Origin of the sequence: Ramlibacter sp. (genome assembly GCF_028292805.1) — a bacterium.
Lineage (GTDB): Bacteria > Pseudomonadota > Gammaproteobacteria > Burkholderiales > Burkholderiaceae_C > Ramlibacter.
The window spans coordinates 1-46,690 of sequence record NZ_JAQGLS010000198.1; the positions used below are offsets into that span (position 1 = coordinate 1).

General features: G+C 69.3%; 55 protein-coding genes and 3 pseudogenes. 19 read left to right on the forward strand and 39 right to left on the reverse strand.

The annotated features are described in order from the left end of the window. Positions 1 to 681 (reverse strand): annotated as a pseudogene (locus tag JWP65_RS12070) (hypothetical protein); the annotation flags it as partial. Between the two features lie 113 nt (positions 682 to 794). Then, positions 795 to 1,937, reverse strand: coding sequence for a hypothetical protein (locus JWP65_RS12075; RefSeq protein ID WP_299764011.1), 1,143 nt, complete (start codon positions 1,935 to 1,937; stop codon positions 795 to 797). A gap of 443 nt (positions 1,938 to 2,380) precedes the next feature. Here JWP65_RS12075 and JWP65_RS12080 point away from each other — a divergent pair, with 443 nt between their 5' ends. The 3 genes from JWP65_RS12080 to JWP65_RS12090 are packed head-to-tail and all read left to right on the forward strand — an operon-like array spanning position 2,381 to position 3,295. Next, positions 2,381 to 2,734, forward strand: coding sequence for a hypothetical protein (locus tag JWP65_RS12080; RefSeq protein WP_299764013.1), 354 nt, complete (start codon positions 2,381 to 2,383; stop codon positions 2,732 to 2,734). Then, positions 2,731 to 2,937 carry a hypothetical protein gene (locus JWP65_RS12085; RefSeq protein WP_299764015.1) on the forward strand — a complete coding sequence of 69 codons (207 nt, stop codon included), beginning with the start codon at positions 2,731 to 2,733 and terminating at the stop codon, positions 2,935 to 2,937. The genes JWP65_RS12080 and JWP65_RS12085 overlap by 4 nt, the downstream gene beginning before the upstream one ends. Next, a complete protein-coding gene (locus JWP65_RS12090) occupies positions 2,930 to 3,295 on the forward strand; it encodes a hypothetical protein (RefSeq protein ID WP_299764017.1) in 366 nt (121 codons plus the stop codon). Before JWP65_RS12085 ends, JWP65_RS12090 begins: the two co-directional genes overlap by 8 nt. 263 nt (positions 3,296 to 3,558) lie before the next feature. Here the strand turns inward: JWP65_RS12090 and JWP65_RS12095 are convergent, their stop codons facing one another. After that, on the reverse strand, positions 3,559 to 3,753 hold the full coding sequence (locus JWP65_RS12095) for a hypothetical protein (protein WP_299764018.1): 195 nt from the start codon (positions 3,751 to 3,753) through the stop codon (positions 3,559 to 3,561). 561 nt (positions 3,754 to 4,314) lie between these two features. On the opposite strand from JWP65_RS12095, the gene JWP65_RS12100 reads away from it, so the two are divergent. Further along, positions 4,315 to 4,623 carry a hypothetical protein gene (locus JWP65_RS12100; protein WP_299764020.1) on the forward strand — a complete coding sequence of 103 codons (309 nt, stop codon included), beginning with the start codon at positions 4,315 to 4,317 and terminating at the stop codon, positions 4,621 to 4,623. A gap of 1 nt (position 4,624) precedes the next feature. Here the strand turns inward: JWP65_RS12100 and JWP65_RS12105 are convergent, their stop codons facing one another. Further along, on the reverse strand, positions 4,625 to 5,311 hold the full coding sequence (locus JWP65_RS12105; protein WP_299764021.1) for a hypothetical protein: 687 nt from the start codon (positions 5,309 to 5,311) through the stop codon (positions 4,625 to 4,627). A gap of 48 nt (positions 5,312 to 5,359) precedes the next feature. On the opposite strand from JWP65_RS12105, the gene galE reads away from it, so the two are divergent. Beyond that, on the forward strand, positions 5,360 to 6,355 hold the full coding sequence (gene galE, locus JWP65_RS12110) for a UDP-glucose 4-epimerase GalE (protein WP_299764023.1): 996 nt from the start codon (positions 5,360 to 5,362) through the stop codon (positions 6,353 to 6,355). A 166-nt stretch (positions 6,356 to 6,521) separates the two neighbouring features. Further along, complete coding sequence (locus JWP65_RS12115; RefSeq protein ID WP_299764025.1) at positions 6,522 to 7,292, forward strand: 3-hydroxybutyrate dehydrogenase; 771 nt, start codon at positions 6,522 to 6,524, stop codon at positions 7,290 to 7,292. On the opposite strand, the gene xth is transcribed toward JWP65_RS12115, so the two are convergent. Further along, positions 7,289 to 8,065, reverse strand: a complete 777-nt coding sequence (xth, locus tag JWP65_RS12120) for an exodeoxyribonuclease III (protein WP_299764026.1) — start codon at positions 8,063 to 8,065, stop codon at positions 7,289 to 7,291. The two genes, JWP65_RS12115 and xth, sit on opposite strands and share 4 nt — an antisense overlap. Before the next feature lie 69 nt (positions 8,066 to 8,134). Here xth and JWP65_RS12125 point away from each other — a divergent pair, with 69 nt between their 5' ends. Further along, entirely contained in the window at positions 8,135 to 9,352 is a 1,218-nt protein-coding gene (locus JWP65_RS12125) for an MFS transporter (protein ID WP_299764028.1), read from the forward strand. Here the strand turns inward: JWP65_RS12125 and JWP65_RS12130 are convergent. Next, a complete protein-coding gene (locus tag JWP65_RS12130; RefSeq protein WP_299764030.1) occupies positions 9,327 to 9,596 on the reverse strand; it encodes a hypothetical protein in 270 nt (89 codons plus the stop codon). The two genes, JWP65_RS12125 and JWP65_RS12130, sit on opposite strands and share 26 nt — an antisense overlap. On the opposite strand from JWP65_RS12130, the gene JWP65_RS12135 reads away from it, so the two are divergent. Both JWP65_RS12135 and JWP65_RS12140 read left to right on the forward strand, forming a co-directional pair. Beyond that, a complete protein-coding gene (locus JWP65_RS12135; RefSeq protein ID WP_299764031.1) occupies positions 9,595 to 9,759 on the forward strand; it encodes a hypothetical protein in 165 nt (54 codons plus the stop codon). The genes JWP65_RS12130 and JWP65_RS12135 overlap by 2 nt on opposite strands. Positions 9,760 to 9,798: 39 nt before the next feature. After that, the gene (locus JWP65_RS12140; RefSeq protein ID WP_299764033.1) at positions 9,799 to 10,950 is read left to right on the forward strand and encodes a hypothetical protein; all 1,152 of its coding nucleotides are present in this window, start codon (positions 9,799 to 9,801) and stop codon (positions 10,948 to 10,950) included. On the opposite strand, the gene JWP65_RS12145 is transcribed toward JWP65_RS12140, so the two are convergent. Beyond that, positions 10,951 to 11,334 (reverse strand): hypothetical protein, encoded by a 384-nt coding sequence (locus JWP65_RS12145; protein ID WP_299764035.1) that lies wholly within the window; start codon positions 11,332 to 11,334, stop codon positions 10,951 to 10,953. Between the two features lie 7 nt (positions 11,335 to 11,341). Here JWP65_RS12145 and JWP65_RS12150 point away from each other — a divergent pair, with 7 nt between their 5' ends. The 3 genes and pseudogenes from JWP65_RS12150 to JWP65_RS12155 all read left to right on the forward strand — a co-directional run bounded on the left by JWP65_RS12150 (position 11,342) and on the right by JWP65_RS12155 (position 13,576). Beyond that, positions 11,342 to 12,208, forward strand: coding sequence for an NAD(P)-dependent oxidoreductase (locus tag JWP65_RS12150; protein ID WP_299764036.1), 867 nt, complete (start codon positions 11,342 to 11,344; stop codon positions 12,206 to 12,208). Between the two features lie 2 nt (positions 12,209 to 12,210). Continuing rightward, a pseudogene (locus tag JWP65_RS20145) lies at positions 12,211 to 12,693 on the forward strand (MmgE/PrpD family protein); the annotation flags it as partial. A gap of 40 nt (positions 12,694 to 12,733) precedes the next feature. Beyond that, positions 12,734 to 13,576: a hypothetical protein gene (locus tag JWP65_RS12155; RefSeq protein ID WP_299764038.1), complete on the forward strand. Its 843-nt coding sequence runs from the start codon at positions 12,734 to 12,736 to the stop codon at positions 13,574 to 13,576. A 78-nt stretch (positions 13,577 to 13,654) separates the two neighbouring features. Here JWP65_RS12155 and JWP65_RS12160 read toward each other — a convergent pair whose 3' ends face one another. Together JWP65_RS12160 and JWP65_RS12165 are read right to left on the reverse strand one after the other, a co-directional pair. Next, positions 13,655 to 14,533, reverse strand: a complete 879-nt coding sequence (locus JWP65_RS12160; protein WP_299764040.1) for a DMT family transporter — start codon at positions 14,531 to 14,533, stop codon at positions 13,655 to 13,657. 4 nt (positions 14,534 to 14,537) lie between these two features. After that, the gene (locus JWP65_RS12165) at positions 14,538 to 15,230 is read right to left on the reverse strand and encodes a pseudouridine synthase (RefSeq protein WP_299764042.1); all 693 of its coding nucleotides are present in this window, start codon (positions 15,228 to 15,230) and stop codon (positions 14,538 to 14,540) included. Between the two features lie 67 nt (positions 15,231 to 15,297). Here JWP65_RS12165 and JWP65_RS12170 point away from each other — a divergent pair, with 67 nt between their 5' ends. The 3 genes from JWP65_RS12170 (at position 15,298) to JWP65_RS12180 (ending at position 17,600) form a co-directional block, all read left to right on the forward strand. After that, a complete protein-coding gene (locus JWP65_RS12170; protein ID WP_299764043.1) occupies positions 15,298 to 16,404 on the forward strand; it encodes an S-(hydroxymethyl)glutathione dehydrogenase/class III alcohol dehydrogenase in 1,107 nt (368 codons plus the stop codon). Continuing rightward, entirely contained in the window at positions 16,404 to 17,249 is an 846-nt protein-coding gene (gene fghA, locus JWP65_RS12175) for an S-formylglutathione hydrolase (RefSeq protein WP_299764045.1), read from the forward strand. The genes JWP65_RS12170 and fghA overlap by 1 nt, the downstream gene beginning before the upstream one ends. 168 nt (positions 17,250 to 17,417) lie before the next feature. After that, positions 17,418 to 17,600: a hypothetical protein gene (locus tag JWP65_RS12180; protein WP_299764046.1), complete on the forward strand. Its 183-nt coding sequence runs from the start codon at positions 17,418 to 17,420 to the stop codon at positions 17,598 to 17,600. A gap of 341 nt (positions 17,601 to 17,941) precedes the next feature. Here the strand turns inward: JWP65_RS12180 and JWP65_RS12185 are convergent, their stop codons facing one another. The 4 genes from JWP65_RS12185 to JWP65_RS12200 all read right to left on the reverse strand — a co-directional run bounded on the left by JWP65_RS12185 (position 17,942) and on the right by JWP65_RS12200 (position 20,508). Further along, positions 17,942 to 18,541 (reverse strand): phosphatase PAP2 family protein, encoded by a 600-nt coding sequence (locus tag JWP65_RS12185; RefSeq protein ID WP_299764049.1) that lies wholly within the window; start codon positions 18,539 to 18,541, stop codon positions 17,942 to 17,944. A gap of 2 nt (positions 18,542 to 18,543) precedes the next feature. Further along, a complete protein-coding gene (locus tag JWP65_RS12190) occupies positions 18,544 to 19,311 on the reverse strand; it encodes an SDR family oxidoreductase (protein ID WP_299764050.1) in 768 nt (255 codons plus the stop codon). A 5-nt stretch (positions 19,312 to 19,316) separates the two neighbouring features. Then, positions 19,317 to 19,943: a glutathione S-transferase family protein gene (locus JWP65_RS12195; RefSeq protein ID WP_299764052.1), complete on the reverse strand. Its 627-nt coding sequence runs from the start codon at positions 19,941 to 19,943 to the stop codon at positions 19,317 to 19,319. 100 nt (positions 19,944 to 20,043) lie between these two features. After that, the gene (locus tag JWP65_RS12200) at positions 20,044 to 20,508 is read right to left on the reverse strand and encodes an FKBP-type peptidyl-prolyl cis-trans isomerase (protein WP_299764053.1); all 465 of its coding nucleotides are present in this window, start codon (positions 20,506 to 20,508) and stop codon (positions 20,044 to 20,046) included. 120 nt (positions 20,509 to 20,628) lie between these two features. Between JWP65_RS12200 and JWP65_RS12205 the strand changes: the two genes are divergently transcribed. After that, positions 20,629 to 20,820, forward strand: a complete 192-nt coding sequence (locus tag JWP65_RS12205; RefSeq protein ID WP_299764055.1) for a DUF3606 domain-containing protein — start codon at positions 20,629 to 20,631, stop codon at positions 20,818 to 20,820. Between the two features lie 317 nt (positions 20,821 to 21,137). Here JWP65_RS12205 and JWP65_RS12210 read toward each other — a convergent pair whose 3' ends face one another. The 11 genes from JWP65_RS12210 to trkA form a co-directional block, all read right to left on the reverse strand. After that, positions 21,138 to 23,129, reverse strand: coding sequence for a response regulator (locus JWP65_RS12210; protein WP_299764057.1), 1,992 nt, complete (start codon positions 23,127 to 23,129; stop codon positions 21,138 to 21,140). Then, positions 23,122 to 23,988, reverse strand: a complete 867-nt coding sequence (locus tag JWP65_RS12215) for an ATP-binding protein (protein WP_299764059.1) — start codon at positions 23,986 to 23,988, stop codon at positions 23,122 to 23,124. The genes JWP65_RS12210 and JWP65_RS12215 overlap by 8 nt, the downstream gene beginning before the upstream one ends. Before the next feature lies 1 nt (position 23,989). Further along, positions 23,990 to 25,006, reverse strand: coding sequence for an ATP-binding protein (locus JWP65_RS12220; protein ID WP_367280503.1), 1,017 nt, complete (start codon positions 25,004 to 25,006; stop codon positions 23,990 to 23,992). After that, entirely contained in the window at positions 25,003 to 25,410 is a 408-nt protein-coding gene (locus tag JWP65_RS12225) for an anti-sigma regulatory factor (RefSeq protein WP_299764063.1), read from the reverse strand. The genes JWP65_RS12220 and JWP65_RS12225 overlap by 4 nt, the downstream gene beginning before the upstream one ends. Then, positions 25,400 to 25,774 (reverse strand): STAS domain-containing protein, encoded by a 375-nt coding sequence (locus tag JWP65_RS12230; protein WP_299764065.1) that lies wholly within the window; start codon positions 25,772 to 25,774, stop codon positions 25,400 to 25,402. Before JWP65_RS12230 ends, JWP65_RS12225 begins: the two co-directional genes overlap by 11 nt. A gap of 6 nt (positions 25,775 to 25,780) precedes the next feature. Next, complete coding sequence (locus tag JWP65_RS12235) at positions 25,781 to 26,632, reverse strand: STAS domain-containing protein (protein ID WP_299764067.1); 852 nt, start codon at positions 26,630 to 26,632, stop codon at positions 25,781 to 25,783. 96 nt (positions 26,633 to 26,728) lie between these two features. Next, a complete protein-coding gene (locus JWP65_RS12240; protein WP_299764069.1) occupies positions 26,729 to 27,394 on the reverse strand; it encodes an HAD family phosphatase in 666 nt (221 codons plus the stop codon). Next, complete coding sequence (locus JWP65_RS12245; protein WP_299764071.1) at positions 27,391 to 27,786, reverse strand: YchJ family metal-binding protein; 396 nt, start codon at positions 27,784 to 27,786, stop codon at positions 27,391 to 27,393. Before JWP65_RS12245 ends, JWP65_RS12240 begins: the two co-directional genes overlap by 4 nt. Then, a complete protein-coding gene (locus JWP65_RS12250; RefSeq protein WP_299764073.1) occupies positions 27,783 to 28,202 on the reverse strand; it encodes a rhodanese-like domain-containing protein in 420 nt (139 codons plus the stop codon). The genes JWP65_RS12245 and JWP65_RS12250 overlap by 4 nt, the downstream gene beginning before the upstream one ends. Positions 28,203 to 28,245: 43 nt before the next feature. Beyond that, positions 28,246 to 29,706: a TrkH family potassium uptake protein gene (locus JWP65_RS12255; protein ID WP_299764075.1), complete on the reverse strand. Its 1,461-nt coding sequence runs from the start codon at positions 29,704 to 29,706 to the stop codon at positions 28,246 to 28,248. A 13-nt stretch (positions 29,707 to 29,719) separates the two neighbouring features. Then, positions 29,720 to 31,108, reverse strand: a complete 1,389-nt coding sequence (gene trkA, locus JWP65_RS12260) for a Trk system potassium transporter TrkA (RefSeq protein WP_299764076.1) — start codon at positions 31,106 to 31,108, stop codon at positions 29,720 to 29,722. Positions 31,109 to 31,235: 127 nt separating this feature from the next. Between trkA and JWP65_RS12265 the strand changes: the two genes are divergently transcribed. The 3 genes and pseudogenes from JWP65_RS12265 to JWP65_RS12275 all read left to right on the forward strand — a co-directional run bounded on the left by JWP65_RS12265 (position 31,236) and on the right by JWP65_RS12275 (position 32,859). Next, a complete protein-coding gene (locus JWP65_RS12265; RefSeq protein WP_299764078.1) occupies positions 31,236 to 31,862 on the forward strand; it encodes a class I SAM-dependent methyltransferase in 627 nt (208 codons plus the stop codon). 108 nt (positions 31,863 to 31,970) lie between these two features. Next, positions 31,971 to 32,105, forward strand: a pseudogene (locus JWP65_RS20150) (SRPBCC domain-containing protein); the annotation flags it as partial. 16 nt (positions 32,106 to 32,121) lie between these two features. After that, positions 32,122 to 32,859: a DUF1294 domain-containing protein gene (locus tag JWP65_RS12275; protein ID WP_367280501.1), complete on the forward strand. Its 738-nt coding sequence runs from the start codon at positions 32,122 to 32,124 to the stop codon at positions 32,857 to 32,859. Between the two features lie 45 nt (positions 32,860 to 32,904). Here the strand turns inward: JWP65_RS12275 and JWP65_RS12280 are convergent, their stop codons facing one another. From JWP65_RS12280 to JWP65_RS12350, 15 genes are all read right to left on the reverse strand, one after another. Beyond that, complete coding sequence (locus JWP65_RS12280) at positions 32,905 to 34,032, reverse strand: acyl-CoA dehydrogenase family protein (protein ID WP_299764080.1); 1,128 nt, start codon at positions 34,030 to 34,032, stop codon at positions 32,905 to 32,907. 12 nt (positions 34,033 to 34,044) lie between these two features. After that, positions 34,045 to 34,713, reverse strand: coding sequence for an SDR family oxidoreductase (locus JWP65_RS12285; RefSeq protein WP_299764108.1), 669 nt, complete (start codon positions 34,711 to 34,713; stop codon positions 34,045 to 34,047). Next, a complete protein-coding gene (locus JWP65_RS12290) occupies positions 34,710 to 35,891 on the reverse strand; it encodes an acetyl-CoA C-acyltransferase (protein ID WP_299764082.1) in 1,182 nt (393 codons plus the stop codon). The genes JWP65_RS12285 and JWP65_RS12290 overlap by 4 nt, the downstream gene beginning before the upstream one ends. Positions 35,892 to 35,907: 16 nt before the next feature. After that, a complete protein-coding gene (locus JWP65_RS12295) occupies positions 35,908 to 36,393 on the reverse strand; it encodes a hypothetical protein (protein ID WP_299764083.1) in 486 nt (161 codons plus the stop codon). Further along, a complete protein-coding gene (gene aceK / locus JWP65_RS12300) occupies positions 36,386 to 38,191 on the reverse strand; it encodes a bifunctional isocitrate dehydrogenase kinase/phosphatase (protein WP_299764085.1) in 1,806 nt (601 codons plus the stop codon). The genes JWP65_RS12295 and aceK overlap by 8 nt, the downstream gene beginning before the upstream one ends. Before the next feature lie 12 nt (positions 38,192 to 38,203). Further along, positions 38,204 to 38,857 carry a carbonate dehydratase gene (can, locus tag JWP65_RS12305; protein WP_299764087.1) on the reverse strand — a complete coding sequence of 218 codons (654 nt, stop codon included), beginning with the start codon at positions 38,855 to 38,857 and terminating at the stop codon, positions 38,204 to 38,206. Positions 38,858 to 38,869: 12 nt separating this feature from the next. Next, positions 38,870 to 40,048, reverse strand: a complete 1,179-nt coding sequence (locus JWP65_RS12310; RefSeq protein ID WP_299764089.1) for an isovaleryl-CoA dehydrogenase — start codon at positions 40,046 to 40,048, stop codon at positions 38,870 to 38,872. Positions 40,049 to 40,067: 19 nt separating this feature from the next. Beyond that, positions 40,068 to 40,529: a PaaI family thioesterase gene (locus JWP65_RS12315; protein WP_299764091.1), complete on the reverse strand. Its 462-nt coding sequence runs from the start codon at positions 40,527 to 40,529 to the stop codon at positions 40,068 to 40,070. Between the two features lie 40 nt (positions 40,530 to 40,569). Further along, on the reverse strand, positions 40,570 to 40,983 hold the full coding sequence (locus JWP65_RS12320; protein ID WP_299764093.1) for a MerR family DNA-binding transcriptional regulator: 414 nt from the start codon (positions 40,981 to 40,983) through the stop codon (positions 40,570 to 40,572). 49 nt (positions 40,984 to 41,032) lie between these two features. Beyond that, positions 41,033 to 41,944 (reverse strand): M48 family metallopeptidase, encoded by a 912-nt coding sequence (locus JWP65_RS12325; protein ID WP_299764095.1) that lies wholly within the window; start codon positions 41,942 to 41,944, stop codon positions 41,033 to 41,035. A gap of 41 nt (positions 41,945 to 41,985) precedes the next feature. Then, positions 41,986 to 42,750, reverse strand: coding sequence for a 1-acyl-sn-glycerol-3-phosphate acyltransferase (locus JWP65_RS12330; protein ID WP_299764097.1), 765 nt, complete (start codon positions 42,748 to 42,750; stop codon positions 41,986 to 41,988). A gap of 20 nt (positions 42,751 to 42,770) precedes the next feature. Beyond that, positions 42,771 to 43,346, reverse strand: coding sequence for a D-glycero-beta-D-manno-heptose 1,7-bisphosphate 7-phosphatase (gene gmhB / locus JWP65_RS12335; protein WP_299764099.1), 576 nt, complete (start codon positions 43,344 to 43,346; stop codon positions 42,771 to 42,773). A gap of 11 nt (positions 43,347 to 43,357) precedes the next feature. Further along, positions 43,358 to 45,463, reverse strand: coding sequence for a glycine--tRNA ligase subunit beta (gene glyS, locus JWP65_RS12340; RefSeq protein ID WP_299764101.1), 2,106 nt, complete (start codon positions 45,461 to 45,463; stop codon positions 43,358 to 43,360). Beyond that, a complete protein-coding gene (gene glyQ, locus JWP65_RS12345; RefSeq protein WP_299764102.1) occupies positions 45,463 to 46,368 on the reverse strand; it encodes a glycine--tRNA ligase subunit alpha in 906 nt (301 codons plus the stop codon). The genes glyS and glyQ overlap by 1 nt, the downstream gene beginning before the upstream one ends. Positions 46,369 to 46,378: 10 nt before the next feature. Continuing rightward, the coding region (locus JWP65_RS12350) for a nitrilase-related carbon-nitrogen hydrolase (protein ID WP_299764104.1) at positions 46,379 to 46,690 on the reverse strand (312 nt) is incomplete at its 5' end.

Here is a 46,690-nt window from a genome sequence, read left to right on the forward strand (position 1 = left end):
CAGCGTGGCCACGGCGCTGTCGAAGTCGCGCGGCTTGTCGGTGCTGCGCACGGTGTAGCTGCCTTCATAGACGCCGCGCGACGTTTCGCGCAGCGGCACCGAGCGGACCACGCCGGGGATCTCCACCGCGGCGCCGGCGCGCGGCTGGCCGGTCAGGCGGAACTGCAACTTGCGGCCGGCCACGATGCGACCACCCGGCTCGACGGTGAAGCGCTCGATGGTGGGTGCGGCCGCCACCGGGACGGTCGGCCGGGACGCGGGCTCTGGCCGCGTCTGCGTTTGCGGCTGCAGCGCCGCCTTCAGGTCCGGCGGCAGAGGGTAGGTGCGCGTGGCGGTGCCGTCGGCCCACCGGACCCGGACGGTGACGTTCTGGCGCGGATTGAAACGGTCGCCCTGGCGGACCGTGTAGGAGCCGGTCCAGCTGCCCTGGCTCTGCTCCTGCAGCGGGATCTGCAGGCCATTGCCCAGCGTCACGCTCGCTTCGGCAGCGCCCGGCGTGGCAGTCACGCTGACGAACAGCATCCCGTCCGGCGCCAGGCCGCCGGGCGCCCTCAGCGTCATGGCGTAGATCGCGTTGCTGGAGCGCTGCTGCTGGGCCGCGACCGGCGGGGCCAGGAAGGCGGCGGACAAGGGCAGCAGCAGCATGACCGCGGCGACATGGGTGCGAACGACTGTTTTCATTGGACTTGACCTCGAGGTTGCTTTGGAACGCAGCATACGCAGGAATGCATGAATGAAGCCTGAACCGACTGCACTGCGCCATCCCGTGAACCCGGGCATGGCGCAGGTGCCGCTTAGCGGACCTGGAAGCTCCAGGCCGTGCGGGTGGTGTTGCCGGCCTTGTCGCGCACCACCAGTTCGGCGCTGTGGCGGCCGCTGCCCAGCTCTTCGCGGTAGCGCACTTGCTCGGCCGTCACTTCGGTGTTCTGGGTGACGTCCAGGCCGTCCACGGTCAGGCGGACCGAGCCGGCATCGATGCCGCTGCCGGCGTCGGCCAGCCTGGCCGTGATGCGGGTGCGGCGGCGCTCGTCCACCACTTCGCCATTGGCCGGGGCCACGGCGGTGACCTGCGGCGGCTGGTGGTCGCGGGACTGCTGGCGGTCATCGCGACCTTCGCGACGGTCATCGCGCCCGTCGCGGCCGTCGCGGCGGTCTTCGCGGCGGTCGTCGCGGCCATCACGGCCACGCGGTGCGTCGATGGCCCCTTTCAGGTCCAGGTTGGCCGTCGTGGCCAGGCTGCCGCGGGCGAACGTGGCGACCGCGCTGTCGAAGGACCGCAGGTTGTCGGCGCGGCGCACCGTGTAGCTGCCTTCGTAGACACCGCGCCCGCTCTCGCGCAGCACCAGCCCGCGGACCACGCCCGGGATCTCCACCGTGGCGGTGGCTTTCGGCGTGCCGGCCAGGCGGAAGTGCAACTCGCTGCCAGGGGCCAGGCGGCCGGCCGGAAGGACCGCGAAACTCTCGACCACCGGCACGGCGGCCACCGGGGGCGCCCGCGGCGGCACCGGGCGGCCCGCGTGCGGGGAGCCGGTTGCCAGCGCCTGGAAGCCCGGCGGATAGAAGTAGTTGCGGGCGGCGCTGGCGTCGCCGCGGTAGTTGACCTGCACCATCATCAGCTGCATCGGGTCGATGCGGTCGGCGCGGCGGACGACGTGGTGGCCGACATAGCGGCCGGCGCCGGCTTCCTTCAGGACCAGCCGCACGCCGCTTTGGCCCAGCGTCACGGTGGCGCCGAGCGCGCCCGGGGTGGCGATCACCTCGGCCCACAGCGTGGCGCCGGGCGTCAAGCCGTTGCTGGAGTTCAGCGACATGGAACGCACTTCGTGCTGGGCCACCACGGCGCGCTGTTGGGCCGTGGCCGGCTGCGCCATGAAGGCGGCGGACACCGGCAGGAGCAGCATGGCTGCAGCGACATGGGTGCGAAGAGCGATTTTCATGAAGTGACCTTCTGGATCTGTTTGCTATGGGGACAGCTTACGCAGCCCAAATGAACGAGGGCTGAACCGATGGCACTTACACTCCGGCACGCTGTCCCAGGCCGGAGCGCCCCATCAACAAACAACCAAAGCCAACCTGGCTCGTGCCTGCTCTCGCCTACGTGACGGACTGGCTGGGGTCCCAGGTGCAACGCCAGCGGCAGGCGGACTGCAGCGTCGCCGTCGTCCACTGCGGCCAAGCGGGGCTCGAGGCCGCATTCGGCAGCGCCGACCTGCTGCGGCGTCAGCCGCTGACGCCCAGGCAGCGCCTGCGGATCGCTCGCACGGCAAGAGCTTCACCGCGCGGCCGGCGTGCTGCTGCGCGAGCGGGGCCTGCTCGGGCTGGACGACCTGCTGGGGCGCTACCTGCCCGTCCTGCACCAGGATCTGGCCGCCGCTCGCTCTTGATCGCGCAGGTGACGGGCAGCGCCCGTGCGGACTGGATCGCACGCCATATCGTCGCGCCGGCCGACTGGCGCGAAACCGTGCCCGACATGCCGCTGCTGCCCAGGGGCATGCCGATGGCCAAGGGCCACAGCGCCGGGCTCCCGTTCGGCCGGCGGACGGTGGTGCCGGGCGACAACGGCTGCGACGGCATGGCATGGCCCTGGGTCGGCGCCATCGGCAGCATCCTGTGGGCGTTCAAGGAGCACGGTGCGCCCACCGCGCGGGTGGCGCCCTGGCGGGCAGCGGGATCGTCCGCTTCGGCAGCGACCACGACCAGTACGCCAGCAGCCACGAAGGCGGCGCGGCCTTGACGGGGGTCCCCTCGCGCAAGCAGGACCTGGTGGTCTCCATCGTGCCCGGCTTCGCGCCGCACCCAGCGCTGCTGGCCCGCCTCGGCCAGTCCAAGCTCGGCAAATCCTGCCTCCACCGCAAGCGGCTGGCTGACGTGGACCTGGCCGTGCCGGGCGAGCTGATCGCGCTTTCGGTGCAGGAAACCAGGCGCCGGCATGGCTAGCGTCGCCACCCTGTGGTTCGGCACCGGCAGCCTGGCCGCCTTCCTGGCGGCGAGCGCGCTGGCCGCGTGGACCCAGGGCGAGTCGTTCCAGGTGCTCGGGGCGCTGTCCGTCGTCGCCACGCTGCTCGGGCTGGCGGGCTTCGCCGTCGGGGCGGCGGCCGCGCGCCGCTTTCCCTTGCGCAATCCCTCACTGCTGGCGGGCGCAGCCAGCGCCGCCGCCTTCATCGCCGTGCTGTGGATCGCCGCGCTGGCCGGCGCCGACCCGCGCGAGTGGTGGGCGCTGGTGCTGGTGTTGCCGCTGCTCGGAGGGCTGGCGGCCTGCCTGCCGGGCCTGGCCGGCGCAAGCCCTTCGCGCTAGCACACGGCCTGCGTGCCGCTCCCCACAGAATGCGTGGACAGCACTGTGGACAAGCCTGTGGACGCAGCCCCGATCCCGCGCCGGCACTGGCCTGGCGGAGGGTGAGTGTTTGGGAGGCACTCCCTTGCAACTCCTTGACGCGGGCCCTGATCGTTGCCCAGAGACAACAGCTGTCGGCGCTTTCAAGCCCAACTCGACCAGCACCGGCTGGTGATCCGACGCCAGCGTCGCGCCGTCGATCACCAGCCGGCGCACCTTGTCCTTCAAGCGGTCGCTGACGAACACGAGTCGCAGGCCAGCGGCTCGGACCGGCAGCGCCGCCCGTGCAGGCGAAAGGTGGACGGCTGCGGCGCCGCGCCGTGCAGCAGCCGCCGGGCGTCCCACAGCCGGCCGGCGGCGGACGGCTCGGTGATGGCGGCGTCCTCGGGCTCGCTCGCCTCCAGGTGAAGTCGCCGCACAGGATCGTCGGCGGTGTGGGCCTCGGGTGTCGTACATGACCACGGTGGAGCGCTGGAACGGCACGCCCCAGATCTGTCACGCGCCGCAGGATGTTGAGCCAGTCGATCACCGCATGCGTGGGCCACTGGCTGGGCGCGATGGTGATGGCGAGGTAGCTGGCCAGCCCGTCGCCGTCCAGGTGGTGGGCCGCTGCGCCAGCACCGCCTGCCACGTCTTCGCGTCGCCCAGGCCGATGCCTTGCTGGCGTTGGCTCCAGGCAGCTGAAGGGATAGTTGGCGCACCAGTCGCGCACGCCCGGCAGGCGTTCTGACACCCGGTGACCTGCAAGGCCTGCGCCGCGCCCGTGAAGAAGATGAACCCCGCGAGCGCTGCCTGCACCAGTTTTCCCTTTTGTGCAGCGGTGAGGTGGCCAATCCGCGGGCCGCCGCTGCGCGGCAACCAGCCCCACCGTGCAGGATGCCCGTTTACGCGGCGTTGACATCGACCCGCCCCGCTCCTACAGGGCGGCGGGACGGACGGCGGGAAACTGCAGCAGACGAACCACGCCCAAGGAATCTTTCATGAAGTCCATCCTGCTTTCGCTGGCCGCCTGCGCGGCCCTGGCCGGTTGTGTCGGCTACGGCGGCGTCGGCTACGCCGACCCTCATTACGGCAGCTACGGCTACTCGCAGCCCGGCTACTACCAGAGCCAGCCCAACGTCTACACCGGCGGCACCTATTACGACTCGCAGCCGGTCTACCGCAAGAATGGCCGCCGCGACCGCGACCGCGATGGCGACGGCATCTCGAACCGGCGCGATCGCGACCGCGACGGCGACGGTGTCCGCAACCGCGACGACTCGCGTCCCAACAACCCGCGCCGCAACTGAGTCAGGGCGTCAACTGCAGCGTCGGGCGGGCCGCTTCCAGCGCGGCCCAGTCCACGGCAACCAGCCGCAGGCCGGCGTTGTCGGGGCGCGCCGGGGTGGCCACGCGCAGCGTGACGTTGCGGATGCCGAATTTCCCCATGTCCTCGACCGACAGGTAGAACGCGTCTTCGACGTCGAACGGCGGGATCTTGGCGAACCAGCAGACGAAGCCGTCGACGCCGATGCGGCCGAAGAAAGCGAGTTCGCGCCGAGCCAGGCTGCGCGCCTGGACCATCAGCGCCTGGTCCAGGTTCTGCTGGCCCGCCTGCTGCATGTACAGCACATGGGACATGTTGCCGTGCCATGCCACGGCGCCAGCAAAACCCAGCAGCTTGTTGCGGGCGGCCGGCACGATGTAGTTGGCGCAGGAGGAAAAGCAGGCGCTGGGCACCTCCACGTCCAGCCCGCGGGCGTGGATCGCCTCGGCCATGTCCAGGGCCGCCGCCACGATCCCACCCTGCGAGGTGATCACCAGCCGGGTGACCGCCGGGTCTTGCACCAGCTGCAGGAAGGCGGCCACCGAGCGCGCGTGGATCTGGCCGTCGAAGACGACGGCGTCGCCGTCCCGCCGCACGCTGGCTTGCGCGTGCGCGGCCGCCGCCGTCCACAACTGGGCCAGCGTGGCCAGGCAGATGAGCAGGCGTCGCACCACAGGCAGCATACCCGCGGTCACCCGTGAGACACTGGCAGCCGCACCATGAGCACCCTCCAGAACATCCCCCCTGTCGTGGTCGCCGGCGGGGCCGGCTACATCGGTTCGCACATGGTGCGGCTGCTGGCCGATCACGGCGTGCGGCCCATCGTGGTCGACAACCTCGCCACCGGCCACGCCGACGCGGTGGGCGGCGCCACGCTGCGGCAAGGCGACATCGGGGATGCGGCCTTCATGGGCGCCGTGCTGCGCGAATTCCAGCCGGCCTGCGTGATGCACTTCGCCGCCGCCAGCCTGGTTGGCGAGTCGGTGGCGGACCCCGGCAAGTACTGGCGCAACAACCTGGTGCAGACGCTGTCGCTGCTGGACACCATGCGCGCCTGCGGGGTCGGCCAGTTCATCTTCTCTTCGACCGCCGCCGTCTACGGCGAGCCCGTGGCGGTGCCGATGACCGAGCAGCATCCTTGCCTGCCGATCAACCCCTACGGCCAGAGCAAGCTGGCGGTGGAGCGGGTGCTGGCCGACTACGGCCGCGCCTATGGCCTGCGCTCCACCACCTTCCGCTACTTCAACGCGGCCGGCGCCCATCCCGACGGCAGCCTGGGCGAGCGGCACGAACCCGAGACGCACCTGGTGCCGCTGGTGCTGCAGGTCGCTTCCGGGCGCCGGCCGCTGATCGCGCGCTTCGGCTCGAATTTCGCCACCCGCGACGGCTCCTGCATCCGCGACTACGTGCACGTGCAGGATCTGTGCGAAGCGCACCTGCTGGCCTGGCGCGCGCTGCAGGCCGGCGCCGCCGGCGCCACCTACAACCTGGGCAACGGCGCCGGCCATTCGGTGGACGAAGTGATTGCCGCCGCCCGCCGCGTCACCGGCCACGCGATCCCGCTGCGCGACGACCCGCCGCGCGCCGGCGACCCGCCGGTCCTGGTGGCCGACGCCACGCGGGCACGGACCGAACTGGGCTGGACGCCGCGGTACGCGGAGCTCGACACCATCATCGCCCACGCCTGGCAGTGGGAGCAGCGCGGCGCCAGGTAAGCCAGGCAGGCGTCCAGCCTGGCCAGGATCAGCCGTCGAGTTGCGGGTAGTGCCGGAAGATGTCTTGCTGCCGGGGCAGCAGTGCAGTTGGCAAGGCATGCGGCACCATCGGACTGGCGGGGAAAAAAAGGATACTGGCCACCCTTCGCATGAACTGGAGAGACAAATGCTTGCCCGGAAAACCGCCCTCGTCACCGGCTCCACCAGCGGCATCGGCCTGGGTATCGCCAAGTCGCTGGCGCGCCAGGGCGCCCGCATCGTGCTGAACGGCTTCGGCGACGTCGAAGGCGCGCAAAAGGAACTGGCGGCGCTGGGCGCCGAAGTGGCCTACCACGGGGCCGACATGAGCAAGCCGGCCGAAATCGCCGACATGATGAAGTTCGCGGCCGACCGCTTCGGCCAGGTCGACGTGCTGGTCAACAACGCCGGCATCCAGCACGTGGCGGCGATCGAGGACTTCGATCCGGCCCGCTGGGACGCGGTGATCGCGATCAACCTGACCAGCGCCTTCCATACCACGCGGCTGGCGATCCCGGCGATGCGCAAGGCCAACTGGGGTCGCATCGTGAACATCGCCTCCGCCCACGGGCTGGTGGCATCGCCCGAGAAGTCGGCCTACGTCGCCGCCAAGCACGGCATCATCGGCCTGACCAAGACCGTGGCGCTGGAAACCGCGACCACCGGCATCACCTGCAACGCGATCTGCCCGGGCTGGGTGCTGACGCCGCTGGTGCAAAAGCAGATCGAGGCGCGCGCGCAGGCCGGCGGCATCGACATCGAACAGGCCAAGCGCGAGCTGCTGGGCGAAAAGCAGCCGTCGCTGCAATTCGTCACGCCGCAGGAACTGGGCGAGCTGGCGGTATTCATGTGCTCCGCCGCCGCCAACAACGTGCGCGGCGTGGCGTGGAACGTGGACGGCGGCTGGGTCGCGCGCTAGCCTGGGCGCGCCAGCCGCAGCCACACCGGCGCGTGGTCGCTTGGCTTCTCGCGCCCGCGCTGCTCCTGGTCCACTTGCGCTGCCTCCAGGCCGCCCACCAATGAGGGGCTGAGCAGCAGGAAGTCCATGCGAAAACCGGCGTTGCGCTGGAACGCATTCGCATTGACCCAGAAGGTGTAGATGCGCTCTTGCGGATGCAGGTGGCGCGTGGCGTCCACCCAGCCTTGCGCCAGCAGGCGCGCGTGGGCGTCGCGCGTTTCGGGCTGCATGACGGCGTCGAGGCGCCACAGCCAGCGGTTGTAGATGTCCGCATCGGTGGGCACCACGTTGAAGTCGCCGGCCAGCACCACCGGCTGGCCGCTGTCCATGAGCGTGCGGGCGTGCAGCAGCAGCCGCTCGGTCCAGGCCAGCTTGTAGTCGAAGTTCGGGCTCGGCACCGGATTGCCGTTCGGCTGGTAGATGGACGCGATGCGGATGCCGTCCACGTCGGCCTCCAGGTAGCGCGCCTTGGTATCGGCCACGCCGCCCGGCAGGCCGCGCCGCACTTCCCTGGGGACGGCGCCGCGCGCCAGGATCGCCACTCCGTGGTGCGCGGGCTGGCCATGCCAGACCGCGCCGTAGCCGGCCGCCTCGATCGCCGCGATCGGGAAGGTGGCGTCGCCGGTCTTGATCTCCTGCAGGCAGGCGACGTCGGGTCGTGTTTCCGCCAGCCACTCCAGCAGGCGCGGCAGCCGGGCTTTCACCCCATTGACGTTGAACGTGGCGATCTTCATGCGTGCGCGCCATTGTGGCCCGGCCATGCGGGCCATGGCGCCGCGCGGCCTCGGTAAACTGGCGGCACCTTGAAAATCTTCTATGGCTGGCGCGTCGCCGCCGCCGGCTCGGCCATCCACTTCCTGCATTCCGCCCTGCTGCTGCAGGCGTTCGGCGCTTACGTGGCCGTCCTGTCGCAGGAGCGCGGCTGGAGCAAGACGGCGCTGGCCGGCGGCGCGGCGCTGCAGTCGATCGAAGGCGCGGTGCTCGGCCCGGCCCTGGGCTGGATGGTGGACCGCTTCGGCCCCCGCATCATGGTGCAGGTGGGCATCGTGCTGCTGTCGCTCGGGTTTCTGTCGCTGAGCCAGATCGACAGCCTGGGCGGGTTCTACGCCACGATGGTGCTGATTGCCTTGGGCGCCAGCCTGTCAGGGTACTTCCCGCTGTCGGTGGCGCTGGTCCACTGGTTCAAGCGCTGGCGGGCCCGCGCCCTCTCGCTGATGAGCCTTGGCTTGGCCGCCGGCGGCATCGCCGCGCCCCTGGTCGGCTGGGCCATGCAGAGCTATGGCTGGCGCAACGTGGCGCTGGCCTCCGCCGTGATCACACTGTGCGTGGGCTTTCCGCTGGCGCGCATCGTGCGCAGCAAGCCGTCCGAAATCGGCGAGACGGTCGACGGCGATCCCGTGCCCCCGCCCTTGCAAGCCGGCGCCGCCGCGCCGCCGCCCGGGCGTGAGTTCAGCGCCGCCCAGGCGCTGCGCACGCGCGCCTTCTGGCTGCTCGGACTGGGCCACGGCTTGGCGCTGCTGGTGGTGGCCGCCGTCAACGTGCATGCCATCTCGCACATCAAGGAAGGCCTGGGCTATTCGCTGGCCCAGGCCGCGCTGGTGATCACGGTGATGACGATCGCGCAGGCCGGCGGCGTGCTGCTCGGGGCGCTGATGGGCGACCGCTGGAACAAGCGCTACGTGGCGGCCGGCTGCATGCTGGCCCACATGCTGGGCCTGCTGGCGCTGACCTACGCCAACCACGTCTGGATGCTGGGCGCTTTCGCCATCCTGCACGGCACCGCCTGGGGCCTGCGCGGGCCCTTCATGCAGGCCTTGCGCGCCGACTACTTCGGGCTGCGGGCGATCGGCATGATCCTGGGGCTGTCGGCGGTGATCATCGCGCTCGGCCAGATCGCCGGCCCGCTGATCGCCGGCGTGTTCGCCGACCTCACCGGCAACTACCGCAGCGGCTTCACCATCCTGGCGCTGATTGCGGGCTCCGGCTCGGTGCTGTTCATGCTGGCGCGCAAGCCGGAGTGACGCCGGCCGACAGGTCGCGCTGCAACGCGAGGATCCAGCCGGTGCCGTCGTCGGCCGGATAGGAGCGGCACAGTCCGGCCGCCGTCACCAGGGCGAAGCCGCCGACCTGTGCCACGTCGGCCGCCTCGGTCCACTCGACCCGCGAGACGCAGAACCCCTGCGGCTCCACGCCTGCACCGCGCAGGGCGGCCAGCAAGGCCGACTGCTCCGCCTGCGGGAACGCCACGAAGGGAATGTGTTTCATGATCCTCGCCTGGTTGGTGTGGCGCGAATCTATCCCCCCCGTTGCCGGCGGACATTTCCGCGCGGTAAACAAACGCGTCCATTGGGTCTGCGTTGCGGGCGGCACGAATATTCACGCAGCCGGCGTTGGTACCGACGGCGGCTGGCACAGCGGCAAGGGCTAAGATCCATGCACGGCGCAAGCCCGCCGCACAAGGAGCACGATGGGATCGATCAGGCCGCTCTGGCCCGCACTGCTGCTGGCGTTCTGCGGGGTGGCGGGCGCACAAGCACCGGCGCGGACACCGCAGCCTTCGCTGCCGCCGGCGGAAATCACGGCCCGCAACGCCGCCGCCGGCTACACGATCGCCACCGTCGCCACGCTGGGCATGCTGCGCGACGAATGCGAACCGCTGCTGGGCGCCGGCCCCGACGGCGCGCCAGCCATCGCCCTCGGCTGGTGGGACCGCAACCGCGACGACATCGAAACCGCCTACGTGTGGACCGACCGCTACCTGGAGACGGTGCGCGGCGCCGACGCCGCCGAACACCAGAAGCTCAGCCGCGGTGTGGCTGGCTACACCGCCGCGGTCGTCCAGCGCAATGCGCAGCAGCTGTTCCGGGCGGAGTTGCCGACGACGCAGAGCTGCAGCACGGCGCTGGCACTGTTTGCCGCGCCCCGGCTGAACGTCGACAAGCTCGGTGACAGCCCCGGCGCCGCCCGCTTTGCCGAGTACCGGCGCACGCTCGAGCGCATCCGCGGCGAGCGCGCCCACCCGCAGGTGCCGCGGGTGCAGGTCGGCCCGGAACGCAACCTGCACCACGGCTTGACCGCCAGCCTGCTGGCGGGGCAGGAGGCCACCCGCCGCGGCGACGCCGAGGGCGTGAAGAAGGCGTATGGACGGATGGCCGGGCGCGGCGATGCAAAGGCGGCGTACCAGCTGGGCGTGATGCACATGAACGGTGATGTACTGGACAAGGACGACCGGCAGGCCTACCGCTGGTTGCACCGGGCCTGGCTGCTGCGCGAAGCGGAAGCCGTGAATGCCCTGGGCGTGCTGCACCGCGACGGCCGCGCCGGCCGGCCCAATGCCAAGCTGGCGCTGGCGCTGTTTCAGCTGGCGGCGGTGCAGGCCACCGATCCGCAGAGCAAGGCCCGCGCCAATCGCAACCTGATCACGTTGGCCGGCAAGCTCCCGCTGGCCGAGCGCCGCGCCGTCGCCTGCATGACGGTGCGCGAGATCGCCGACGCAATCGAGCAGCCGATGCCGCTGGCGGACCGGCACAGCGCCCGCCTGTCCGATCCGCGCGAGAACAGGCGGCTGGCCGAACTGCTGCCGCAGATCAGCGGCGGCAAGCCGGTGGCGTGCGGTTGATCACTCCAGGCCGAACGCGTCCCGGAAAGCCGCGCAGAACTGCGCACTGCCACTGAGCGTGAGGCTCAGCGTCGTGCGCGGCGCGCCGGTCGCCCCGCGCCGGACCTGCAGCGTGCGGCCGCCCGCATCCGGCTCGACCTGCAGCGCGGTCGCCACTTCCTCCACGGCCTGCAATTCGAAGTCCCAGGCCCCGCCCTCTTCCAGCGGGCCGCGCGCGCCGGGGAAGGCGTCTTCGGCCCAGGCCAGCACGCCCAGCACTTCCTGCTGCAGCGCATTCCATTGCGGCGGCGCCACCGACGCCATCGCGTCGAAGCTGCCGCAACCTTCGGCGTCCTCGCTGGCGTCGAAGTCCAGGTAAGCCAGCCCAAGCGGTTCTCTGTTCATGACGCCATTGTCGTGTGCAGAATGCGAGAACAGAACGCTGCTGGACGCCGACGCGCAACTCGCGCAGGGGCTCGCGCAAACGCTAGGCGGCGAAGCACAAGCCGTCGCCACCCCGCGCGAAGTGGCGGCGCGCAGCGACATCGTCATCACCATGCTGCCCAACGGCCAAGTGGTGAAGGACGTCGTGCTGGGCAAGGACGGTGTCGTGCACGGCCTGAAGCCGGGCTCGGTGCTGCTGGACACCTCGTCGTGCGAACCCTGGCTGACGCAGCAGACCGCCGCCGGGCTGGCCGAAGGTGGCTGCACCATGGTCGATGCGCCGGTGTCGGGCGCGCAATGGGGCGCGCAGGACGCCAAGCTGGTGTTCATGGTGGGCGGCTCCGACGCCGACGTCGCGCGCGTCAAGCCGCTGATGGACGTGATGGGCCGCGCCGTGTTCCACCTCGGCGGGGTCGGCAGCGGCCATGCGATGAAGTGCATCAACAACTGCATCACCGCCGTCACGCTGGCCAACAGCGCCGAAGGCCTGCTGGCCAGCAAGCGCTACGGCCTGGACCCAAAGGTGATGGTCGACGTGCTGAACGAATCGACCGGCGGCTCGTGGATCACGCAGGCCCACTTCCACCAGCGCGTGTTCAACCGCGGCTTCGACGATCCGTTCAAGCTGGAGCTGATGCTCAAGGACATGGGCATCGCCATCGGCCTGGCCGCCGAAACCGACACGCCGGTGCCGATCTGGGGACTGGGTCAGCAACTGTGGCGCATGGCCGACCACGCCGCCGGCCCGGGCGCCAGCGTGAGCGAGCTGGTTCGCTGGGTGGAGAACCAGTCCGGCACCGAACTGACCGCAGGCGCCACGCCGCGGAAAGCCTGAGCATGGAACCAGAACTGCAACTCGCGCGCTTCGTCACGACGCTTCAAGCCGCAGACGTCAGCGACCAGGCGCTGCTGACCACCCGCCGCGTGCTGCTGGCCGCCATCGGCACCGGCATCGCCGGCTCCGGCGAAGACGGCATCGCGGCGCTGCGCGAACTGCTGCTTGAACGCGGCGGCAGCCGCCAAGCCACCAGCCTGGTGTTCGGCGACAAGCTGCCGGCCATGGTGGCGGCGCAGCTCAATGGCACCATGTGCCGGGCGCTGGACTACTGCGACGCGATGGCGCCCGGCATCCACATCGGCTCGTCGCTGGTGCCGGCCGCGCTGGCGGCGGCCGAACTGGCCGGCGGCTGCAGCGGCGCCGAGTTCATGGCGGCGCTGGTCGCCGGCTGCGAATTGGGCGCGCGCTTCAACCTGAGCGAAGCCATGTACGACGGCTTCGATCCCACCGGCGTGGCCATCGTGTTCCCGGCCACGGCCGCCGCCGCCCGCGTGCTGGGCCTGGACGAAAAGCAGACGCTCAATGCGCTGGGGCTGGCCTTTCAACCGCTGCGGCGGCAGCTTCCAGAGCAACATCGACGGCACGCTGGCGGTGCGCGTGATCCAGGGTTGGGTGGCGGCCACCGGTGTCGAATGCGCGCAGATGGCGCAGCGCGGCATCACCGGCCCGCGCAACTTCCTGGGCGGCATCTACGGCTACGCGCACCTGTACGGGCGCGGCCAGTTGCAGCCGGCCGACGTGGTGGCGGGCCTGGGCAGCGACTGGCGCCTGAACCGCATGATGTTCAAGAAGTACCCCAGCTGCGGCGCGACCCAGGGTCTGACCGAACTGACGCTGCAGCTGGTGCGCGAGTTCGGCATCACGACGGAGCAGGTCGCCGGCGCCGAGGTGCGGCTGAACCCGTACTGCCACCGCCTGGTCGGCCATGAATTCGCGCTGGGCGACAACCCGCGCGTGAATGCGCAGTTCAGCGCCCAGTACTGCGTGGCCAATGCGGTCGTGCGCGGCGCGGCCAAGCTGGCGCACTTCAAGCCCGACCAGGCTGCCGACCCGGCGGTGCTGGAACTGGCCAGGCGCGTGACGGCCGTGGCCGACCCGGCGCTGGACCTACGTGGGCACTCCTCGGTGGACCTGACGCTGACGCTGCGCAACGGCACGGTGCACGAGCGCAAGCTCGACATCGCGCCAGGCTATCCGGGCAACGACCTGAGCGAGCGGCAGCAGCAGGCGCGCTTTTTGGACTGCATGGAGTACGCGGCGCGGCCGCTGGCGCGCGAACAGCTGGACGGCCTGCTGGCGGCGCTGGCGCGGCTGGAGAGCCTGCCGGACGTGCGGTCCTTGCTGGACTGGCTGGTCGTGCGCTGACCCCGAGGCTGTGATCCCGGCCTGGAGCCGGGATCCAGCGACCGCCTGGATTGCGGGCCAGGCCCGCTATGACAAGGCTCAGGCGGCCCGCCGCCGGAACGGATTGAATCCCGTGATCAGCGCCGTCGCCGCCAGCACCAGCAGCGCGCCCGGCAGCATGCCGGAGGTGACCGGTTCGGCCAGGAACAGCGCGCCCCAGCTGACGCCGAACAACGGAATCATCAGCGCCGCCGAGGTGGCCGCCGTCGCCGGGATCTCGCGCATCAGCCGCATGCTGATCCAGTACATCAGCCCCGACGTGACCATGCCCAGCGCCAGCACCACCAGCACCGCCGCGGCGGTCGGCCGCATCGCCGGCAGCGTGGCCGCCGTGGGCAGTGCCAGCACCAGCATCGCCCCCACGTGCGCCACCGCCGATGCGCCCAGCGGCTGCTGAGTGAGCGTCGCGCGCTTCATCAGGACGGCGCCGACCCCGTAGCTGGCCGAAGCCACGATGCAGGCCAGCGCCGCCAGCACCACTTTCGTGTCGACCGCCACGGGGCCCAGCCGCACCAGCAGCGCCACGCCACCGAAGCCCAGCACGCAGCCGGTCAGCCGCCGGCCGGTGAGGCGCTCGTCCCCCATGACAGCGGCGCCGAGCATGCTGAACAGCGGCGCGGTGGCGTTCAGGATCGCGGAATAGCCGGCGGGAATCACCAGCCCGGCCCAGTTGAACAGCACGAACGGCGCGGCGATGGTCAGCACGCTGAGCACGCCCAGCCGCGGCCAGGCGGAGCGCGCCGGCCAGCGCTCCTTCAGCACCACCATGATCAGCGCCAGCACCAGCGCCGCCAGGCCGCAGCGCAGCCCCGCCATGCCCCAGGGGCCGAAGGCCGGGGCGGCAATGCGGATCAAGGGAAAGGAGCCGCCCCAGAGGGCCGACAGCATGATCAGCTGGGCAAAGTGCCGTGTTTGCATTTACCTACGAGGGTAGCAAGACGCGCCATTCCTCGCCGGGCGGCGCATCGATGCGCAACGGTCCGGACGGAGTCGGGAGTTCGACCTGGTGCGCATGCAGCCACAGCCGCGACGTGTCCAGCCACTGCGCCACCGCCCGGTTGTGCGCGCCCTTGCCGTGGGTGGTGTCGCCCACCAGCGGGTGCGCGATGTGCTTGAAGTGGCGTCGGATCTGGTGGCGACGCCCGCTCAGCGGCTCGGCCTCGACCAGCGCATAGCGGCTGGACGGGTGGCGGCCGGCCACGCTGAAGGGCCACTCGAAGCAGGCCAGCCGCCGGTAGCGCGTGACGGCCGCCAGCCGCTCCTGGCCGGCCGACGGCAGCTCGGGATCGCGCGCCAGCGCCTGGTCGATGGCGCCCGATTCAGCGGGCCAGCCGCGCACCAGGGCGAAGTAGCGTTTGTGCACCTGGCCTTTTTCGAAGGTCAGGCCCCAGTGGCGCGCCGCCTCGACGCTGCGGGCGAACAGCAGCACGCCACTGGTGGCCTTGTCCAGCCGGTGCAGCGGCCATAGCCGCTCGCCCAGCTGGTCGCGCAACAGCTTGAGCGCGCTGCGCTCCTCATGCGCATCGAGCCTGCTCGGATGGACCAGCAGGCCGGCGGGTTTGTCGATCGCCACCAGGGTGTCGTCCCGGTACAGCAGGCTCAGCGGTGAATGCAATGGACCTCGGCCTTCGCGGCCCTTGCATCTGTCGCACAATCGTCCGCAGTCACGCAAGGAAGCAGCAATGAAAACACGAGCAGCAGTCGCCTGGAAGGCCGGCGCCCCCCTGACCATCGAAACCGTGGACCTGGAAGGTCCGCGCGCCGGCGAAGTGCTGGTGGAAATCAAGGCCACGGGCATCTGCCACACCGACTACTACACCCTGTCGGGCGCCGACCCGGAAGGCCTGTTCCCCGCGATCCTTGGCCATGAAGGCGCGGGCATCGTGCTGGAAGTTGGCACTGGCGTGACCTCGCTGAAGCCCGGCGACCACGTCATCCCGCTGTACACGCCCGAATGCCGGCAGTGCAAGTTCTGCCTGTCGCGCAAGACCAACCTGTGCCAGGCGATCCGCGGCACGCAAGGCAAGGGCCTGATGCCGGACGGCAGCTCGCGCTTTTCGCTCAACGGCCAGCCGCTGCTGCACTACATGGGCACCAGCACCTTCGCCAACCACATCGTCGCGCCCGAGATCGCGCTGGCGAAGATCAATCCCGACGCGCCATTCGACATGGTCTGCTACATCGGCTGCGGCGTCACCACCGGCATTGGCGCGGTGATCTTCACGGCCAAGGTGGAAGCCGGCGCCAACGTGGTGGTGTTCGGCCTCGGCGGCATCGGCCTGAACGTGATCCAGGGCGCCAAGATGGTCGGCGCCGACAAGATCATCGGCGTGGACATCAACCCGGCGCGGCAGGACATGGCGCGCCGGTTCGGCATGACGCACTTCATCAACCCCAGCGAGGTCGAGAACGTGGTCGACGCCATCGTGCAGCTGACCGACGGCGGCGCCGACTACAGCTTCGAGTGCATCGGCAACACCAAGGTGATGCGCCAGGCGCTGGAATGCACGCACAAGGGCTGGGGCCGCAGCATCATCATCGGCGTGGCCGAGGCCGGCGCCGAGATCAGCACCCGGCCGTTCCAGCTGGTGACGGGACGCCACTGGGAAGGCTCGGCCTTCGGCGGCGCCCGCGGCCGCACCGACGTGCCCAAAATCGTCGACTGGTACATGGAAGGCAAGATCAACATCGACGACCTGATCACGCACCGCCTGAAGCTGGAAGACATCAACCAGGGCTTCGAGCTGATGAACAAGGGCGAGTCGATCCGCTCGGTGGTGATCTACTGATGGCCGGCGTGCAGACGCTGGCCGAGCACGCCTGCCACGGTGGCACGCAGGGCTTCTACCAGCACGACTCCGGCGTCGTCGGCCTGCCGATGCGGTTCGGCGTGTTCACGCCGCCGCAGGCGCGCAGCGGCCCGGCGCCGGTGCTGATGTTCCTGGCCGGGCTGACCTGCAACGAGGAAACCTTCGCCATCAAGGCCGGCGCCCAGCGCGCGGCGGCCGAACTCGGGCTGGTGCTGGTGACGCCCGACACCAGCCCGCGCGGCGTGGACATCCCCGGCGCCGACGCCGAGTGGGACTTCGGCATCGGGGCCGGCTTCTACCTGGACGCCACCGAGGCGCCATGGTCCACGCACTTTCGCATGGAAAGCTGGCTGACGCAGGAGCTGCCGGGCGTGGTTGCGCAAGCGTTCCCCGCGCGGCCGGACGACTGGAGCATCTGCGGCCACTCCATGGGCGGCCATGGCGCGCTGACGCTGGCGCTGCGCCATCCCGGCCGCTACCGCAGCGTGTCGGCGCTGGCGCCCATCGCCAACCCGTCGCGGGTGCCGTGGGGCTACAAGGCGTTCTCCCGCTATCTCGGCCCCGACAGCACGCGCTGGCAGCAGCACGACGCGGTCGAGCTGATCGCCGCCGGCGCCCGTACCCCGCCGCTGCTGGTCGACCAGGGCCTGCAGGACAAGTTTCTGGCCCAGCAGCTGGAGACCGACCGGCTGGAAGCCGCCTGCGCCGCCGCGGGTCAGCCGCTGTCGCTGCGGCGGCATGCGGCCTATGACCACGGCTACTTCTTCATCGCCACCTTCATCGCGGATCACCTGTGCCACGCAGCCGCCGCCCAGAACGGCTGAGCTGCGGACGCCTTCAAGCCCCGCCCGTTTTGCGCCGAGGCTGCCGGTGCCAGCTTCGGGCCGTCCGTTACAGGATGACGTCTTCGCATGCGGCCTAGGGAAATGCCTGAGTCGGTTTAGATAAACCGCCACTGGTAACAGGATGGGCGATAAGTAACACTAAGAAACATGAACCGCATCAAACGCATTTTTGGGTTCCGCAACGTGCTGGAGCGGGCCTGGGCCGAAACGCAGGTCGAGTCGCCCGACACCGTCATGCTCGCCAGCTACGCCGAGGCGGCCGAGGCGATGGAGGCGATGCGGCAGGCCGCGATGGCCAGGATCCAGGGGGAGCAGCGGGCGCCCGCCTGACGCCCGCCCGCGGCTCAGGGACTGCGGCTCTCGTAGACGAGCATCGCCGCGGCCAGCCCAGCCAGGCGCCGTGCACCACCGGCGCCGTGGCCAGGCTGGCGCAGCGGACGATGTCGGCTGCACCGCAGGCGGCCTGCAGCTCGGTGACCGCCTGCGCCGGCAGCCCTCGCTGCCGCCACTGAAGCGCCGACGCAGCCGCCTTGGCCACCACCGCGCCCACACGCTGATGCGGTCGACAGGCCGCACTGCGCGGTGGGCGTCGGGCAGCAACAGCAGGCGGTCGAAGGCAAGCGCGGCCCGGGTGGCGGCGGCGCCGAAGATCTGCATGGGTCGGCTTTCTGTCAGGAGCGCAGCAGACCGCCGGCCAGCAGCAGCCAGGCGAGCCCCACCGCCACGCCGGCCACGACGTCGCTCAGGTAGTGCGCGCCAAGGTAGACGCGGCTGAAGCACACCAGCAGCACCATCGCCACGGCCGCGGCCAGCGCCAGGGCGCGGGCGAGCGGATGCCGCAGGCGCCGCAGCGCCAGGCTGCACAGGGCGCCGTAGAACACCGTGGCGGCGACGGCGTGACCACTCGGGAAACTGAAGGTGGTCAGGTGCACCAGCGGCATGTCCAGCGCCGGGCGGATCCGCTGGAACACGTTCTTGAGCCCGACGTTCAGCAGCATGCCACCGGGCACCGCCAGCAGCAGCCGGTCGCGCCACAGCAGCCAGGCCACTGCCCCGGTCAGCGCCAGCACCGGCGCCGTGCGGTGCAGCGCGCTGACCAGCAGCATCGCCTGGGTGAGCCAGCCTTGCCGATGCGATGCCAGCCACGACGTGATGCGCGGGTCGATGCGGGTCAACTCCCCGCCGCTCATCACCTGCTGCGCCAGCAGCGCGAACAGCAGCAGGCAAGCCGCCACGAGGGCGAGCGAACCGACCGGCAGGCGGCGCTCCACCGTCAAAACTTGGTGTCGCCGCCGTCGACGACGAATTGCTCGCCGGTGGCGTGGGCGGACGCTTGGCTGGCCAGGTCGACGGCGATGCCACCGAAGTCGGCGGCTTCGCCCCAGCGGCGCGCCGGAATGCGCGGCAGCACCGCCTCGGCGAACTTTCGATCGGCCACCGTCTTCTCGGTCATGTCGGTGACGATCCATCCCGGCAGGATGGAATTGACGCGGATGCGATGCCACGCCAGTTCGACGGCCAGCGCGCGCACCATCGGCGTGACCGCGCTCTTAAACGTGCCGTGGCTGTTGCGCGGCGCGCCGTCGATCGCCGCCGCGCTGGCGGTGGCCACCAGCGAGCCGCCCTGGCCGCGCTGCGCCATGTGGCGGGCGGCGGCGCGGAAGGTGAGGAACACGCCTTGGACGTCGACGCGCTGCACCCGGCGCAACTCCTCCAGCGTCAGCTCCGGCAGCGGGGCGCCCTTGCTCGATACGCCGGCATTGGCCAAGCAGGCATCGGCGCGGCCGAGCGCGCGCACCGACGCCTCGAACGTGCTTTCCACCTGCGCCTGGTCGCCGACGTCGCAGGCGAAGGCATGCACGCGAGCGGCATCGCTGCAGTCGGCTGCCAGGGCGGTGCGGGCGCGTTCCGTCTTGTCCGGGTTGGAGCCCCAGATGGCGACGCCAGCGCCGGAGGCGAGCAAGGCCCGCGCCATTCCAAGGCCGATGCCGCCTGGGCCGCCGGTGACGACGTCGCGGGTGAGGTCGAAGGGTGCGTGCATCGCGATCATCCCTGGTGCAGCGGCAGCACCTTGCGCACCACCGGCTCGGCGTTCATCCGCTGCAGGTGGTCGGCCACCCTGGGAAAGCGCGCGACGTCGACGCCGTCGCCTTCCAGCCAGCGGCTGATGGTGAACAGGTAGAAGTCGCTGCTGCTGAAGCGCTCGCCCAGCACCCACGGCCCTTGCAGCATGTGCTCCTCGATGAGGGTGAAGCAGTCGGCCATGTTCTGCGCCACCTTCTGCTTCATGGCCGCGATCGCCTGCGCGTCGTCGGCCCAGCGCGAACCGCGCACGCGATGCGCATGCGCCACGTGCACGCTGGAGCACAGGTAGCTGTTGAACGCGTTCATCCTGGCCAGCAGGAACGGATCGTCCAGCGGCGCCAGCCCGGCCTGTGGAAAGCTTTGCGCCACGAACTGCAGCAGCGCCGGCGTCTCGGTCAGGATGCCACGCTGCGTCACCAGCGCCGGCACCCGGCCCTTGGGATTGATGCGCAGGTACTCGGGCGAACGCTGCTGGCCGCCCTGGAAGTCCAGCCGCAGCGCCTCGTAGGGTGCGCCGGTGGACTCGAGCGCCAGGTGCGTGGCCAGCGCGCAGGTTGCGGGCGCGTAATAGAGCTTGAGCATGTGCATGTGCGATCTCCGGCTGCGGACCATCTGGGCAAAGAGTGTTGCTGTTCTCTGCGGTCGAATTGCCGGTCGGCGCATCGCGCGGGCCGGCTCCAGTGCTGCCTTAGCGCTTGACGGAGATCAGCTCGATTTCGAAATGCAGCGTCGCGTTCGGCGGCACCGCCGCGCCGGCGCCGCGCTCGCCGTAGGCCGTCGCCGGCGGGCAGATCAGCTTCGCCTTGCCGCCGGGCCGCATCATCTGCACGCCTTCGGTCCAGCACGGGATCACGCGGTTCAGCGGGAACTCCGCCGCCTGGCCGCGCTTGTGCGAGCTGTCGAACTCGCGGCCGTCGGGGAAGGTGCCACGGTAGTGCACGCGCACCGTGTCGCCGGCGGCCGGGGCCGCGCCGCTGCCGGCCTGCAGCGACTCGAACACGATGCCGCTGGCGGTGCTGACCTTGGCGCTGCCGGTCACGGCTTGCGTGCCGCCGGTCTGGGCCACGCAGGCGGAGGCGCCGGCCAGCACGAACAGGGAAGTGGCGAGGCAATGCAGCCGCATGGAATTCTTTCGGAGTGGGTGGTTGGCCATGCGGCGATTATTCCGGCATTTTGCCGGCGGCAGGCCGACATGGCATTGATCGCGTTTCCTACGCGCCCCGGCTGGACTGTTGCGCACCATTGCCGCTGTCTCATCAAAAGGAAGTCTGCAATGTCCGACGACAAGCGCCAGGCGCAGGGCCAGGACCCCAAGCGCATCAACATCCACCAGGACTACGAACTGCGCGACTGGTCCAAGTCGCTCAACATCACGCCGCAGCGGCTGAAGGAAGCAGTGGCCGCCGTGGGCGACCGGGCCGACAAGGTGCGCGAGTATCTAGGGCAAGACAAACCCAGCCGCTGAACCGGCGGGCCGCCGCTCGGGCACGGGCTCGGCGAGCGTGCGCGCGTACCTGCTGGACGCGCTGCGGGTGCGGCCCGGCGACGATGATGCGCTGTGAGGCATCGCGTCGTTGTCAAGCGATTTCTTCCAGCCGGCGCTGAGATATCCACCGTGTCTGTGGACAACGCGGTCCTGGGGCTGCCCCGCCGGCGTGCAGACCCACGGCTGGCGGCGACTTGCGCTGGACTGCCTGCCAATTAAGCAGCGACATCAACTTGCCACGATTTCGTGCGCCGGCCCGGCAGGGGTAGGCGCTCACGTCGCCCCGGCCGATGCGCTCAGCGCGGATTGGCGCTGGACGGCGGCAGCCGCGTGGCCGCGATCGCCTCGAGCAGCAGGTGCGGCTTGAGCGGCTTGCTCAAGTGCAGATCGAAGCCGGCTTCCAACGTCTTGGTGCGGTCGTCGGCGCGCGTGAATGCAGTCAGGGCGATCACCGGCAGGCGGGCGCGGCCGCCTTGCTGCTCCATCTGCCGCACTCTGCGCACCAGTTCGTAGCCGTCGCGCCCCGGCAAGCCGATGTCGCTGACCAGCACGTCGGGCCAGGCCACCGCGAAGGCGGCCAGCGCCTGCCCGAAGTCGTGCGCCAGCCGGACCCGGGCGCCGCGGTCGGACAGCACCAGGGTCAGCATCTCGCAGGCCTCCAGGTCGTCCTCCACCAGCAGCACGTCCACCCCCTGCAGCGCCTGCACGTCGATGTCTTCCGGCTCGTCCGGGCGCTCGCCCACTTCGTCCGGCACGGCGTTGGCACCCGGCTCCGCCGGCAGCTCGACGCTCATGGTGGTGCCGGTGCCGGGGCCGCCGCTGCGCGCCGCCACCGTGCCGCCGTGCAGGTCCACCAGGTGCTTGACGATCGACAGGCCCAGGCCCAGGCCGCCGTGGGTGCGGTTGCCCGGCGAGTCGCTTTGCGTGAAGCGTTCGAACAGGTGCGGGATGAACTCCTGCTTGATGCCCTGGCCGAAGTCGCGCACCTCCAGCAGCAGCCGGTCGCCGTGACGCCTGAGCGTGACCAGCACCCGCCCGCCTTCGGGCGAGAACTTCAGCGCGTTGGTCATCAGGTTCCAGAAGATCTGCTGGAACCGCGCCGGGTCGAGCCAGGCCGGCAGGCCAGCGCCGGCGGTGTCGGTTTCGATCTCCACCTGACGGTCCTGGATGCTGCCGGCCAGCGAATCGATGGCGCCGGTGATCAGCTCCGCCGGATCGATCCATTCGCGGTCCAGCCGCAGCTTGCCCGAGTTGATGCGCGAGACGTCGAGGATGTCGGAGATGATGCGCGCCTGCGTCTTGGCATTGCGCTCGATGGCCTCGATGCCGCGCAGGCCCTCCGGCAGGATGCCGCGCCGCTTGAGGATGTGCGACCAGCCCAGGATGGCGTTGAGCGGCGTGCGCAGCTCGTGCGACAGCACGGCCACGAAGTCGTCCTTGGTGCGGCTGTGGCGTTCGGCCTCCACCCGCGCCGCCTGCTCGCGCTCGAGCACGTCGCGCCGGCGCTGCTCCAGCTCGTGGCGCTCCGACATGTCGCTGGCGATCGCCACGCGCAGGCCGGGCTCCACGTGGGCCGAGACGTTCCACTCCAGGTGGATGGGCGTGCCGTCGCCGGCCAGCAGCGGAAACTCGCCGCGCCACGGGGCGTCGGTCGGCCCGCTGGAAAAGGTCTCGCGCACCAGCGCCTGCCACTGCGGCGGCGCCAGCGCGACGATGTCCACGCCCACCAGCGCCTGCGGGCCGCGGCGCAGCAACCGCAGCATGGCGGGATTGGCATCGACGAAGCGGCCTTGCGCGTTCACCAGCGCGATGCCGCTCTGGGCCTGGTCGTAAATGGCGCGAAAGCGCTGCTCGCTGCGCCGCTGTTTTTCCTCCGCCATGCGGGCGCGGATCAGCGCCTGCAAGGTGGCGACCAGCACCGCCGACTCCACCGGATGCACCATGTAGCCGTCGGCGCCCGCGTTCAGGCCGGTCACCCGGTCTTCGTTGCGGATGAATTCGGCCGACAGGTGGACCACCGGCAGCAGCGCGGTGTCGTTGCGCGAGCGGATCACGCGGCAGACTTCGAAGCCGTCCAGGTCCGGCAAGTGCACGTCGAGCACCACGGCGGAAACTCCCTCGCCGGCCAGGGCCAACGCCTCGCCGCCGCTGCCGGCCTCGGCGGTGCGAAAGCCGGCAGCCCGGATCACCCGCGCGGTGGAATACCGCGTGGTCGGGTTGTCGTCCACCACCAGGACCGTGTGCAGCGACCGGTCGATGGTGGTGGTGATGACGTCCACCTCATTCATCTGGCTGCGCGCCCTCCAGCTGGACCGGGATGGTCACGGAAAACACCGAGCCCTTGCCGGCTTCGCTGCGCAGCTGCACGGTGCCGCCGAGCAGGTGCGCCAGCTTCTTGCTCAGCGACAGGCCCAGGCCAGTGCCGCGCAGGCGTTTCTGCAGCGGCGACGCCACCTGCGAAAAATCCTGGAAGATGCTCTCGTGGAACTCCGACGCGATGCCGATGCCGCTGTCGGTCACCGAGAAGGTGACGCTTTGGGCGCCGTCGAACAGCGCCGACACGCGCACCTCTCCCTTCGGGGTGAATTTCAGCGCGTTCGAGATGAAGTTGCGCAGGATCTGCGAGAGCTTGCGGTCGTCCGTGTAGAGCTTCGGGATGCTCGCCGGCTCCTCGAAGACGAGGCTGACGGAGGGGTTCGTGAGCATCGGCTTGAACATGCCGCGCAGCGCCGAGAACAGGTCGACCATCTCGAACCAGGCCGGCGAGATCTCCACCCGCCCGGCCTCCACCTTGGCCAGGTCCAGCAGGTCGTCCACCATCTCGGCGAACTCCGCGGCCGTCTGCTGCACGAACAGCACCTGCCGCTCCTGTTCGTCGGTCAAGGGCCCGTCGACGCGATCGAGCAGCAGCCGCGTGATGCTGCGGATGGCGTTGATGGGCGTGCGGAACTCGTGGCTCATGTAGGCCAGGAACCGGCTCTTGAGCTCGGTCGCCTCGCGCAGCTGTTCGGCCTGGGCATCGAGTTCCGCGTACAGCGCGAGCACGCCGCGGTTGGTTTCCTCGAGCTCGGCGCGCAGCTCCTGTGCTTCGCGCCGGCTGTCGTCGAGTGCGTGGGCGAGGTCGGCCGGCGGGGATGCGGTCACCATGTCAGTCCTTGCGCCGCAGGATCGCGACAGTGGCGTCGTCTCGCCCGCGGCAGTGGTCCCGCGCCAGCAGCCCGGCCGCCAGGGCGGGATCGCGGCCCAGCAAGGGCGCCAGGATTTCCGATTTCCAGCGGGTGGCGACGCCATCGCTGCACACGACCAGCATCGCGTGCGGCGGCCAGGGCGTGCTGTTTTCTTCCGGGGTGCGGATGGTGATGCCGGCAGTGCCATGCTGGGACAGCACCGATCGGTCGCTGGTGCCCGACACCAGCCGGCCGGCCACATTGCCGGCGCCGCAGCTGCGGATCACGCCGGCCGCGGCGTCCGCCAGGAACATCATCACCGCCGCGCCGCGCGTGCGGCGCAGGCGCACGTGGATGCGCTCCAGCAGGTCGCGCGGCGGCGCCATCGGATCCTGCGCGAAGGCCTCGAGAGCGGCCGCGGATGCTTCGGCCGCGTCGGGGCCGTGACCGAGTCCGTCCGCCACGATCATGGCGGCCTGCTGGCCATCCAGCGCGAAGGCCCAGGCGTCACCGCAGACCCGCTCGCCTGGCGCAGCCAGGGCGACCGCCCCCACCTCGATCGCCTGGGCGGCACCCGGCGCGGCCGGCAGCGCCGCCGCGGAGCGCACGCGCGCCACCACGATGGTGCCTTGTGCTACCGCCGAATGCAGGTCGAACTGGGTTGCCAGCCGGCGCACGGCGCCCAGCCCGGTGCCCGAGGTGCCGCCGGTGGAATAGCCGTCGTCCAGGGCCCGGTGCACGTCGGCGATGCCGGGGCCTTCGTCGATGGCGATCACTTCCACCTCGCCGCGGCCCTGGCGCGCGGACACCAGCAGCCGCCCGCCCGTGGCATGGAGCAGCAGGTTGGTCGTCAGCTCGGTGACCACCAGCGCCAGCCGACCGGACTCGGTCTCGTCGAGCCCGCATTCGTACCCGAGCTGCGCGGCATAGCGGCGCGCTTCACCGACCCGGCTCGGGTCTCCGATGGGAAACACAGCATGGGAGCTGCCGATGATCATTTCCACCGGGTGATGCTCACGCGTGTGCCCTCGCCGGGCGTGGAGGTCAGTTCGAACTCATGCACCAGGCGCTTGCTTCCGGGCAGGCCCAGGCCCATTCCCTTGTTTGAAGTCCAGCCGTCGGTGAGCGCCAGCCGGGTGTCGGGGATGCCCGGGCCGGTGTCCTCGAAGTACAGCCGCAGCCCGCGGCGCATGCCGTCGTCGAGCAGCTCCCAGCGCATCTGGCCGCCGCCGCCGTGCACCAGCGTGTTGCGCGAAAGCTCGCTCGCCGCCGTGATCATCTTGGTCTGGTCGACCAGCGAGAACTTCAGCTGCTGGGTGAGCAGCCGCACCTTCTGGCGGCTCGTGATGATGTCTTCCTCGGAGCGCAGCGGCAGCGCTCCTCTGGCTTCATCAGCGGGCAAGTGGAGTCTCCTTGCGGCCCAGTGCCAGGAGCTCCATGCCGCGCTCGACATTGAGGGCGGTGCGCACGCCCGCCAGCGACAAGCCGAGTTCCACCAGCGTGATGGCCACGGCAGGCTGCATGCCCACCACCACGGTGGTGGCGTCGAGGATGCGCGAGATGCCGGAGATGCTGGCCAGCATGCGGCCGACGAAGGAGTCGACGATTTCCAGCGCGGAAATGTCGATCATCACGCCCTTGGCGCCGCTGGCGGAAATCTTGTTGGCCAGGTCGTCCTGCAGCGCCAGCGCCATCTGGTCCTGCATGTCCACCTGGATGGTGACCAGGAGCACTTGCCCCATCTGGAGAATCGGGATGCGGTACATGCGGGCCTAGCGTGATCGGGTGATGGTGAAGCCTTGCTGCTCCATGGCCATCGACAGGGCGTCGGCCAGGCTCGCCTTGGAGGCAATGCCCGCCAGGTCGATGCCGAGGTGGACGATGGTCTGGGCGATCTGCGGGCGGATGCCGCTGATGATGCATTCAGCCCCCATCAGGCGGATCGCCGCCACGGTCTTGAGCAAGTGCTGCGCCACCAGGGTATCGACGGTGGGCACGCCGGTGATGTCGATGATGGCCAGCCGCGAACCGGTCTCGACGATGCGCTGCAGCAGCGTCTCCATCACCACCTGGGTGCGGGCCGAATCGAGCGTGCCGATCATCGGCACCGCCAGCACGCCTTCGAACAGCTTGATGACCGGCGTGGACAGCTCCAGCAAGTCCTGCTGCTGGCGGCGAATGATGTCCTCGCGCGTTTGCTGGTAGGTGGTCACCGTGGCTTGCGCCATGCGGTCGGCCAGCGTCGAGATGGCCCAGGCGGTGGCCAGCTGCGTCTCCGCCGGCACGCCTTTTTCGATCAGCCGGAACAGCGGCCGCTTCATCGCCAGCACGAAAATGCTGGTGTCCCCGGCCGACTGGCCCTGGGCGGCGCGGGAACGTGACAGCGACTCCAGCGTCTGTCGCAGCGGGGCCCACTGCTGCCCCTGGAACACCTCCGGGTCGCCGCCCGCTTCCAGCGCCTCGTGCACGACCTGCAGGATCTCCTCGGCCTCTCCCCGCATGGAGCGGCGACCGGCGTCGGTGATGCGGCTCGAAGCGGCACCCGCTTCCTGCAGCCATTCCGTCAGAATCAGCTCCTGCTGCTGGGAAATCAGGCGCAGGAGGATGTCGTTTTGTTGTTTCATGGGCGAAGTATGCTTGGTGGAGCCGGGCGGCCTTCATTATAAAAGCCGCGAGTGAAATCTGTAGGATATGTCCCACACCAGCCAGGAGGAATCCCTCTATCCCAGCAAGCTTGGCAGCTGCGCCAGGTCGGTGAAGATGGTCGCGGCGCCCGCCGCCCGCAGCGCCGCCGGCGCGTCAGGCCCGGCCTGCGGTGGGCTGTAGCCGAACACCGTCGCACCCGCGGCGGCGCCGGCAGTAACGCCGGTGACGGTGTCTTCCACCACGGCGCAGCGTTGCGGCGGCACGCCCAGGTGCGCCATCGCCGCCAGGTAGACGTCAGGGGCCGGCTTGGAGCGCGGCATCTCGTGCCCGCTGAACACCACGCCCCGGAAGTACCCCAGCATCCCGCACTTTTCCAGCTGCAGTTCCACCTTGAAGCGGTCGGCGCCGGAGCAGCAGGCGATGCGGCCAGCGAACGCCGCATGCAGCGCCGCCACCGTGGCCGGCGCATTGGCGATCGGCTGCAGGCGGGCGACCAGGCCCTGGTTGCGGCGCTCGCGAAACTGCGCCAGCCAGTCGTCGGACAAGGGCCGTCCGGTGCGCGCCTCGATCAGCGCCCTCTCGTCCTTGACGGCCTTGCCGACGAACAGGCGCATGCACTCCTGGCTGCTGAGCACCCAGCCCAGGTCTTCCAGCATGTCGCGCAGCACGCCGTTGGTGATGCCCTCGCTGTCCACCAGCACGCCGTCGCAGTCGAACAGCACCGCGTCGAAGCCGCTCATTGCACGTCGCCGTCCAGGTAGTACCAGCGTCCGCCTTCGCGCACGAACAGGCTGCGCTCCTGCAGCCGGCTGGCGCGGCCCGCCAGCCGCGAGCGCGCCACGAACTCCACCTCCGCGTGGTCGGCGTCGAGCAGGCGGTGCCCGCGCACTTGCAGCCCCAGCCACTTCACGCCCGGCTCGAAGGCCAGCTGCGGCGGCCGCCGGGAAGGGTGCCAGGTGGCCAGCAGGTAGGCGGCGTCGCCGGTTGCGAAGGCGCTGTAGCGCGAGCGCATGAGGGTCTCGGCATCGGGCGCGGGCTGCCGCTCGAAGTCGGCCAGGTAGCGGCCGCAGCACTGCGCGAACGGCAGCGGCCGGCCGCAGGGACACGGCCCGGGCGCGATGGCACCGTTCATGCCGGCTTCTTTGCTTTGCGCTGGTCCAGCGTCTCGGTCGGGCCGCCCTGCTTGACCCACTCGCCAAAGCCGCCGTCGATGTGGGCCACGTTCGTCATGCCCATGTCCTGCAGCGTCTTGGCGGCCAGCGCGCTGCGCCAGCCGGCGCCGCAAAACAGCACGAATTGCTTGGCCTCGTCGGCGAAGATTTTCTTGTGGTAGGGCGAGGCCGGGTCGACCCAGAACTCCAGCATGCAGCGCGGCGCGTGAAAGCTGCCCGGCACCGTGCCTTCGGCCTGCAGCTCGCGCACGTCGCGGATGTCCACGACCTGCACGCCCGGCTGGCCGAGGCGCTGCAGCGCGTCGGCCACCGAATATGTCTTGACCTGCGCCATGGCCTCGTCGACCAGCGCACGGTATCCCTTGGTGATGGGCATGGGCTCTCCTGTTGCCCCCATTTTGCCCGCGCCATCAGGCCGCCTAGCGGCGCCAGAACTGCGGAGTGAACAGAACCAGCACCGACAGCAGCTCCAGCCGTCCCAGCAGCATGGCGAAGCTGAGGATCCACAGCTGAAAGTCGTTGAGCACGCCGAAGTGGCTGGCCGGGCCGACCTGGCCCAGGCCCGGGCCGATGTTGTTGACGCAGACGATGACGGCCGAGAACGCGGTCACCAGGTCGAGCCCCGACAGCAGCATCAGCAGCGTCAGGCCGACGATGCTGGCGCCGTAGATCAGCATGAAGGCCAGCACCGCCGCCAGCACGCCCTGGGGCACCGTGACGCCGCCCAGCGTGACCGGATTGACGACGCGCGGATGGATGATGCGCACCAGCTCGCGCCGCGCCTGCTTGAGCAGCAGCACCATGCGGACCATCTTGATGCCGCCGCCGGTGGAGCCGGCGCAGGAGACAAAGCAGCCCAGGAGGATCAGCAGCACCGGGCCGAAGGCCGGCCAGATCGCGTAGTCGGTCGCGGCGTAACCGGTGGTGGTGGCGAGCGAGACCACGTGGAAACTGGCCGCGCGCAGCGCCGACAGGTGGTCGTCATAGGCGGCGTTGCCGGCCAGCACCAGGGTGAGCACCGCCGTGGCCCCGATCATCACCAGCAGGTAGGCGCGCACTTCGGTGTCGCGCAGCAGCACGGCAGCGCTGCGGCTGCGCCAGACGGCGAAGTAGCGCAGGAAGCTGATCCCCGACAGCGCCATGAACAGCATGGCCACGGCTTCCAGCAGCGGCGAATTCCAGTAGGCGAAGCTGGCGTCGTGCGAGGAAAAGCCGCCCAGTCCCATGGTGGTGCACATGTGCATGAAGGCGTCGGCCCAGCTCATCCCGGCGAACCGGTAGGCGAGAAAGCAGGCTCCGGACAGCGCGAAGTAGACCGTCCACAGGCCGCGGGCGGTTTCGGCGATCCGGGGCGTGAGCTTGTCGTCCTTGAGCGGGCCCGGCGTTTCGGCCCGGTACAGCTGCATGCCGCCCAGGCCCAGCAAGGGCAGCACGGCCACCACCAGCAGGATGATGCCCAGCCCGCCGATGAACTGCAGAAAGCAGCGCCAGACGTTGACCGACACCGGCAGGCCGTCCAGCCCGATCAGCGCTGTCGCTCCGGTGGCTGTCAACGCGCTCATCGCCTCGAAATACGCGTCCGCCCACTCGATGCGCGGGACGGTCCACAGCAGGGGAACGGCGGCGCAGGCCGGCAGCACCACCCAGGTGAGCGTGACCAGCAGGAAGCCGTCGCGCGGCTGCAGCTCGCGCGTGTGGTGCCGCAGCACCCAGCCCATGAGCCAGCCCACGAACAGCGTGAGGGCGCAGCCGCAGGCCCACACCCGCGCCTCCGCCAGTTCGCCGACCCCCACGGCCCATGCCAGCGGCACCAGGAAGGCGGCCGAGAAACCGACCAGCACCCGGGCGAGCACCGCCAGGACCGGTTGCAGGCTGTTCATCAGTGCCTGGCCATCACATGAAAGTGGCGCTGACCTGGAACAGCCGCTCCACGTCGCGCACCTGGCGCTTGTGCGGGATGAAGATCACCAGGTGGTCGTCGGACTCGATCAGCGTGTCGTGGTGCGGCATCAGCACCTCCTGCTCGCTGCCCTTGGCCCGCACGATGGCGCCGACGGTGACGCCGGCCGGCCAGGCGATCTCCTCGACCCGCCGCCCCACCAGCTTCGAAGTTCGGCGGTCGCCGCGCGCCACGCCCTCCAGCGCCTCGGCGGCGCCGCGGCGCAGGCTGTGGACGGCGACCACGTCGCCGCGCCGCACGTGCGTGAGCAGCTCGCCGATGACAGTCTGGGCCGGCGACAGGGCGATGTCGATGGTGCTGCCTTGGATCAGGTCGACGTAGGCGCGGCGGTTGATCAGCGCCAGCACCCGGCGCGCCCCGAGCCGCTTGGCCAGCATGGCCGACAGGATGTTGTCCTCGTCGTCGCTGGTCAGCGACAGGAACATGTCGACGTCGTCGACATTCTCGTCGGCCAGCAGCTCCTCGTCGGTGCCGTCGCCGTCCAGCACCAGCATGTCGCCGGGCAGCTGGCTGGCGAGGTATTCGCAGCGCTTGAGGTCGCGCTCGATCAGCTTGACCTGGACCTTGCCGGCCAGCCGGCGTGCCAGCCGCAGCCCGACCCGGCCGCCGCCGGCGATCATCACCCGGCGCACCGGCTCGTCCGAGCGGTGCATCGCCCGCAGCACCTGGCGGATGCGCTCGCCGTCCGCCAGCAGGAACAGCTCGTCGCCCGGCAGGATGCGGGTCTTGCCTTCGCAGGTGAGCAGGGCTTCCTGCCGGTACAGCGCCACCAGCCGCATCGGCGCGTCCGGAAACAGCTCGCGGAACTCGACGATCGAATGGTCGACGACCGGGCTGCCGGCGGCCGCGCGGACCGCGATCAGCACCGCCCGCCCGCCGGAGAACTCCAGCACCTGCAAGGCCTCGGGGTAGTCGATCAGCTTCTGGATGTAGCGCACCACCGACTCCTCGGGGCAGATCACCTGGTCGACCGCGAAGCCGTCCTTGCCCAGCAGCGGGTCGCCCACCGTCAATTCCGGCGCGCGCAGGCGGGCAATGGTGCTCGGCACCCTGAACACGTCGTGGGCGATCTTGCAGGCCACCAGGTTGGTCTCGTCCAGCGAGGCGCAGGCGATCAGCATGTCGGCGTCCTCGGCGCCGGCGCGCCGCATGACGTCGCGGTGGATGCCGTTGCCCGGCACGCCGCGCAGGTCGAGCCGCTCCTCCAGGGCTCGCAGGCGCTGCGCGTCGGGATCGATGACGGTGATGTCGTTGCGCTCCGAAACCAGGGCTTCGGCGACGCTTTCGCCGACCCGGCCGGCGCCCAGGATGATGATGCGCATGGTTGTGGGTGAGCGCCCGGCCGGGGGCCGGCGGCGGGCGCGTCGCCATCATAGCCAGCGCCGGGGTGCGCAGGTGGGCACGGGCGGGCTTGACGGCGCGTCCCGGATCGAGCAACGTGCCGTAGCCATGCACCCTGCTCCCGAACCGACCCTCATCAGCGCGACGACGCTGGACCACTACAACCAGCGCGCCGCCGACTTCTGGGAAGGCACGCGCGACCACGACGTGCGCCAGAACATCCAGGCGCTGCTGCGGCACGTCACGGCGCAGCCGCCGCTGCGCATCCTCGACTTCGGCTGCGGGCCCGGGCGCGACCTGGCGGCTTTCCGCGCCCAGGGCCATCTGCCCACCGGGCTGGACGGCTCCCCCGAGTTCGCCGCGATGGCGCGGGCCCACAGCGGCTGCGAAGTCCTGTTGCAGGACTTCCTGGCGCTGCAGCTGCCGCCGGCGCAGTTCGACGGCGTGTTCGCCAACGCCTCGCTCTTTCACGTGCCCAGCCGGGAGCTGCCGCGCGTGCTGGGCGAGCTGCATGCGACGCTCAAGCCCGCTGGCGTGCTGTTCGCATCGAACCCGCGCGGGCAGAACGAGGAAGGCTGGAACCGCGGCCGCTATGGTGTCTACCACGACCTGGCGGCGTGGCGGGGCTTCCTGCAAGCCGCGGGCTTCGTCGAACTGGAACATTACTACCGCCCGCCCGGGCTACCGCTGGAGCAGCAGGCCTGGCTGGCCAGTGTCTGGCGCAAGCCGGCGTGAGTTGTCGACTCCGAGCGCCTTCGTCGGTCGTGCCTGCAAAGGGCCGTGCTCCGGCTTTTTCCCCCTGGAGAGTTCCGTCATGACCAGCAACACCGTCCGACTGCACGCGTGCTGACCGCGCCGCCGGAGCGCATCTACCGCGCCTTCATCGACCGCGCCGCCTTTGCCAAGTGGCTGCAGCCCAACGGCTTCACGGCCACCGTGCACGAGATGGACGTCAAGATCGGCGGCAAATGGCGCATGTCGTTCACCAACGTCGGTGGCGGCGGCAGCCCCTCCTTTGGCGGCAGCTACCTGGAACTGCCCGGGCGAGCGCCTGCATTACTCCGGCGTCTTCGACGACCCGAACCTGCCCGGCGAGATGCAGACCACGATGGGCGGACAAGGCATGGGCTTCCAAGGCGTGATCAAAAGCTGGAACGACGAGCGGCGATTCGGTTTCATCGAGCCCGCCCAGGGCGGCCAGGAGATCTTCCTGCACATGAAGGCATTCACCGAACGGGGTGGCCGGCCCCAGGTCGGCCAGCATGTCGCGTTCGACATCGAGCTGAACAAGGACGGCAAGAAGCGCGCCAAGTCCGTGCAGATGGCGCGCCCTGCCCGCGCGGCCACACCGCGGCGCCGCCACCGGCCGCCCGAATGGGGCGCCGCCAGCTACCTTGCCATCCCTGCCTTCGCCCTGGTCTATCTTGCAGCTGCAGTGCTTTGGCGCGTGCCGGGGTGGCTGGCACTGGCCTACCTCGCGGCGAGCGCTGCCTGCTTCGCCGCTTACGCCGCGGACAAATCGGCGGCGCAGTCGGGCCGGCGGCGGATTGCGGAGTCCACGCTCCTGATGCTGGGACTGGTGGGGGGCTGGCCGGGTGCGATCGCCGCCCAGCAGATGCTGCGGCACAAATCGAGCAAGGCCTCGTTCCGTTCGGCTTTCTGGGGGACCGTGGTGCTGAACGTGGCCGCGTTCCTCGTGCTGTCTTCGCGGGTGCGCGCCGCCGTCTTGTAGCGCCCATGGCCGGGTCTGCGAGCCCGGGCAGCTGCGATGGAGAACCTACAGCGCCCGCTGAATGATGATCTTCTGCACGTCCGAGGTGCCTTCGTAGATCTGGCAGACGCGCACGTCGCGCCAGATCCGCTCCAGCGGGAAGTCGCTGACGTAGCCGTAACCGCCCAGCGTCTGGATCGCTGCGCTGCACACCTGCTCGGCCATCTCGCTGGCGAACAGCTTGGCCATTGCTGCTTCCTTCAGGCAGGGCTGGCCGGCGTCGCGCAAGGAGGCGGCGTGCCAGATCAGCTGCCGCGCCGCCTCCAGCTGCGTCGCGCAGTCCGCCAGCCGAAAGCCCACGGCCTGGTGGTTGATGATGGCGGTGCCGAAGCTTTGGCGGTCCTTGGCGTACCGTACCGCCACCTCGAAGGCGCTGCGCGCCATGCCCACGCTTTGCGACGCGATGCCGATGCGCCCGCCTTCCAGCGACGACAAGGCGATGCGGTAGCCCTCGCCCTCCTCGCCGATCAGGTTGGCGGCCGGGATCCGGCAGTTTTCGAAGTTGATTTGCGCGGTGTCACTGGAATGCTGGCCGACCTTGTCTTCCAGCCGCGCCACCACGTAGCCGGGCGCTTCGGTGGGCACCAGGAAGGCGCTCATGCCTTTCTTGCCGGCGCCCTTGTCGGTGACGGCGATCACCACCGCCAGCTGGCCGTTCTTGCCGCTGGTGATGAACTGCTTGACGCCGTTGATGACGTAGCCGTCGCCATCCTTGACCGCGGTGGTCTTCAGCGCCGAGGCGTCGCTGCCCACGTGCGGCTCGGTCAGGCAGAACACGCCCAGCAGCTCGCCCTGGGCCAGCCGTGTGAGCCATTGCTTTTTCTGCGCCGCATTGCCGTAGCGCATCAGGATCGCGTTGACCGGGCAGTTGGTAACGCTGATCGCGGTGCTGGTGCCGCCGTCGCCGGCGGCGATTTCCTCCAGCACCAGCGCCAGCGTGACGTAGTCCAGGCCCGCCCCGCCGTGCTCCTCCGGCACGCAGATGCCATAGGCCCCCAGCGCCGCCAGGCCGCGGTGCGCCTCGCGCGGGAAGATGTGCTCCTTGTCCCAGCGCGCCGCCTGCGGCCACAGCTGTTCGCGGGCAAAGTCGCGCACCGCGTCGCGGATCATTTCCTGGTCTTGCGTCAGCAGCATGCGCGGCTCCTCCTACCAACCCTTGAACCGGCGGCCGTCGTAGTTGAGGAAGGCGCCCTTGTGCCTGGCCGTCAAGCCGTCGAGCGACGGGCGCATCCAGGTCACGCTTTGCTCTGGCGTCATCGGCGCGCCCGCACCGCCCATGTCGGTCTGCACCCAGCCGGGGCTGATGGCGACCATCATGGCACGCGGATAGTCCTGTTGCGCCGCTTTGACCACCATGTTCAGCGCCGCCTTGCTGGCCTTGTAGGTCCAGCCGAAGCTGGAGTCGGTGCCGCCGATGTAGCCCATCTGGCTGCTCAAGAAGGCGAATTTTCCGCCGGCGGCCTCCACCAGCGGCGCCACATGCGGGATCACCTGCATGGCGCCCAGCACGTTGGTGCGCATGACATGGTCGAACTCGTCGCGCGGCGGCGGCTGGGTGGCGCCGGCCGTGCTGGACACGCCGGCCACATAGAGCGCGAGGTCGAACCGCGCCCCCTCGAGCTGCGCCGGCAGTGCCTCGACGCTGTCCGGGTCGGCGACGTCCAGCCGCAGGGCCTGCGCGCCCAGCGCCTGGATGCGCAGCCGGCCGGCTTCGTCGCGCGCGGTGGCTGTGACGCGGTCGCCCAGCTCGCGGTACTGGCGGACGAACTCCAGGCCGATGCCCCGCGAGGCACCGATCACGAGGACGTTCTTCAGACCAGCTCCAGCGCCACCGCCGTGCCTTCGCCGCCGCCGATGCACAAGGTTGCAATCCCGCGCTTGCCGCCGCGGGCCTTGAGCGCGTTGATCAGCGTGACCATGATGCGGGCGCCGGAAGCGCCGATCGGGTGGCCCAGGGCGCAGGCGCCGCCGTTGACGTTCAGGATGTCGTGCCCCACGTTCAATTCCGCCATCAGCGCCATCGGCACCACGGCGAAGGCTTCGTTGACCTCCCACAGGTCGACCTCCGACACCTTCCAGCCGGTCTTGGCCAGCAGCTTCTGCGTGGCACCGACGGGGGCCGTGGTGAACCACTCCGGCTCCTGCGCGTGCATCGCGTGGCCGACCAGCCGCGCCAGCGGCCTGAGGCCCAGCCGCCTGGCCGTGCTCTCGGCCATCATCACCAGCGCCGCTGCGCCGTCGTTGATCGAGGAGCTGGAGGCCGCGGTGATGGTGCCGTCCTTCTTGAAGGCCGGCCGCAGCGCGGCGATCTTGTCCAGCTTGACCTTGCCCGGGCCTTCGTCGAGGCTGACCACGCGCTCGCCGGCCCGGTCCTTCACCGTCACCGGCGTGATTTCGGCGGCGAACGCGCCGGACTCCGTGGCCTGCCTGGCGCGCTGCACCGAGGCGGTGGCGAAGGCGTCCTGCGCCTCGCGGCTGAACTTGTACTTGGCGGCGCAGTCTTCGCCGAAGGTGCCCATCGAGCGGCCTGCCTCGTAGGCGTCCTCCAGGCCGTCCAGCATCATGTGGTCGTAGATCTTGTCGTGGCCCATGCGGTAGCCGCCGCGGCCCTTGAGCATCAGGTAGGGCGCGTTGGTCATGCTCTCCATGCCGCCGGCCACCATGATCTCGTGCGTGCCCGCCAGCAGCATGTCGTGGGCGAACATCGCGGCCTTCATGCCGGAGCCGCACATTTTGGACAGCGTGACGGCACCGCTGCTTTTCGGCAGGCCACCCTTGAAGGCAGCCTGGCGCGCCGGGGCCTGGCCCTGGCCGGCCATCAGGCAGTTGCCGAACAACACTTCGCCGACGGCGTCGCCCGGGATGCCGGCGCGTTCGACGGCGGCGCGGATGGCGGCGCCGCCAAGGTCGTGCGCGGACAGCGGGCTGAAATCGCCCTGGAAGGCGCCCATGGGGGTGCGGGCGGCACCGACGATGACGATGGATTCAGGCATGTGAGCACTCCTGGTATCAACGAGCGGAAAGAAGGATGGTGCCGCGCTCCTCGGCGGCAATCCGGCGGATGTAATCGACGAACTCGGGGTCTTCACCGCTCAGCAGCAGCGGCAGGGTGTTGTGGAAATCCTCACGACGGCACCACTCGCGCATGTAGTCGTCCCAGCTGTTCCAGCGGCGGCGCTCGGTCTCGCCCATGACGGGCTTGAAGGCCACGAGGTAAGCCCGCTCGAACAGCGAGATCAGCATGTCGAAGATGACCAGCATGCGTTCGCGCTGGTCCGCGGTTGGATTGGGCAGCGGCTCGTTGGTTCGCAGCTGCAGGTCGGCGTGGTCCAGCACCACCTTCAGGAAATCGTTGTAGGCATCGGACAGCAGCTGGTATTGCTCCTCCTCCTCGTTGTCGCGCTCCTTGCGCTGCTCCCAGGCGAAAAACAGGATGGCCACCGGCAGGCCCAGCGCGGTCACGATGTAGCTGGCCAGTTCCCAGGCCTCACGCATGCTGCGCCCCATATTCCTGCTGGCGATGGGCAAAGCGCTTGTCGCGCTCGTACGGGAAGACGTCGTGCACGTGGCCGGCCTGGATGCGCTCCTTGCGCGCCTGCCAGAAGGCCGGATCGAGCAGGTCACCGTGGTGCTTCATGAACAGCTGACGCACCGCCGGGTTGCCCAGCAGGAAAGGCTCGAAGCTTTCCGGGAACACGTCCCTGGGGCCGACCTTGTACCAGACCTCGCCCGACATCTCTTCCTGCTCGTTGCGCGGCTGCGGGATCTTGCGGAAGTTGCAGTCGGTCAGGTACTCGATCTCGTCGTAGTCGTAGAACACCACCTTGCCGTTGCGGGTGACGCCGAAGTTCTTCCACAGCATGTCGCCCGGGAAGATGTTGGCGGCCACCAGGTCCTTGATGGCGTTGCCGTACTCCAGCACGGCGTGCTCGACCTGCTCGCGAGCGCCGGCGTCGAAGGCTTCCTGCAGGTAGATGTTCAGCGGGATCATGCGCCGCTCGATGTACAGGTGCTTGATCACCACCTCTTCGTGGCCGTCGCCGTCGCGGTCGTCGATCTCCAGCTGGCTGGGGGCGAATTTGCGGATTTCGTCGAGCAGGTCATCCTGGAAGCGGTCGCGGGCGAAGGCCACCTCGCTGTACTCCAGCGTGTCCGCCATGCGACCGACACGGTCGTGCTGCTTGACCAACAGGTACTTGCCCTTGATCTGCTCGCGGCTGGTGTCCTTTTGCGGCGGATAGTGATCCTTGATCAGCTTGAAGACGTAAGGGAATGACGGCAGGTCGAACACCAGCATGACCATGCCCTTGATGCCGGGCGCGCTGCGGAACTTGTCGCTGGAGTGCTTCAGGTGGTGGAGAAAGTCGCGGTAGAACAGCGTCTTGCCCTGCTTGGCCAGACCGAGCGCGTTGTAGATCTCGGCCCGCGGCTTGCGCGGCATCAGCGAGCGCAGGAACTGCACGAAGGCCGACGGGATCTCCATGTCCACCATGAAGTAGGCGCGGGCGAACGAGAACAGCATCTGCATCTCGTCTTCCCCGAACAGGCAGGCGTCGATGACCAGCTTGCCCTCGTTGTCGTGCAGGACCGGCAGCGCGAACGGCAGCTCGCTGAAGCCGTTGATGATCTTGCCCACGACGTAGGCGCCCTTGTTGCGGTAGAACAGCGACGACAGCACCTGGATCTGAAAGTTGGCGCGCAGCTTGACCTGGTTCAGCCGGCTGCCGATCGCCTCCAGCACCAGCTGCGTGTCGCGCTCCAGGTCGTCGAACGGCAGCTCCAGCCGGAAGTTGTGGAGCATGCGCTCGATGGTCTCGCGCAGCGTCTCGCGCGTGGGGTAGTAGGCACTGTAGGTCGGCGTGGCGGCCGGCTCGTCGTTCTCGATGTACTCGGTGCTGACCGCCGGCCGCACGAAGATGAAGTCGTTGTGGAAGTAGGTGCGGTGCAGGATTTTGGTGGTCACCGAGTTGAAGAAGGTCTCGGCCAGCTCCGGCTGGTGGTGGTCGATCAGCAGGCCGATGTAGTGCAGCTTGACCTGGTGCCACACCTGCATGGTCTGCTCGCCCGCCCTGAACTCGGTATCCAGCCGCAGCACCGCCTCCTTGACGCGCAGGTCGTAGAACTCGATGCGCTCGCGCTGGGCCCGCTGCTGACCGTGCCAGTCGGCGGCCTCGAAGCGCTGCTTGGCGCGCGCCGACTCGCTGCGGAACAGCCGGTAGTGCCGGTCGAAGCCGTCGAGCATCGCAGCGGCAATGTCGTAGGCGAGCGGCGAGTCCAGGCGCTGGGGGAACACGAGCCAGCCGGTCTAGGAGTGCTTGGCCACCACCGCTGCGATGGCGGCCCGGTACTTGGATTCGATCGTCTCGGTGGTGGAAACCGACATGCCCAGGTCTTGCAGCAAGCCGTCGTTGACGCCGAAGGCCCAGCCGTGGATGGTGACGTTCTGCTGCTGCGCCCAGGCGTCGACCATCACCGTGCTGACGCAGACGTTGACCACCTGCTCGATGACGTTCAGGTCGACCAGCGCGTCGCCGCGCTTTTCCGGAGCCATGTTGTCCAGCAGTCCGCGATGCCGGTCGCGCACGTCCTGGATGTGGCGGATCCAGTTGTCTGCCAGGCCGATGCGGGTGCCGTGCAGCGCCGCCATCACGCCGCCGCAGCCGTAGTGGCCGACCACCATGATGTGCTCCACCTTCAGCATCTCCACCGCGAACTGGATCGCGGAGAGCGCGTTGAGGTCGGAATGCACCACCACGTTGGCGACGTTGCGATGGACGAACACCTCGCCCGGCTCCAGCCCGGTGATCTGGTTGGCGGGCACGCGGCTGTCGGAGCAGCCGATCCACATGAAGCGCGGCTTTTGCTGCTTGGTCAGCGCGGTGAAGAAACCCGGGCGGGTACGTTCCATCTCCGCGGCCCAGGCGCGGTTGTGGGTAAAGAGGTCCTGAATGAATACCATGATGCGGTGAGCCTACATCGTCTCGGCGAACAGCTCGCGGCCGATCAGCATGCGGCGGATCTCGGAGGTGCCGGCCCCGATCTCGTACAGCTTGGCGTCGCGCCACAGGCGGCCCAGCGGGTACCCGTTGATGTAGCCGTTGCCCCCGAACACCTGGATGCCCTCACCCGCCATCCAGGTGGCCTTTTCGGCGCAGTACAGGATCAGGGAGGCGCAGTCCTTGCGCACCTGGCGCACGTGTTCGGTGCCCAGCATGTCGAGGTTTTTGCCCACCGTGTAGCAGTAGGCGCGCGAGGCCTGCAGGATGGTGTACATGTCGGCCACCTTGCCCTGGATCAGCTGGAACTCGCCGATGCTCTGGCCGAACTGCTTGCGGTCGTGAATGTAGGGAATGACGTTGTCCAGCACCGACTGCATGATCCCGATCGGCCCGCCGGACAGCACCGCGCGCTCGTAGTCGAGCCCGCTCATGAGGACCTTGGCGCCGCTGTTCAGTCCCCCCAGCACGTTCTCGGCCGGCACCTCGACGTTCTGGAACACCAGCTCGCCGGTGCTGCTGCCGCGCATGCCCAGCTTGTCGAGCTTTTGCGCGATGGAAAAGCCCTTCATGGTCTTCTCGATCAGGAAAGCAGTGACGCCGCGCGCGCCCAGTTCCGGCTCGGTCTTGGCGTAGACCACCAGCGTGTCGGCGTCGGGTCCGTTGGTGATCCACATCTTGTTGCCGTTCAGGACGTAGTAGCCGCCCTTGTCCTCGGCCTTGAGCTTCATCGAGATCACGTCGCTGCCGGCGCCCGGCTCGCTCATGGCGAGCGCGCCGACGTGTTCTCCCGAAATCAGCTTGGGCAGGTACTTGCGCTTTTGCGCTTCGCTGCCGTTGCGGTTGATCTGGTTGACGCACAGGTTGCTGTGCGCGCCGTACGACAAGCCCACCGAAGCGGACGCGCGCGAGATCTCCTCCATCGCCAGCATGTGGGCCAGGTAACCCAGTCCGGCGCCGCCGTACTCGTCGGAGACGGTCACCCCGAGCACGCCCAGGTCGCCCATCTTGCGCCACAGGTCCATCGGAAACTGGTCGCTGCGGTCGATCTCGGAGGCGCGCGGGGCGATCTCGGCCTGCGCGAAGTCGTGCACCGCGTCGCGCAGTGCCTCCAGGTCTTCGCCCAGCTGGAAGTTCAGGCCAGGTAGTTGCATGGTGTTCCTTGTCTCGTGGTCAGTGCTGGATGCAGTCGGGCCCGGGCACCGCCATCAAGGTGGCGCCCATGGTGGCGATGAGTTTCTCGCGGCCGTCGTGGATCGCATACGCCCGGCCCTCGGTGACGGTCACGGTGCGGCCCGGCTTGATGACCAGGCCTTCCATGCGGAAGCGCTCGCCCCTGGCGGGCGCCAGCAGGTTGATCTTGAATTCGATGGTGAGCACGGCGACGTCAGCCGGCATCAGGGTGAAGCCGGCATAGCCGCAGGCCGAGTCCAGCGCCGTGGCCACCATGCCGGCGTGCAGGAAGCCGTGCTGCTGGGTCAACGCCTGCTGCCAGAGCAACTCGATCACCACACGGCCCGGCGCAACCTCCCCCAGTAAAGCGCCGATCGTCGCCATGGCGCCCTGGCGGGCGAAGCTGGCCCGCACGCGGTCGGCGAAGTCCGGGTCGGGCGGGGTGAAGCGCGCTGCGTCCATGGCGATGGGTGGGGCTGAAGATGGTTGACGTTGACGTCAACTATGACTTGGCGGTCTTGTCCATGCGCGCCAGCAAGGCCCGCGCTTCCTTTTCGTGGCTGCGCACCTCGTCCAGGTTGGCCTGCATTTCGGCCATCTGTTCCTCCAGCTGCCCCCGGTGCTCGGCCAGGATGGCCAGGAACTTGCGCAGCTGCGGCCCGGTGTCGCGTGGGCTGTCGTACATGTCGATCAGCTCGCGCGCCTCGGTCAGCGACAGCCCCAGGCGCTTGGCCCGCAGCGTGAGCCTGAGCCGGGTGCGGTCGCGCGTGGTGTAGATGCGGTTGCGCCCGCCGGGGCCGGAGCGCTCCGGCTGCAACAGCCCCATGTCTTCGTAGAAGCGGATCGCGCGCGTGGTCAGCTCGAACTCGCGCGCCAGGTCGCTGATGGTGTAGGTAGAAACGCTGGACGAGGCCATCCGGTCCATTACATCTGACGTTGACGTCAACGTCAACACCCGCCTGCGGTCACCAGGCCGGCGCCGTTTCGTCCTTGAGCTGGGCTCTCAGTTCCGTGTAGTTCGGCACGACGGTCTTGACCGTCTCCCAGAAGCGCGGACTGTGGTCCATCACGCGCAGGTGGCTCAGCTCGTGGGCCACCACGTAGTCGATCACCGGCATGCGAAAGTGCACCAGCCGCCAGTTCAGGCGGATCGAGCCGTCGGTCTTGGCCGTGCCCCACAGCGTGCTGGCGCTGCTCAGGGTGAGCTTGCGCCACTGCACGCCCAGTCTGGGCGCATAAAGCTCCAGCCGTTCTGTGAAGATCCGCTTGGCCTGGCGCATCAGCCAGGCCTGCACCGCGTCGCGGATCTGCGAGGGCTGCGCGTTCTGCGCCAGCCCGATGTGCAGCGTCATGCGTGCCATGCCCGGCAGTGTCTCGGTGTCGGTGTGCAGCATGCCTCCGGTTTCGCGGAAGTCGTGGCGCGGGTCCAGCACCAGGATCACCTGCTCGCCCAGGAAGGGAAAGGTGGCGCCGTCCTGCCATTCGATGCGCGCCGCCTCCAGCCGCTCGCGGCGCTCGCGCGACTGCTCCAGTTTGTTGACGATCCAGCGCGACTTGCCGCGCACGGCCGCCTCGACCTCGCCGATGCCGACCCAGCGCGGCGCGCTGACCACCAGGCCCTCGGGGCCGACGGAAAAGCCGATGTTCTTGCGCTTGCCGCGCCGGAACTCGTAGCCCACCAGCACCTCGCCCAGCAGGATCTCGCGGTTCGCGTCCGGGTGGCGGAAGGCGTGCGGCGCCAGCACCTGCTCCAGGCTTTCGGCCGGCGGCGCGGCCGGCTCTACCGCAGGTGCGGCGACCAGGGGGACGGGCGTGGGAGGACGGGTGAGTTTCGGCTCGTCGAACAGGTCGAGGAGGAGCTGAAACGGAGACTGCATGGGCCGCGATTTTAAGGGCGGGCTGGCGTCGCGTGCTGGAGTTACACCTGCGGCGGGTGTTCGCCTGGGGTCTTTGGATAGGCGTCGGGATCGAGCCGGCGCATCTCCAGCTCGATCCAGGCCTCGACCTCGCGCATCATTTCATCCGGGCTGCGACCCTCGCTCGGGATCGGCTTGCCGATCGAGACGTCGACGATGCCGGGGCGCTTGAGGAAGGCCTTGCGCGGCCAGACCTTGGCGGAGGTGACGGCGATCGGGATCACCGGCGCGCCGGTGGCGATCGCCAGCCGGGTGCCGCCGGACTTGTAGACGCCCTGCTGGCCGCGCGGGATGCGCGTGCCCTCGGGGAACATGATCACCCAGATGCCTTGCGCCAGCAGCCGCTTGCCTTGCTGCACCACCTTGTTGAAGGCCTGGGTGCGCTGGCGGCGGTCGATGTGGATCATGTCCATGCGGCCCATCGCCCAGCCGAAGAACGGGATGTAGATCAGTTCCCGCTTGAACACGTAGGCCAGCGGGTGCGGCATCAGCGTGGGCATCAGGAAGGTCTCGAAGGTGGACTGGTGCTTGACCAGCAGGATGCCGGGGCTGGTCTTGCCTTGCGGCAGGTTCTCCATGCCGGTCACGCGCACCTCGATGCCGCACAGGATGCGGGCCGCATCGATCTGCCAGCCGAGCCAGCGCGCAGCCTTCCAGTACATCTGCTCGCCGGAGGACCAGAGCGACGACGCCACCATCCAGATGCCCCAGGGCACGACGGTGAGCAGCATGACCAGCGCATGCAGGAGGGAACGAATCAATGCCATGGGCGCGGAGTATCGCAGGCTCAAGGCGCCGGGCGCGGCGCCACCGCTGCGGCACGCGTGATCAGCCAGTCGGCGAAGGCCGCCAGGTCGTCGTGCACCACGGTCCCGGGCGGGAAGGTGGTGGGCAGGGATTGGCCGCGCAAGGCCTCGGCCTTGCCGGTGAGCACCAGGTGCGGCTTGCAGCCGACGGCCGTGCCGGCCTGCAGGTCGCGCACCGTGTCGCCGACGACGTGGGTGCTTTTCAGGTCGACGCCGAAGCGCTCGCCGATCTGCTCGAACAGGCCCGGCAGCGGCTTGCGGCACTGGCAGCCTTCGTCCGGGCTGTGCGGGCAGTAGAAGACGGCGTCGATGCGCCCGCCCAATGCGGCCGCCGCCTTGTGCATCTTGGCATGGATGGCGTTGAGCGACACCACGTCGAACAGTCCGCGGCCAAGGCCCGACTGGTTGGAGGCCACGGCCACGTGCCAGCCCGCGTGGTTCAGGCGCGCGATGGCCTCCAGGGCGCCGGGCAGCGGCTGCCACTCCTCGGGCGTCTTGATGAACTCGTCGCTGTCGACGTTGATCGTGCCGTCGCGATCGAGGATGACGAGCTTCATTCGTGGCCCTTTTACGTTGCCAGCCGGGACAGGTCGGCCACCCGGTTCATCGCCTGGTGCAGCGTGGCCAGCAGCCCCAGCCGGTTCAGGCGCAGGTCGACCTGTTCGGCGTTCACCATCACGCCGTCGAAAAACGCATCGACCGGTGCCCGCAGCGCGGCCAGCGTCTGCAGCGAACCGGTGTAGTCGCCCGCTTCGAACTGCGCACCGGCTTGCGACGCGATCTGCCGGGTGGCGGCATACAGCGCTTTTTCGGCGTCTTCCTGCAGCAGGGTCTCGCTGACGTGGGCGTCGGCGCGCTCGGCCTTCTTGAGGATGTTGCCGATACGCTTGTTGGCTGCGGCCAGCGCCGGCGCCTCCGGCAACGCCGCGAAGGCCCGCACCGCCGCCAGCCGCTTGGCGACGTCGCCCAGCCGTTGCGGGCGCAGCGCCAGCACGGCGTCGACTTCCTGGGCGCTGTAGCCCTGCTCGCGCAGCGAGCCGGCCAGTCGCTCGTAGATGAAGTCCGTCAGCTGCTCGGTCGTGACCGGTTGCGCCTGCGGGAACAGCGCGAGCGCCGCGGCGACCAGCTCGCCCAGGGCCAGCGGCAGGTCCTGCTCCATCAACATGCGCACGACGCCCAGGGCATGGCGGCGCAGCGCGAACGGGTCCTTGTCGCCGGTCGGCAACTGGCCGATGGCGAACAGGCCCGCCAGCGTCTCCAGCTTGTCGGCCAGCGCCACCACCAGGCCGACCTGGTTGCGCGGCAGTGCGTCACCGGCAAAGCGGGGCCGGTAGTGGTCTTCGATGGCGAAGGCGACGTCCTCGCCCAGGCCGTCATGGCGCGCGTAGTAGCCGCCCATGATGCCCTGCAGCTCGGGAAATTCGCCGACCATGTCGGTCAGCAGGTCGGCCTTGGCCAGGCGGGCGGCGAGGTCGGCATCCCGCGCCAGCTGGTCGCCGCCGATCTTGGAACCGACCAGCTGCGCGATCGCGCGAACGCGTTCGATGCGCTCGCCTTGCGTGCCCAGCTTGTTGTGATAGACCACGCGGCCCAGGCCGGCCACGCGCGACTCCAGCGTCTTCTTGCGGTCCTGGTCGAAGAAGAACTTGGCGTCGGCCAGGCGCGGGCGCACCACGCGCTCGTTGCCGCCGATCACCGCGCTGGCGTCCTCCGGCCGGATGTTGCTGACCACCAGGAACCGGTGCGTCAGCTTGCCGTCGGCGGCCAGCAGCGGGAAATACTTCTGGTTGGCCTTCATCGTGAGGATCAGGCACTCCTGCGGCACCTCCAGGAATTCGGTCTCGAATTCGCAAGTCAGCACGTTGGGCCGCTCCACCAGGGCGGTGACTTCGTCCAGCAGTGCGTCGTCGTCGATCGGCCGCGCGCCGCCACCCACGCGCTGCGCGGCTTGCTGCAACTGGCGCACGATCTCGGCGCGGCGGTCGTCGAAGCCGGCGATGACGGCGCCGTCGCGCGCCAGCGTGGCGGCGTAGCTGTCCGCACAGTCGAAGCTCACGGTGGCAAGCGCCGCTTCGAAGCGGTGGCCCTGGGTGGTGCGACCCGATTGCAGGCCCAGCGCCTGGATTGGAATTACGTCGCTGCCGTGCAAGGCGACGAGGCCGTGCGCCGGGCGCACGAACTTGACATCGGTCCAGCCGTCGGCGAGCTGGTAAGTCATGACCTTGGGGATCGGCAGGCGGGCCAGGCTCTCCAGCAGTGCCTTTTGCAAGCCTTCAGCCAGGGACGCGCCCTTGACCTGGCTGTCGTGGAACAGCGCTTCGGCCTTGCCGTCCATGGCCCGCTTCAGGCCCCCCACCGCGGAGGCGTCGGCGCCCAGCGCCTGCAGTTTCTTCAACAGCGCCGGCGTCGCGTTGCCCGCTGCATCCAGGCCGACACTGACCGGCATCAGCTTTTGCGACACCGCCTTGTCGGCCGCCGACGAAGCGACGGCCGTGACGTGCGCGGCCAGCCGGCGCGGCGAGGCGAAGGGCGTGACGGCGGACTCGGCCGACGCCAGGCCTTGCGCGCGCAGCTGCTCGAGCAGCACATTGGCGAACGCCTCGCCCAGCTTCTTGAGCGCCTTGGGTGGCAGTTCCTCGACGAACAGTTCCAGCAACAGGTTCTTCATGGACATCAGGCGGCCTTCTTCTGCAGTTCGGCAACCCACTCGCGCGGGGCCATCGGAAAGCCCAGGCGCTCCCGGCTTTCCAGGTAGCTTTGCGCGACGGCGCGCGCCAGGTTGCGGATGCGGCCGATGTAGGCGGCCCGCTCGGTCACGCTGATGGCGCCGCGGGCGTCCAGCAGGTTGAAGGTATGCCCCGCCTTGAGCACCTGCTCGTAGGCGGGCAACGCCAGCTTCTCCTCGATCAGCAGCTTGGCCTGCTTTTCGTGCGCGCCGAAAGCCGTGAACAGAAACTCGACGTCGCTGTGCTCGAAGTTGTACTTCGACTGCTCCACCTCGTTCTGGTGGTAGACGTCTCGGTACTTCAGGCCGTCGGTCCACTGCAGGTCGTAGACGTTGTCGACGCCCTGCAGGTACATGGCCAGTCGCTCCAGGCCGTAGGTGATCTCGCCGGTGATCGGCTTGCAATCGATGCCGCCGACCTGCTGGAAGTAGGTGAACTGCGTGACTTCCATGCCGTTGAGCCAGACTTCCCAGCCCAGCCCCCAGGCGCCCAGCGTCGGGTTCTCCCAGTCGTCCTCGACGAAGCGGATGTCGTTCTTCTTCAGGTCGAAGCCCAGCGCCGCCAGCGAACCCAGGTACAGATCCAGGATGTTCGCCGGCGCGGGCTTGAGCACCACCTGGTACTGGTAGTAGTGCTGCAGGCGGTTCGGGTTCTCGCCGTAGCGGCCGTCCTTGGGGCGGCGGCTGGGCTGCACGTAGGCGGCCTTCCAGGGCTCGGGGCCAATGGCGCGCAGGAAGGTGGCGGTGTGCGACGTTCCCGCCCCCACCTCCATGTCGTATGGCTGCAGCAGCGCGCAGCCCTGGGCGTCCCAGTACGACTGCAGCTTCAGGATGATTTGCTGGAACGTGAGCATCGGGGCGATTTTACGGTCGCGCACGCATGCGACGCCGCGCCAGCGCTCCCAAAACAGGAGCAAGGGCGATGACCCACAGCGGCCACAACCCCAGGCGCGACGCCCACCAGGCGAACGGCGTGATGCCCGATCGCCCCTGCACGGAGCCGGTGAGCACCGCGCGCGTGAAGCGCGGCAGCTCCTTGGTCACCGTGGCGCGGTGGTCGATGAAGGCGGTGTCGCCGGTGTTGGTGGCCCGGATCACCGGACGATCGAACTCCAGCGCGCGCATGCGGCTGTTCTGCATGTGCTGGTCGATGGCGATGCTGTCGCCGAACCAGCC

Excerpts from the sequence above, each read along its gene's own strand:
- trkA (WP_299764076.1), bottom strand. The coding sequence starts at position 31,108 with ATGCGCATCATCATCCTGGGCGCCGGCCGGGTCGGCGAAAGCGTCGCC.
- JWP65_RS12090 (WP_299764017.1), top strand. The coding sequence starts at position 2,930 with ATGGCTAGCGTCGCCACCCTGTGGTTCGGCACCGGCAGCCTGGCCGCC.
- JWP65_RS12290 (WP_299764082.1), bottom strand. The coding sequence starts at position 35,891 with ATGCCTGAATCCATCGTCATCGTCGGTGCCGCCCGCACCCCCATGGGC.
- glyS (WP_299764101.1), bottom strand. The coding sequence starts at position 45,463 with ATGTCCATGAAGAACCTGTTGCTGGAACTGTTCGTCGAGGAACTGCCA.
- JWP65_RS12250 (WP_299764073.1), bottom strand. The coding sequence starts at position 28,202 with ATGCCCATCACCAAGGGATACCGTGCGCTGGTCGACGAGGCCATGGCG.
- JWP65_RS12325 (WP_299764095.1), bottom strand. The coding sequence starts at position 41,944 with ATGCAGTCTCCGTTTCAGCTCCTCCTCGACCTGTTCGACGAGCCGAAA.
- JWP65_RS12280 (WP_299764080.1), bottom strand. The coding sequence starts at position 34,032 with ATGCTGCTGACGCAAGACCAGGAAATGATCCGCGACGCGGTGCGCGAC.
- JWP65_RS12075 (WP_299764011.1), bottom strand. The coding sequence starts at position 1,937 with ATGAAAATCGCTCTTCGCACCCATGTCGCTGCAGCCATGCTGCTCCTG.
- JWP65_RS12220 (WP_367280503.1), bottom strand. The coding sequence starts at position 25,006 with ATGATCATCGGCAGCTCCCATGCTGTGTTTCCCATCGGAGACCCGAGC.
- JWP65_RS12235 (WP_299764067.1), bottom strand. The coding sequence starts at position 26,632 with ATGAAACAACAAAACGACATCCTCCTGCGCCTGATTTCCCAGCAGCAG.
- JWP65_RS12245 (WP_299764071.1), bottom strand. The coding sequence starts at position 27,786 with ATGAACGGTGCCATCGCGCCCGGGCCGTGTCCCTGCGGCCGGCCGCTG.
- JWP65_RS12155 (WP_299764038.1), top strand. The coding sequence starts at position 12,734 with ATGCGCTGGGGCTGGCCTTTCAACCGCTGCGGCGGCAGCTTCCAGAGC.
- JWP65_RS12145 (WP_299764035.1), bottom strand. The coding sequence starts at position 11,334 with ATGAACAGAGAACCGCTTGGGCTGGCTTACCTGGACTTCGACGCCAGC.
- JWP65_RS12115 (WP_299764025.1), top strand. The coding sequence starts at position 6,522 with ATGCTTGCCCGGAAAACCGCCCTCGTCACCGGCTCCACCAGCGGCATC.
- JWP65_RS12135 (WP_299764031.1), top strand. The coding sequence starts at position 9,595 with ATGATCCTCGCCTGGTTGGTGTGGCGCGAATCTATCCCCCCCGTTGCC.
- JWP65_RS12265 (WP_299764078.1), top strand. The coding sequence starts at position 31,236 with ATGCACCCTGCTCCCGAACCGACCCTCATCAGCGCGACGACGCTGGAC.
- JWP65_RS12170 (WP_299764043.1), top strand. The coding sequence starts at position 15,298 with ATGAAAACACGAGCAGCAGTCGCCTGGAAGGCCGGCGCCCCCCTGACC.
- JWP65_RS12320 (WP_299764093.1), bottom strand. The coding sequence starts at position 40,983 with ATGGCCTCGTCCAGCGTTTCTACCTACACCATCAGCGACCTGGCGCGC.
- JWP65_RS12190 (WP_299764050.1), bottom strand. The coding sequence starts at position 19,311 with ATGCACGCACCCTTCGACCTCACCCGCGACGTCGTCACCGGCGGCCCA.
- JWP65_RS12215 (WP_299764059.1), bottom strand. The coding sequence starts at position 23,988 with ATGGTGACCGCATCCCCGCCGGCCGACCTCGCCCACGCACTCGACGAC.
- JWP65_RS12200 (WP_299764053.1), bottom strand. The coding sequence starts at position 20,508 with ATGGCCAACCACCCACTCCGAAAGAATTCCATGCGGCTGCATTGCCTC.
- JWP65_RS12295 (WP_299764083.1), bottom strand. The coding sequence starts at position 36,393 with ATGCGTGAGGCCTGGGAACTGGCCAGCTACATCGTGACCGCGCTGGGC.
- JWP65_RS12100 (WP_299764020.1), top strand. The coding sequence starts at position 4,315 with ATGAAGTCCATCCTGCTTTCGCTGGCCGCCTGCGCGGCCCTGGCCGGT.
- JWP65_RS12205 (WP_299764055.1), top strand. The coding sequence starts at position 20,629 with ATGTCCGACGACAAGCGCCAGGCGCAGGGCCAGGACCCCAAGCGCATC.
- JWP65_RS12240 (WP_299764069.1), bottom strand. The coding sequence starts at position 27,394 with ATGAGCGGCTTCGACGCGGTGCTGTTCGACTGCGACGGCGTGCTGGTG.
- JWP65_RS12180 (WP_299764046.1), top strand. The coding sequence starts at position 17,418 with ATGAACCGCATCAAACGCATTTTTGGGTTCCGCAACGTGCTGGAGCGG.
- JWP65_RS12195 (WP_299764052.1), bottom strand. The coding sequence starts at position 19,943 with ATGCACATGCTCAAGCTCTATTACGCGCCCGCAACCTGCGCGCTGGCC.
- JWP65_RS12330 (WP_299764097.1), bottom strand. The coding sequence starts at position 42,750 with ATGGCATTGATTCGTTCCCTCCTGCATGCGCTGGTCATGCTGCTCACC.
- JWP65_RS12140 (WP_299764033.1), top strand. The coding sequence starts at position 9,799 with ATGGGATCGATCAGGCCGCTCTGGCCCGCACTGCTGCTGGCGTTCTGC.
- JWP65_RS12230 (WP_299764065.1), bottom strand. The coding sequence starts at position 25,774 with ATGTACCGCATCCCGATTCTCCAGATGGGGCAAGTGCTCCTGGTCACC.
- galE (WP_299764023.1), top strand. The coding sequence starts at position 5,360 with ATGAGCACCCTCCAGAACATCCCCCCTGTCGTGGTCGCCGGCGGGGCC.
- JWP65_RS12210 (WP_299764057.1), bottom strand. The coding sequence starts at position 23,129 with ATGAATGAGGTGGACGTCATCACCACCACCATCGACCGGTCGCTGCAC.
- JWP65_RS12130 (WP_299764030.1), bottom strand. The coding sequence starts at position 9,596 with ATGAAACACATTCCCTTCGTGGCGTTCCCGCAGGCGGAGCAGTCGGCC.
- JWP65_RS12310 (WP_299764089.1), bottom strand. The coding sequence starts at position 40,048 with ATGCAACTACCTGGCCTGAACTTCCAGCTGGGCGAAGACCTGGAGGCA.
- JWP65_RS12315 (WP_299764091.1), bottom strand. The coding sequence starts at position 40,529 with ATGGACGCAGCGCGCTTCACCCCGCCCGACCCGGACTTCGCCGACCGC.
- glyQ (WP_299764102.1), bottom strand. The coding sequence starts at position 46,368 with ATGCTCACGTTCCAGCAAATCATCCTGAAGCTGCAGTCGTACTGGGAC.
- JWP65_RS12160 (WP_299764040.1), bottom strand. The coding sequence starts at position 14,533 with ATGCAAACACGGCACTTTGCCCAGCTGATCATGCTGTCGGCCCTCTGG.
- can (WP_299764087.1), bottom strand. The coding sequence starts at position 38,857 with ATGGTATTCATTCAGGACCTCTTTACCCACAACCGCGCCTGGGCCGCG.
- fghA (WP_299764045.1), top strand. The coding sequence starts at position 16,404 with ATGGCCGGCGTGCAGACGCTGGCCGAGCACGCCTGCCACGGTGGCACG.
- JWP65_RS12255 (WP_299764075.1), bottom strand. The coding sequence starts at position 29,706 with ATGAACAGCCTGCAACCGGTCCTGGCGGTGCTCGCCCGGGTGCTGGTC.
- gmhB (WP_299764099.1), bottom strand. The coding sequence starts at position 43,346 with ATGAAGCTCGTCATCCTCGATCGCGACGGCACGATCAACGTCGACAGC.
- xth (WP_299764026.1), bottom strand. The coding sequence starts at position 8,065 with ATGAAGATCGCCACGTTCAACGTCAATGGGGTGAAAGCCCGGCTGCCG.